This is a genomic window from Nostoc sp., from assembly GCF_036916975.1.
Taxonomy (GTDB): Bacteria; Cyanobacteriota; Cyanobacteriia; order Cyanobacteriales; family Nostocaceae; genus Nostoc.
This window is the reverse complement of record NZ_JBALFF010000056.1, coordinates 57,672-115,342: the sequence shown is the minus strand read 5'-3', so window position 1 is coordinate 115,342 and position 57,671 is coordinate 57,672. Positions and strand designations below refer to the sequence as shown.

General features: G+C 40.3%; 50 protein-coding genes and 1 tRNA gene (2 of these 51 cut by a window edge). 16 read left to right on the top strand and 35 right to left on the bottom strand.

The window, feature by feature from the left end; genetic code table 11:
• The 7 genes from V7K73_RS13315 to V7K73_RS13285 all read left to right on the top strand — a co-directional run.
• Positions 1-801: the 3' portion of an undecaprenyl-diphosphate phosphatase gene (locus V7K73_RS13315; RefSeq protein WP_334880630.1), read on the top strand. 24 nt of this gene lie to the left of the window's left edge; 801 of the gene's 825 nt are visible here — the last part of the coding sequence; its start codon lies off the left edge, out of view; its stop codon occupies positions 799-801.
• Positions 802-900: 99 nt separating this feature from the next.
• A complete protein-coding gene (locus V7K73_RS13310) occupies positions 901-2,241 on the top strand; it encodes a TIGR03279 family radical SAM protein (protein WP_334880628.1) in 1,341 nt (446 codons plus the stop codon).
• 98 nt (positions 2,242-2,339) lie between these two features.
• Complete coding sequence (locus V7K73_RS13305; protein WP_334880627.1) at positions 2,340-5,162, top strand: glycoside hydrolase family 10 protein; 2,823 nt, start codon at positions 2,340-2,342, stop codon at positions 5,160-5,162.
• 236 nt (positions 5,163-5,398) lie between these two features.
• Positions 5,399-5,650: a hypothetical protein gene (locus V7K73_RS13300; protein WP_334880625.1), complete on the top strand. Its 252-nt coding sequence runs from the start codon at positions 5,399-5,401 to the stop codon at positions 5,648-5,650.
• Positions 5,651-6,452: 802 nt separating this feature from the next.
• Positions 6,453-7,664, top strand: a complete 1,212-nt coding sequence (locus V7K73_RS13295) for an EAL domain-containing response regulator (RefSeq protein ID WP_334880623.1) — start codon at positions 6,453-6,455, stop codon at positions 7,662-7,664.
• 120 nt (positions 7,665-7,784) lie between these two features.
• Positions 7,785-9,128: a PQQ-dependent sugar dehydrogenase gene (locus V7K73_RS13290; protein WP_334880621.1), complete on the top strand. Its 1,344-nt coding sequence runs from the start codon at positions 7,785-7,787 to the stop codon at positions 9,126-9,128.
• Between the two features lie 174 nt (positions 9,129-9,302).
• Positions 9,303-9,710 carry a phosphomannose isomerase type II C-terminal cupin domain gene (locus V7K73_RS13285; RefSeq protein WP_334880620.1) on the top strand — a complete coding sequence of 136 codons (408 nt, stop codon included), beginning with the start codon at positions 9,303-9,305 and terminating at the stop codon, positions 9,708-9,710.
• Between the two features lie 110 nt (positions 9,711-9,820).
• Here V7K73_RS13285 and V7K73_RS13280 read toward each other — a convergent pair whose 3' ends face one another.
• From V7K73_RS13280 to dndC, 11 genes are all read right to left on the bottom strand, one after another.
• Positions 9,821-10,579 (bottom strand): HEAT repeat domain-containing protein, encoded by a 759-nt coding sequence (locus V7K73_RS13280; RefSeq protein ID WP_334880618.1) that lies wholly within the window; start codon positions 10,577-10,579, stop codon positions 9,821-9,823.
• A 173-nt stretch (positions 10,580-10,752) separates the two neighbouring features.
• Entirely contained in the window at positions 10,753-11,289 is a 537-nt protein-coding gene (locus V7K73_RS13275; RefSeq protein WP_334880617.1) for a GNAT family N-acetyltransferase, read from the bottom strand.
• 182 nt (positions 11,290-11,471) lie between these two features.
• On the bottom strand, positions 11,472-11,663 hold the full coding sequence (locus tag V7K73_RS13270) for a hypothetical protein (RefSeq protein WP_334880615.1): 192 nt from the start codon (positions 11,661-11,663) through the stop codon (positions 11,472-11,474).
• 165 nt (positions 11,664-11,828) lie between these two features.
• Positions 11,829-12,236 carry an ABC transporter permease gene (locus V7K73_RS13265; protein WP_334880613.1) on the bottom strand — a complete coding sequence of 136 codons (408 nt, stop codon included), beginning with the start codon at positions 12,234-12,236 and terminating at the stop codon, positions 11,829-11,831.
• Between the two features lie 11 nt (positions 12,237-12,247).
• Positions 12,248-13,522 (bottom strand): AmpG family muropeptide MFS transporter, encoded by a 1,275-nt coding sequence (locus V7K73_RS13260; RefSeq protein ID WP_334880611.1) that lies wholly within the window; start codon positions 13,520-13,522, stop codon positions 12,248-12,250.
• A gap of 115 nt (positions 13,523-13,637) precedes the next feature.
• Complete coding sequence (locus tag V7K73_RS13255) at positions 13,638-15,080, bottom strand: DNA phosphorothioation-associated putative methyltransferase (RefSeq protein ID WP_334880609.1); 1,443 nt, start codon at positions 15,078-15,080, stop codon at positions 13,638-13,640.
• Positions 15,081-15,144: 64 nt separating this feature from the next.
• Positions 15,145-15,531 (bottom strand): DNA sulfur modification protein DndE, encoded by a 387-nt coding sequence (gene dndE, locus V7K73_RS13250; protein ID WP_334880607.1) that lies wholly within the window; start codon positions 15,529-15,531, stop codon positions 15,145-15,147.
• Positions 15,532-15,564: 33 nt separating this feature from the next.
• A complete protein-coding gene (locus tag V7K73_RS13245; RefSeq protein ID WP_334880605.1) occupies positions 15,565-15,657 on the bottom strand; it encodes a type II toxin-antitoxin system PemK/MazF family toxin in 93 nt (30 codons plus the stop codon).
• A 313-nt stretch (positions 15,658-15,970) separates the two neighbouring features.
• Complete coding sequence (gene dndD / locus V7K73_RS13240) at positions 15,971-17,959, bottom strand: DNA sulfur modification protein DndD (protein WP_334880603.1); 1,989 nt, start codon at positions 17,957-17,959, stop codon at positions 15,971-15,973.
• 184 nt (positions 17,960-18,143) lie between these two features.
• Positions 18,144-18,557: an IS200/IS605 family transposase gene (gene tnpA, locus V7K73_RS13235; protein ID WP_334880601.1), complete on the bottom strand. Its 414-nt coding sequence runs from the start codon at positions 18,555-18,557 to the stop codon at positions 18,144-18,146.
• 182 nt (positions 18,558-18,739) lie between these two features.
• A complete protein-coding gene (gene dndC / locus V7K73_RS13230; RefSeq protein ID WP_334880599.1) occupies positions 18,740-20,359 on the bottom strand; it encodes a DNA phosphorothioation system sulfurtransferase DndC in 1,620 nt (539 codons plus the stop codon).
• Positions 20,360-20,628: 269 nt separating this feature from the next.
• Here dndC and V7K73_RS13225 point away from each other — a divergent pair, with 269 nt between their 5' ends.
• On the top strand, positions 20,629-22,230 hold the full coding sequence (locus V7K73_RS13225; RefSeq protein ID WP_334880597.1) for a DGQHR domain-containing protein: 1,602 nt from the start codon (positions 20,629-20,631) through the stop codon (positions 22,228-22,230).
• Positions 22,231-22,335: 105 nt separating this feature from the next.
• Positions 22,336-23,526 carry a DNA sulfur modification protein DndB gene (locus V7K73_RS13220; protein ID WP_334880595.1) on the top strand — a complete coding sequence of 397 codons (1,191 nt, stop codon included), beginning with the start codon at positions 22,336-22,338 and terminating at the stop codon, positions 23,524-23,526.
• 29 nt (positions 23,527-23,555) lie between these two features.
• On the opposite strand, the gene V7K73_RS13215 is transcribed toward V7K73_RS13220, so the two are convergent.
• From V7K73_RS13215 to argF, 10 genes are all read right to left on the bottom strand, one after another.
• Complete coding sequence (locus V7K73_RS13215) at positions 23,556-24,017, bottom strand: DNA phosphorothioation-associated protein 4 (RefSeq protein ID WP_334880593.1); 462 nt, start codon at positions 24,015-24,017, stop codon at positions 23,556-23,558.
• A 105-nt stretch (positions 24,018-24,122) separates the two neighbouring features.
• On the bottom strand, positions 24,123-24,674 hold the full coding sequence (locus V7K73_RS13210; RefSeq protein ID WP_334880591.1) for a Uma2 family endonuclease: 552 nt from the start codon (positions 24,672-24,674) through the stop codon (positions 24,123-24,125).
• A gap of 174 nt (positions 24,675-24,848) precedes the next feature.
• Positions 24,849-25,115 carry a type II toxin-antitoxin system RelE family toxin gene (locus V7K73_RS13205; protein ID WP_334880590.1) on the bottom strand — a complete coding sequence of 89 codons (267 nt, stop codon included), beginning with the start codon at positions 25,113-25,115 and terminating at the stop codon, positions 24,849-24,851.
• Positions 25,112-25,348: a hypothetical protein gene (locus tag V7K73_RS13200; RefSeq protein WP_334880587.1), complete on the bottom strand. Its 237-nt coding sequence runs from the start codon at positions 25,346-25,348 to the stop codon at positions 25,112-25,114. Before V7K73_RS13200 ends, V7K73_RS13205 begins: the two co-directional genes overlap by 4 nt.
• A gap of 59 nt (positions 25,349-25,407) precedes the next feature.
• The gene (locus V7K73_RS13195) at positions 25,408-25,977 is read right to left on the bottom strand and encodes a Uma2 family endonuclease (protein WP_334880586.1); all 570 of its coding nucleotides are present in this window, start codon (positions 25,975-25,977) and stop codon (positions 25,408-25,410) included.
• A gap of 11 nt (positions 25,978-25,988) precedes the next feature.
• Positions 25,989-28,061, bottom strand: coding sequence for an AAA family ATPase (locus tag V7K73_RS13190; RefSeq protein ID WP_334880584.1), 2,073 nt, complete (start codon positions 28,059-28,061; stop codon positions 25,989-25,991).
• Positions 28,058-28,231: a hypothetical protein gene (locus V7K73_RS13185; protein ID WP_334880582.1), complete on the bottom strand. Its 174-nt coding sequence runs from the start codon at positions 28,229-28,231 to the stop codon at positions 28,058-28,060. Before V7K73_RS13185 ends, V7K73_RS13190 begins: the two co-directional genes overlap by 4 nt.
• A gap of 509 nt (positions 28,232-28,740) precedes the next feature.
• Positions 28,741-30,216 carry a DNA phosphorothioation system restriction enzyme gene (locus V7K73_RS13180; RefSeq protein WP_334880580.1) on the bottom strand — a complete coding sequence of 492 codons (1,476 nt, stop codon included), beginning with the start codon at positions 30,214-30,216 and terminating at the stop codon, positions 28,741-28,743.
• Between the two features lie 464 nt (positions 30,217-30,680).
• A complete protein-coding gene (gene lexA / locus V7K73_RS13175) occupies positions 30,681-31,286 on the bottom strand; it encodes a transcriptional repressor LexA (protein WP_334880578.1) in 606 nt (201 codons plus the stop codon).
• Positions 31,287-31,495: 209 nt separating this feature from the next.
• A complete protein-coding gene (gene argF, locus V7K73_RS13170) occupies positions 31,496-32,416 on the bottom strand; it encodes an ornithine carbamoyltransferase (RefSeq protein WP_334880577.1) in 921 nt (306 codons plus the stop codon).
• A 475-nt stretch (positions 32,417-32,891) separates the two neighbouring features.
• Between argF and V7K73_RS13165 the strand changes: the two genes are divergently transcribed.
• From V7K73_RS13165 to V7K73_RS13150, 4 genes are all read left to right on the top strand, one after another.
• A tRNA-Thr gene (locus V7K73_RS13165) sits at positions 32,892-32,963 on the top strand.
• Between the two features lie 745 nt (positions 32,964-33,708).
• Positions 33,709-34,263: a hypothetical protein gene (locus V7K73_RS13160; protein ID WP_334880576.1), complete on the top strand. Its 555-nt coding sequence runs from the start codon at positions 33,709-33,711 to the stop codon at positions 34,261-34,263.
• Positions 34,264-35,338: 1,075 nt separating this feature from the next.
• Positions 35,339-36,268: a hypothetical protein gene (locus V7K73_RS13155; protein WP_334880574.1), complete on the top strand. Its 930-nt coding sequence runs from the start codon at positions 35,339-35,341 to the stop codon at positions 36,266-36,268.
• Between the two features lie 153 nt (positions 36,269-36,421).
• Positions 36,422-37,198 (top strand): SDR family NAD(P)-dependent oxidoreductase, encoded by a 777-nt coding sequence (locus tag V7K73_RS13150; RefSeq protein WP_334880572.1) that lies wholly within the window; start codon positions 36,422-36,424, stop codon positions 37,196-37,198.
• Positions 37,199-37,434: 236 nt separating this feature from the next.
• Here the strand turns inward: V7K73_RS13150 and V7K73_RS13145 are convergent, their stop codons facing one another.
• From V7K73_RS13145 to V7K73_RS13110, 8 genes are all read right to left on the bottom strand, one after another.
• Positions 37,435-38,214 (bottom strand): photosystem II S4 domain protein, encoded by a 780-nt coding sequence (locus V7K73_RS13145; protein ID WP_334880570.1) that lies wholly within the window; start codon positions 38,212-38,214, stop codon positions 37,435-37,437.
• 141 nt (positions 38,215-38,355) lie between these two features.
• On the bottom strand, positions 38,356-38,865 hold the full coding sequence (locus V7K73_RS13140; RefSeq protein WP_334880568.1) for a hypothetical protein: 510 nt from the start codon (positions 38,863-38,865) through the stop codon (positions 38,356-38,358).
• Positions 38,866-39,014: 149 nt separating this feature from the next.
• Positions 39,015-39,440: a hypothetical protein gene (locus tag V7K73_RS13135; protein ID WP_334880566.1), complete on the bottom strand. Its 426-nt coding sequence runs from the start codon at positions 39,438-39,440 to the stop codon at positions 39,015-39,017.
• Positions 39,441-39,630: 190 nt separating this feature from the next.
• Complete coding sequence (locus tag V7K73_RS13130) at positions 39,631-41,799, bottom strand: TolC family protein (RefSeq protein ID WP_334880565.1); 2,169 nt, start codon at positions 41,797-41,799, stop codon at positions 39,631-39,633.
• Positions 41,800-41,902: 103 nt separating this feature from the next.
• A complete protein-coding gene (kaiC, locus tag V7K73_RS13125) occupies positions 41,903-43,465 on the bottom strand; it encodes a circadian clock protein KaiC (RefSeq protein WP_334880563.1) in 1,563 nt (520 codons plus the stop codon).
• Between the two features lie 279 nt (positions 43,466-43,744).
• Positions 43,745-44,068, bottom strand: a complete 324-nt coding sequence (gene kaiB / locus V7K73_RS13120; protein WP_109012544.1) for a circadian clock protein KaiB — start codon at positions 44,066-44,068, stop codon at positions 43,745-43,747.
• A gap of 104 nt (positions 44,069-44,172) precedes the next feature.
• On the bottom strand, positions 44,173-44,754 hold the full coding sequence (locus V7K73_RS13115) for a KaiA family protein (RefSeq protein ID WP_334880559.1): 582 nt from the start codon (positions 44,752-44,754) through the stop codon (positions 44,173-44,175).
• Positions 44,723-44,863, bottom strand: a complete 141-nt coding sequence (locus V7K73_RS13110) for a hypothetical protein (protein ID WP_334880557.1) — start codon at positions 44,861-44,863, stop codon at positions 44,723-44,725. Before V7K73_RS13110 ends, V7K73_RS13115 begins: the two co-directional genes overlap by 32 nt.
• A gap of 617 nt (positions 44,864-45,480) precedes the next feature.
• Here V7K73_RS13110 and V7K73_RS13105 point away from each other — a divergent pair.
• Positions 45,481-48,699 (top strand): ATP-binding protein, encoded by a 3,219-nt coding sequence (locus V7K73_RS13105; protein ID WP_334880638.1) that lies wholly within the window; start codon positions 45,481-45,483, stop codon positions 48,697-48,699.
• 85 nt (positions 48,700-48,784) lie between these two features.
• Here the strand turns inward: V7K73_RS13105 and V7K73_RS13100 are convergent, their stop codons facing one another.
• Positions 48,785-50,650: an ArnT family glycosyltransferase gene (locus tag V7K73_RS13100; RefSeq protein WP_334880555.1), complete on the bottom strand. Its 1,866-nt coding sequence runs from the start codon at positions 50,648-50,650 to the stop codon at positions 48,785-48,787.
• Between the two features lie 390 nt (positions 50,651-51,040).
• Complete coding sequence (locus V7K73_RS13095; protein WP_334880553.1) at positions 51,041-51,655, bottom strand: hypothetical protein; 615 nt, start codon at positions 51,653-51,655, stop codon at positions 51,041-51,043.
• 670 nt (positions 51,656-52,325) lie between these two features.
• On the opposite strand from V7K73_RS13095, the gene V7K73_RS13090 reads away from it, so the two are divergent.
• Both V7K73_RS13090 and V7K73_RS13085 read left to right on the top strand, forming a co-directional pair.
• Entirely contained in the window at positions 52,326-52,658 is a 333-nt protein-coding gene (locus tag V7K73_RS13090) for a DUF565 domain-containing protein (RefSeq protein ID WP_334880551.1), read from the top strand.
• Between the two features lie 26 nt (positions 52,659-52,684).
• Positions 52,685-53,689 (top strand): glycerate kinase, encoded by a 1,005-nt coding sequence (locus tag V7K73_RS13085; RefSeq protein ID WP_442936761.1) that lies wholly within the window; start codon positions 52,685-52,687, stop codon positions 53,687-53,689.
• Between the two features lie 659 nt (positions 53,690-54,348).
• Here the strand turns inward: V7K73_RS13085 and V7K73_RS13080 are convergent.
• The 4 genes from V7K73_RS13080 to V7K73_RS13065 form a co-directional block, all read right to left on the bottom strand.
• Entirely contained in the window at positions 54,349-54,984 is a 636-nt protein-coding gene (locus tag V7K73_RS13080) for a restriction endonuclease subunit R (RefSeq protein ID WP_334880547.1), read from the bottom strand.
• 351 nt (positions 54,985-55,335) lie between these two features.
• A complete protein-coding gene (hisS, locus tag V7K73_RS13075) occupies positions 55,336-56,724 on the bottom strand; it encodes a histidine--tRNA ligase (RefSeq protein WP_334880545.1) in 1,389 nt (462 codons plus the stop codon).
• Between the two features lie 125 nt (positions 56,725-56,849).
• On the bottom strand, positions 56,850-57,296 hold the full coding sequence (locus V7K73_RS13070; RefSeq protein WP_334880543.1) for a DUF3598 family protein: 447 nt from the start codon (positions 57,294-57,296) through the stop codon (positions 56,850-56,852).
• Positions 57,297-57,377: 81 nt separating this feature from the next.
• Positions 57,378-57,671: the end of an aldehyde dehydrogenase family protein gene (locus tag V7K73_RS13065; RefSeq protein ID WP_334880541.1), read on the bottom strand. Its footprint extends 1,125 nt past the window's final position; only the last 294 of its 1,419 coding nucleotides appear in the window; its start codon lies beyond the right edge, outside the window; it ends in the stop codon at positions 57,378-57,380.

Genomic DNA, 57,671 nt, shown 5'->3' with positions numbered 1-57,671 from the left:
TTGGGTATTGTTCAGGGGATTACAGAGTTTTTACCAATCAGCAGCACTGCACATCTTCTGATTGTGACAAAAATATTTGGCTGGAAAGAACTAGGTTCTAAAGATTTTGTCGATGCAATTCAATTTGGCAGCGTTATCGCAATTGTGGGCTATTTTTGGTCGCTGATTTATAGTATTGTCAAAGGTGGAATCGAAGCAATAAAAGACAAAGACTGGCAACGTGAAGAGTGGAAAATTCTTGTCGGTATTGTAGTAGGAACAATACCTGCCTTATTTTTCGGTTTTCTTTTTAAAGACGTTATACCAGAAAGTGCATTAATTATTGCCATCATGTCAATCATTATGGCACTTATACTAGCTTTGGCAGAAAAAATTGGCACTCGCAAGCGAGATTTTGATTCATTGCAGATTCGGGATGGTATTTTAGTGGGATTGGGACAAACACTTGCTTTGATTCCGGGTGTTTCTCGTTCTGGCTCGACGTTGACAACTGGTTTATTTTTAGGATTACAACGTGATACGGCGGCGAAATTCTCATTTTTGTTAGGGTTTCCAACTCTTACCATTGCAACGCTGTATAAGAGTTTGAAAATCTTCAAATTATTTCAAGCCCACCAATTGCCAGATAATATTGTTGGACTGTTGATTGTAGGGATTATTTCAACCTTGATTTTTTCTTACCTATCAATTGCATTCTTAATCAAATACTTAGCAACCAAAAACACTTTAGTTTTCGTTTGGTATAGATTAGCATTCGGCAGTGCTATTTTAACTGCGATCGCAGCAGGATGGAAAGGATAATTACATAATAGTCATTAGTCATTGGTCATTAGTCATTAGTGAAGAAGCAAATGACTAATGCCCCATGTCCAATGTCCAATCCCCAATGCCCTATACTCAATGACTAGCATTAATCCTGCCCGAATTACCAAGGTTCTTCCAGACTCAATAGCCGCAGAGATTGGCTTTGAAGCTGGGGATGCGATCGTTGCTATCAATGGTACACGTCCCCGTGATTTAATTGATTATCAGTTTTTGTGTGCTGATGAAGTTTTGGAATTAGAAGTTTTAGACGCGACTGGTAAAACTCATAGCCTAGAAATTGAAAAAGATTACGATCAAGACTTGGGGCTAGAATTTGAAACCGCCCTATTTGATGGCTTAATTCAGTGCAACAATCGCTGTCCATTTTGCTTTATCGATCAACAGCCACCAGGTAAGCGCACCAGCTTGTATTTAAAAGATGACGATTACCGTCTGAGCTTTTTGTACGGTTCTTATCTTACCCTAACCAATTTATCAGAAAGAGAATGGCAACGGATTGAGCAAATGCGCTTGTCTCCGTTGTATGTTTCTGTTCATGCTACCGAAGCCCAAGTCAGAATTAGACTGCTAAAAAATCCGCGTGCGGGACAAATCTTGGAACAACTCAAGTGGTTTCAAGAAAGGCGACTACAAATTCATGCTCAAGTAGTTGTTTGTCCTGGTATAAATGATGGCAAACATCTGGAACAAACTCTCAAAGATTTAGCGTCCTTTCATACTGGTGAAGTGCCTGCGGTGGCATCGGTGGCAGTTGTTCCAGTTGGGTTGACACGGTTTCGGCCTCCAGAAGACGAACTCATACCCGTTACTAGGGAAAAAGCAAAAGAAGTGATTTCCCAAGTGCAAATCCTCTCGCGGCAATTTCGCCAAAAATTCGATTCTAGCCTTGTTTGGTTAGCCGATGAGTGGTTTTTAATTGCAGGTGAGGAATTACCCAGCGAATCGGAATATGAAGAATATCCCCAAATTGATAACGGAGTTGGTTCGATTCAATTATTTATCAAGCAATTTGCTACCGTTGCAGCAGATTTACTACCGCCAAAAGTATATCCTCAAAGAAAGTTCACTTGGATAGTAGGCAACGCCGTAGAAAAAGCATTTCAACCCATTTTGAAACGCTTAAATTCTGTTGAGGGTTTAGAAGTAAATATGCGTGCTTTATCTAGTGATTATTGGGGACAAACTATCAGCGTAACCGGATTACTAACTGGTCATGATTTGCTTTTAAATCTCGAAGGGCAAGATTTAGGTGATGCTATTCTGCTACCGAATGTCATGTTAAAAAATGGGGAACTAGTGTTTTTAGATGATATGAGTATTGAAGAATTAGCTGGGAAACTAAATACAAAAGTTTTCCCGGTAGCAGGAGTTGAAGATTTAATTAAAACATGTATTTTGAATATTGCTCAAGTTTAGTTGTCAAAGATCAGTTGTTTTTCGGAGGTAATTTATTGTTAAGCTAGATGATAAATAAGAAGCAATGTGTTAATAATTAATTCGCTGAGGAGTCAGGAGTGAAGAATCAGGACAAATATCATAAAAAGGCAAATTCACAAATAAAAAAAGCCGGATTCTTCATTTTAATTTTTAACTTTTTAATTTTAAATAGTTTTAGTATTTTGCCAGTAACGGCGGCGACTGAAGAACCTGTATTGAGCGTAGTGTATGGGCAAGAAAATACAAATCAATGGAGAGGAATAACTGACCGCTTACAGACAATAGGGGTGAAATATTGTGTAATTCCCCTAGCTGATGTAAAGAGTGGGGCAGATTGGGGCGATCGCGGGGTATTATTTTTGCCAAATGTCGAGACATTAACGCCAACCCAAGCGATCGCTCTGGAAGAATGGATGAGTAAGGGAGGGCGTTTGATAGCAAGTGGCCCTGTAGGTAGTCTGTCAGCGCCGGGAGTCCGTCAGTTATTGCGATCGCTTTTAGGAGGTTATTGGGGATTCAGCCTCAGTGAGACAGAACAAATTAAACCCACAAAAACCAATATTCCAGAATGGGCAAATCAAACTGAACTCTTTGGCAAAGTGCGCGGCGGCGTTATGATTCCTAATGATATGGGCAGTGAATCTGCTGCCGTTTGGAATTCTAAAGATAATCCAGCCGCAGTATTAACAACTGAGCGTTCCACCCTTTTAGGCTGGCGCTGGGGAACAGACACAGCAACAGCCGCCGCCTTAGATAATGCCTGGTTAAAAGCTGCTCTCAATCACTATTTGACAGCGCCACCACCATCGAATCGTATGAAAAAAGTAGCAGGAGGTTCTCCAAACTGCTCAACAACAGTGGCGGCTATGCCCAGGGGGCAGGGGGAAACAATTCAAAATTCAAAATTCAAAATTCAAAATTACTCCCCCTCATCCCCCTCATCCCCTCCTCCTAAAACTGCCACTGCTCCCATACCTAAACCGCTTCCTACAATCAAACCTCCAAGTTCTCAAGAGGCTATTGACCAATTAGAACAAGCGGTGCGTCTGGATGTTGCGCCCAACTCCAATGAGCCGATTGACAACAACCAAGCGATCGCTCTCCAGCAAGAACTACAAAATCTCATAGGTCGGGTGGAAAGCGCTAATTTAGCAGTGTCAGCCGATGCCGCTAATGTGGGTGAAGTAATATCTTCAGATAAGCAGTCCTCTACCCATCTGGATACCTACACTCCCCAATCTGTCAAGGAGCAGCCGATGCAATTGGCCTCAACAAAACTGGGGGCGCTAGGTATGAGTAAAGAGCAAGCCCTAGCACAGGTAAGGGTAATTGTCAAAAACTTACCCCTATTGATTGCCCAAAAAAACTATGCTCTGGCTCGTCAGCAGTGGCTGACCGCTAAAACGATTTTGTGGCAGCAGTTTCCTGTTAATCAAAGACTAGCTCAACCAGAAATTCGGGCAGTTTGGTTAGATCGGGGGACGATTGTTCGGGCTGGTAGCAAGGCGGGACTAGCCCAGATTTTTGATCGCCTAGCTCAAGCAGGGATTAATACTGTCTTTTTTGAAACTGTTAATGCTGGCTACACCATTTATCCGAGCCAAGTTGCAAAAGAGCAAAACCCATTAATTCGTGGGTGGGACCCACTGGCAGATGCAGTGAAATTAGCCCATGAGCGAGACATGGAATTACACGCTTGGGTTTGGACTTTTGCTGCTGGTAACCAACGTCACAATCAAATTCTCAACCTTAATCCTAATTATCCAGGCCCAGTGCTGGCGGCTCATCCCGATTGGGCAAACTACGATAATCTGGGCAACATGATTCCCGTTGGTCAAACTAAGCCATTCTTCGACCCAGCTAACCCCCAAGTGCGCGAGTATTTACTCAAGCTGTATGAGGAAATTGTTACTCGCTATAACGTTGATGGTCTACAGCTAGACTACATTCGCTACCCTTTCCAAGACCCATCAGCAGGTCGAACTTACGGCTATGGCAAAGCTGCAAGAGCGCAATTTCAGCAACTTACTGGTGTAGATCCAGTAAATATTTCCCCTAATCAAGCAGACTTATGGCAAAAGTGGACGACATTTCGCACCGAGCAAGTTAATAGCTTTGTCGCCCAATTATCACAGCAGTTGCGACAAAAGCGACCGAATTTGATTTTGTCAGTTGCAGTATTTCCAATGCCTGAACTAGAGCGGATTCAGAAAATTCAACAAGACTGGGAAAATTGGGCAAGGCGTGGGGATGTAGATTTAATTGTTCCCATGACTTATGCTCTGGATACTTCTGGCTTTCAACGACTGGCCCAACCCTGGATCGCATCTAAACAATTGGGATCTACCTTGTTGATACCGGGAATTCGCTTACTTTCTTTACCAACAATTGGCGCATTCGATCAACTCCAGTTGGTAAGAGATTTGCCAGTTAGTGGTTATGCACTCTTTGCCGCAGAGAATTTTAACAACGATCTACAAAAACTCTTTAGTAACACCCAAGGTAGGGTTCAATCGACAACATCCACTAAAACTGAACCTATTCCTCAGCGCCAGCCTTTTCAAACAGTTGCCATTCGTTACACCGCGCTGCAACGGGAATGGAAATTTGTTTTTCAAAATGACCTACCACACAGACCGGCTCAGACAATATCAGATTTTAACAACCAGGCAGAAGTTCTAGGCAGTGCTTTAAATCAGCTTGCCGCTTCCCCCAATCCTAGCAAGTTACTAGTGGCGAGAGCCTCTCTAACTCGGTTCCAGTCACAATTTCGAGTATTGATGAGCCAAGAGCTTAAGTCAAATTCCTATCAAGTCAAAGTTTGGGAAAATCGGCTTGTAACTATAGAAAGGCTTTTACGTTACGGCGAACGGCGCTTGCAGTTGCGTCCTTATCCTTAGGGAAAAGGCAGGGGAGGATGAGACAAAAATCAATTCAAAATTAAACAACTTCTGCCTCCTCTTTCCCAATACCCAATTTTCAACTAGCTAGATATCAGCTAGTTTGTAATTCTTAACACACTTTTTGTATTATTTATGAACTAAATATTACTACTTGTTTGGTGTCGAAATATTGAAAAATACTTAATTAAGAAGCTTTAAATAACTATTTTTAATAATAGCTATCGTACAAATATATGCAAGCCTTACCTCAGCTTCTAAGGCTACAAAGCTTAGAGTCAATAATTGACCCTTTGCTGTGGATACTTGTGCCGGAAACAGCACTATTGAATGCGATCGCACTGATTGAAGCAGGAAGCAAGAATGTCTTCGTTTTTTCATCTTTGCAGGTAGCAGAGTGGTTAACAAAGCATGATAGGATAATGCTTGTAGCTTCAGAAACTAGATTGAAAACAGCCAAGATTTTTGAAGTTATGATACCTTGGTGATGACATTAAACGTGTCATGCTTGTTATAAATAGTCTCAATGATATTACTGATTACCAGCAGTTGGATCTACGCTAGTTGCAGATAACCAAGGTCATATTGTGATTTTCATCATGGCTAAAAGTCTCTGTCAAGAACTACCAGAAAAGACGTGAGAGTGAAAAACGATTTCGCCCCATCTTCAACAGTTCCTTCCAATTTATCGGGTTGCTGATAACAGAGGGTATCGTGCTAGAAGTTAAGCAAACAGCACTCCACTTGGGATAACTACAGCCACAATATGTAAGTAGGTCGGCGAGAAAAAACCAAACTATGTAACGAAAAGTAAAATCTCTGTATTTGGCTCTTAGTTGCGCTTTAGCGCTAAAGCGCAACTACAAACCAGTGATGATTATTTGCGCTGACTTACTTAGTTGAGCATCCATATTCGGAAATATGGTAGACGCTACTTGTCAACCAAGAACATCTGCAATATTTACTCTCGTCCAGCCCAGCAGTAATTTACACCTATAAGAGTTATGCAGATGCTACTACATTTATTAGAGATTTTGCCGCTATCACAGACTATCAAGTGCGGGAAGTGCTTAAAAAAATTAGCATTTGGGCTAGTAAACTCCATTGGTTGTTGTAATCTTTTTCTCGCACCATTAATATCGGCAATATACTAGGCATTGGATTAGAAATGAAAATTTTAAAAATTTGATATATCGCTATCAAGGTAAAATATTTAACCCAATCTCTGGGGGGGATTGTACAAAACTTTTTGCCGTTTTATCATAAAAAAAATATAAATTGAGGTAATTTATGCCCAAAATTTTAATAATAGAAGATGAAGAAGCAGTTCGGGAAAATATATTGGATCTGTTAGAAGCTGAGGATTTTGAAACTATTGGTGCGGCTAATGGCAGAATCGGGCTACATTTGGCTATTTCCGAAGTTCCCGATTTAATTCTCTGTGATATGATGATGCCACAACTTGACGGTTATGGCGTACTAACAGCGTTACGTCAAGAACCATCAACGGCAACAATTCCCTTTATTTTTCTTACGGCTAAATCTGCCAAATCTGACTTTCGCCAAGGTATGAATATGGGCGCTGATGACTATATAACTAAGCCTTTTACTCGTGCTGAGTTATTAAGTGCCATCATCAACAGATTGGAAAAACACGCTACTTTAAAAAAGTATTTATCTGCTCAGACTGTAATTAATAAACTGTCTCCAAAGATGCAGATATTAGAAATTAGCTTACACAGGGCTATCAAACAACATAATTTTGAAGAATTTGAAATTTATTATCAACCAATAGTCGATATTGGTTCTGGAAAAATCGTAGCAGCTGAAAGTTTATTACGCTGGCAGAGCCAGGATATTGGATTGATTTACCCAACAGAATTTATTCCGTTAGCAGAGTCTACAGGCTTAATTGTTCCACTGGGAAAATGGGTATTAAAAAGCGTCTGTCAACAAATAAAAATATGGCGTAATTTTGGAATTTCTCCCCTAATTATTGCTGTCAATTTATCAGTAATTGAATTTAGCCAACCAGGTTTTATTGAAAAAGTAGTCAAATTTATAAATAGTAATGGTTTGGAACCACATTACTTAGAGATAGAACTCACTGAAAGTATGATTATGCAAGATGTAAATAGTGCGATCGCTACTATGAACAAATTGCAAGCGTTGGGTATAAAAATTGCGATCGATGATTTTGGTACGGGCTACTCTTCTTTAATTTATCTGAAAAACTTACCAATTAACACATTAAAAATCGACCGTTATTTTATCCATAATGTTGCAACTGATCCCCAGAAATCAGCCATTACTAAGGCATTAATTCAAATGGCTCACAATCTGAATTTAGATGTAGTTGCTGAAGGTGTAGAGACGGAAGCAGAACTGGATTTTTTACGCCAACACAATTGTAATTCTATGCAAGGCTTTCTATTTAGTCGTCCATTGCCAGGAGCAGAATTTGAAAAATTTTTATTGACTAATAAATGCTTATATGTATGAATATTGGGGAATGGGGATTAGGTATTAGAGGAGTAACTCAGAAAAATCGGACTTTAGACTGGCGACAATTATTAAGTCTCAAGTCTAAAGTAAGAAAATTGTGTCATAGTGTCTACTGCCATGAAAGTCTTTGCGCGTATCTTGCTGCCAGTTTTTTTACTGACCTTGGTAGCAGGCTGTAACCAGACTCGCGCTTCCTCAGATAATCCCACACCACAAACACCTGTACCTTCTGCTCAACTGACACAGAATCCTACACAGCCAAAAAATATTGTCAGAACTGAAGCATTTTTACCCACGCGCATCCGTATCAATCTGAAGAATTTACCAGCACCCTTCGCAACAGAAAGTGCCTCTAAGCGACCTGAGATTGTGCCAATTGGGCAAAATCCAGTGCTACACGTACCACGAGGCTTTAAAGTTAACGTCTTTGCAGAAGGTTTAGATGCCCCACGCTGGCTAGCTTTAACTCCTAGCGGTGATATCTTGGTGACTGAAACCGCACAAAACCGCATTCGTCTGTTACGTGACAGCAACGGTGACGGTATAGCCGACGTTCGAGAAACCTTTGCTAGTAGGGACAACGGACTCAATAGACCCTTTGGTATGGCTTTTACAGGTAATTCCTTTTTTCTGGGTAACACAGATGCTGTAATACGTTTTCCCTATAGGAAAGGTCAAAAGAAAATTATAGATAAGGGAGAAAAGATCGCCGACTTACCTGCTCAAGGTTATAACAACCATTGGACACGCAATGTTGTTGTCTCGCCCGATCGCAATAAATTATATGTTTCAGTTGGTTCAGGAACTAATGTAGATGAAGAACCCCTACCACGGGCTTCGATACAGGTGATGAATTTGGATGGTTCCCAGCAGCAAACTTTTGCTTCTGGCTTACGTAATCCTGTTGGTTTAGACTTTCATCCTGTAACTAAGGAACTTTACGCCACTGTCAACGAACGCGATGGAATCGGTGATGACTTGGTTCCAGATTATCTGACACGCATTAAACAGGGGGCATTTTACGGTTGGCCTTATGCTTATCTGACACCAAGCAACCTAGATCCGCGCCAAAAGACGGAAGGTAAAAGTAAACGCCCCGACTTAGCAGCCCGGACTCAAACGCCAGATGTGCTGTTCCAGGCGCACTCAGCAGCATTGGGTTTGCAGTTTTATCATGGCAAAACGTTTCCAGAAAAATACCGAAACGGTGCTTTTGTTGCTTTTCGTGGTTCTTGGAACCGCGATCGCGGCACTGGTTATAAAATTGTGTTTGTTCCCTTCGATGCTAAAGGGCGATCGCTTGGCTATTACGAAGACTTTCTCACAGGATTTTTGCTAAATCCTTCTGTACCAACCACTTGGGGACGACCTGTAGGTTTACTCGTGTTACCAGATGGTAGTCTACTAGTAACAGAAGAAGCCAATAATCGGATTTATCGGATTCAGTATACGGGGGGTTAAGCAATTGGTACATTCAAACATTTAAAAATTCACGGATAGGATCTGTTGCCTAGAGTAAAGTTAGAGCAGTTGTCATCAATAGAAATGTTGTGGCTGCATCTGGCTATGCAGGTTTATCCTATTTAAGGTAAATTACTTAAAAATACTAATATTCATCTAGTTGAGAAATTCATTATGACTCCCAATGAAAATAATACTCAGTCAAATATCAACGAATTATCTCCACATTCAGGTACACGATACTGGGGTGAAGTAGAGGTGATCGAGGAGGGAGAAACCTATAGAATTAGTCGTGTTGAAATTAAGCCCAGGCACGGAATTAAACCACAAATCCATTATCATCGCAATGAACATTGGGTTGTAGTCTCAGGTGTAGCTAAGGTAACTTGTGGCGATGCGGAAATATTACTGAATCGAAACGAATCAACTTATGTTCCCGCAGCAACATTACATAAAGTAGAAAATCCTGGGCATATTCCGCTAGTTATTTTGGAAATTCAAAATGGTGAATATTTAGGTGAGGATGATACTGAGCGTCCTTATGACTTAAATTTGGTCAAAGCTGTAACTGAAGCTCAGTAAGGTCTAGCGATGAGGGGAGGAAGAATTTTAGAGTTTGGATTTTGGATTTTGGATTAAATTTCAATCTAAAATCCAAAATCTAAAATCCAAAATTGAATCGCCCAAATAAATCAAAACCACCCTTCTTGTTCTAAGGTTTCAATCAGCTGCAAGCCACGCGGATCACCCACTCCTAAGAGTGATGCTTTGGCATCTTCCCGGACTCCTAAATCTTGGTCTTCAGCAAAGGCTTGAATTAGGGCATCGATCGCTGTGGCATAAACTACATTAGAAGGGAGTTCGCGGCACAGTTGACCAATTGCCCAAGCACTGTTACTGCGTACTGCTGCTACGGGATCTTTGACTAAGGCTTCAATTAATGGCGGTATTGCCCCTATAACTGCTTCATAACTCACTTCTGCCATTTGTGCTAAGGCGCTAGCAGCCCACAAACGCACTGCGGAAATGTCAGTTCTGAGGGCATCTGCTAGGGGCGGTAAAGAACGGCGATCGCGACAGTTTCCTAAAGCCCAGACAACGCCTTTACGCACATAGCCGTTCCAATCACTGTTTAGTTGAGCAATTAACGGACTCACTGCCTCTGAACTAGGATTGCGTCCAAGTCCATAAGCTGCACTCACCCGCACTAAGGGACAGGTATCACTTAAGAGCCGAATCAGATGGGGAGTAGCACGCGCATCTTCTATATCACAAAAAGCACGCGCCGCTAACATTCTTTGCTGGGCCTGGGGATTTTCCAGCAGGGCTAGCATCACTTCTGGATCTGGCTTTGCCACCACTGATTCGGCAGTTAGCGGCTCTATTTTATCTAGGGGGCTTTCTAGCTCCTCCTCAATATCGAGTAGGCTTAGATCGTCTTCGTCATACATAATTTCCTTTCAATCCCTTTTCGGGATTAACACATAATCCCCCACGCCAATAAGTTAAAGCTTTATAAGTATTAGTTGCGTAATTATACACTTTTCTTTCTCCTCGTTGAGTTTTATCCAAACGAGAAACGCCATAAATCAGACGCTTAAGTATGTTACTGCTATCCTATAGTTTATTTTTCTGCACTCAGAAATTTTACCATCCACAGGGATTGGGTTTGATATCCTAACTGATTGTAAAGATTTAATGCGGGTTTGTTGGATTGAAACACTTGCAATCCAATCTGGCGATCGCCTCTTTGAATAGCCCAATTTTCCACATATCGCATCAAGGCTGTACCAATACCCCGTCGCCGATGTTCTGGTAGAACGTAGAGGATAAAAATGTGAGCATGACGATTACCCTGCACTTGATCTATGGCATTACCCACCCAAAGGCAGGCTATAGGGCATGGGGCATTGCTTATTCTTCTTATCTCGCTCATCTCCCTCATGTCCCCCTGCTCACTGCTCTCTTGCTCCCCCTCCTCTTCTACCCACCACAAGGGCGTATCGCTAGAAAAGTATTGCTTAACTGTTTGCTCTAGGTGGGAAAAATCCTCATTGGGAAAGAGATCCTGGTAAGTTCGATGCATGAATTTAAGCAGCAGCGATCGCTCCAAAGTCGAGCCACGGCGAATAATATATCCAGGTAGTAGTTGCTCAGACACCTAAAATAATTCGTAATTCGTAATTCGTAATTCGTCAATTTTGTTTTTTAATGAAGAGAAGTTTGTGGGGACGGTTTCCGACTCGCATTACTTCGGGGGATTTGAAGCCCAATACAAAACTTGCCTCTTTATTGAACCGGGGGAATTAAACCCGCAAACAGCAGTTAAATACGTTTGTTGACTTAGCTAGCTGAGTTATGTGCTGCTGGTGGTAAATCACTTGGATTAGGTTGAAAACTTACCCCCACCTCTTCAATTGGTGCGGGTGCTGCCATATCCGAGGGTAAAAAGATCCGGGCGCTGACTGCCACTAGGGCAAATAAAAATACTAATACTGCAAGCAGTGGGGCGATGTATTGACGAAAAATAGCCATATTTTAATTGCAAGAAGCTAGGAACTTTTATGAGAACCTAGCTGAAGATTTGTGAAGTATTCTTGATTTATTTTAGCAATTTTCTGTACACGGGAATTGGGGAATGGGGCATTGTTATTCTTCTCCTGCTCCCCCACTCGCCACTCCCCACTCCCTGCTTCCCTACTATTGGCTAGAGCGCTCTAAGTCATCAAGGACTCTTTCGCAATACCAATTCTCCGGCATCCCAGGATAAGTCTCCTTTGCTTGTTCAATTAACCGTTCGGCAGCCGCAGTGTCACCGGATAATTTAGCGATTAGCCTGTTTTTGAGATAGCTATCAGATCCACCATCGTCTACCTGGTTAGGTATCCCTTGATTTATAGTTGATGGTCGGGACTGATTTCTCCGCAACTGCCAAAATAAAACGTAATAAAGTGTACCAAAAATTAAAATTAGGCTGAGTGTTCCGAAAAAAGTTAGGAGGTTAAATGCTAGAAATCCTAAAACTAATTGCGAGAGAACATATCCAAGTAATAAACCAGTGAGTAAGAGAATAAATGTGCCGACAGCAATAACTACTTGATTCCCCATATATCCTCTTCTTAGTCGTCTAATCCTGGTCTGGATAATACTACCACTGGCTTTGGATTCCAAGGGGCAAAGAATGGCAATAATAATAATCCTGGCAAAGCAGCTATTGCTGTCAGTAAAAAGAATGTAGACCAACCGGTGCTTTGTGCCAATGTACCTGCTGGAGCCGTGAGAATATCTCTACTAAAAGCCTGTAAACTCGAAAGTAAGGCGTACTGGGTAGCTGAAAAGCTTTGATTACAAAGACTCATCAAAAATGCTACAAAAGCAGCTGTTTCTAGACCAGCACAGAATTGTTCTATATTAACGGCAGCTAACATGAGATAGAAGTTTTTACCAACTACTGCCAAGGCAAAGAAAGCCAAGTTGCCGACGGCTTGCATTATGGCAAATATCCAGAGGGCGCGATTAACACCAATTTTGGTCATTATTGCTCCTGCTGCCAAGGTGCCAATAATGGTAGCGAAAATTCCCAATGCACCAGGAAATGCGATGTCGCTTTGAGTGAAATGTAAGCCTTTATCTAACAAAAATGGGGTGGATACATTCTTGAGTAAAGAATCTCCTAACTTGTAAATGACAATAAATATCAAGATTAAAAGTGCTTGTAGCCAGCCATGACGCTGGAAAAATTCAATGAAGGGTAATTTGACGGCGGCTCCTAAAGTCTGAGGCGGGCGATCGCGCAGGACTGGTTCTGGTGCAAAAATAGAACTTATCACGCCTACGACCATCAATAGTGACATCAACAAGTAAACTGCTTGCCAAGGCATTCTGTCTGCTAAAAATAAGGTGACGTAACCGGTTACCAAAATGGCAATGCGATAACCCAATAAGTAAATAGATGCTCCTGCACCTCTTTCTTCTGCTTCCACTACATCAGTGCGGTAAGCATCAACTAAAATGTCTTGGCTGGCGCTAAAAAAAGCAACGGCCACAGCAGCAATTATTAAAGGTTGTAGCCCCTGGGATGGGTGTTGTAGAGCCATTACAGCTATACTTAATAGTAATGCTACTTGTGTAATTACCAACCAACCTCGACGCCGCCCCAAAAAAGGCGGTACAAATCTATCTAGTAAAGGCGACCAGAGGAATTTTAAAGAATAGGGTAGCTTTACTAAACTAAAAGCGGCGATCGCTGCCAAGCCAATTCCTTCTTTGGTCAACCAGGCTTGTAATGTCTGACTAGTTAAATATAACGGCAACCCTGATGAAAAGCCAAGAAATAACAAAGCTCCCATCTTCGGGCTGCCAAAAATCCGCAGCAGGGATTTATTTACTTGCACAATCTTGAAAATTCCTTTTTATTTAATTGAATTGCAGTTATCTTGCCATAACTGCTGCCTAATTTCGTGTAAGTACATAAACCTGCTAAGATTTTCTTTTTTAGTTGGGGTGCGTTCAATAAACCTGATGTCCCCTAATTTCTACCCCGTGTGTAGCAAGGCATTTTTCCCAACCTTCTCGCGTACCAATGTCGCTTTTTTGGTTCAGCAGCCCTAATTCCTGTTCTTGTTGGGTGAGTTTAGCAAATTCTTCGTAGCGTGGGTAGTTGCTGGTAACAAATGTTTCCTTACGGTGCAAAATGGGCGGATTTGCCCTGGTTGCATAGTCTCGATGAGTGACGAAGAGGGTTTTTAAATCAATACCGATGCTAACTTTTAACGCCGGATGGGGATCAGTGTCGAATTCCGGGTAAGACAGATAGGATATTTGCGGCTTATCTGTGTGATATTTGATTAATGTGGCTTCATCAACACGCCCAATGGTACGGCTAGCGCAACCTTCACAAATTCGTAGTACGGGGTCAAGTGCTGCTAGAGCCGAAACATGCACGTAAAGCGCACCGCGTGTATGTTTACCAATTTTGCTTTTTTCGCAAGCAGTTTGAATTACCCCAGGTTTACCCAAGCTGAAAAGTTTTTGGTCGGCTACAAGACACGCTTCCTCATAGCTACTAAAAAAGGCTTTGATATCGTGACGCATTTCTGGCGCTAACTTTTGCCATGCGGGGCGTTTATCGAAGTGGGTGAGGGCGAGGTAAACTTGGATATCTAGAGAACGACGGTAAGCGATCGCATCCCATTCTGCTTCGTCGGTAGCTTGCAAAACTACAGCGAAGGCGCGGCGAAAGTTACCAAATTCGCTCAGTAATTGCTGTTCATTTTCCAATTCACCTTTTACAGGTAGTCTACCGCGCTTGGTAAAAAAAGCCATGAGTGGTTGCAGCTGTTCTTGATAGTCTTCAAACCGCTTAGTGGGAATGCGGACTCGCGGTGTAGAAGTGCTAGAAAAGAAGCGGATAGCTTTGTAACTTTCTTTTTCGGCTTCATCTCGAAAAACAAAGTAAACGCCTAAAGCGATCGGTACTGCATCGACATTTAGTACTTGATCAATATAAGTTTTGAGTTCTTGTTGTTCGTAATATTTCTGAAAAGTATTACGGCGTGTCACAATCCCATCATTGTAAGCAAGTTGGGTTTTGCTGGGAGCGTTAATCAGTATTTGAGCCGCGACAATTAAAACTTTCCCTGTGAGTTCCCAAGCTTGGATAAGGCTTTGACGGCGTTCTTCTGGGTCTTCGATGACGTTGAGAACATAACCCAAATTGACCACATCGGCGGCGGTGCGTAGGACATCAGGGTAGTAGTAAGGGTCCCAGCCTGTACTGGTGTAGCCTAAGTTGCTTACTCGCCAAACATCACCACCGTAGCCGCAACCGTAGTCAAAAAAAGTGGTGTCTGGATTGAGGATTGCCCATTCTATTGCCAATCGTACAGGACGAGATAGATCAGTGCGAGCGATCGCGGCTCTGTGACGCTCGATTTCTAGCGCTTCAGGCATAAGAATAATTCGTAATTCGTAATTCGTAATTCGTAATTTAAGACACTTGTTACCTAATATTCTTTCAAGGTTTAATAGCCAGTTCAATTAAATCTTCAACTTTCTTGATATTTGGATCACCTGCTAAGTAGCCTATACCGCGATGTAAATGTAAGCGGAATTGGGTAGCTAGGGTTTCTTTGTCGGTGGGATATCCGTCATTGTGACAGCGTTGTTTGAGGGCGAGGAGGAGTATATCGGACATTTCGCCGCCAAAGACGCGCCAAGTCATTTCAACGTTACTATCCTGGGGAATGGGGACGGGGGAGGGTGCGGTTGCTTCTGCGAGGGAACGACAAAACGCCCAACGGCATAAGATATTCCATTGGTCAATTTTGGTGCTGCGCTTAAGTTTGGTAAGTTGCTCTTTGGCTGTTTGGGAAAGTTTAATTCTTTCGATTGGCGATTCCATAATAATTCGTTAATAATGAATTTTACTAAAAATTTATAACACTAAAACTGGTCGTGTTCCTGCTTGTTCTCGTCCTTGCACTTGATTAAGATTGATCAAATAAATTTGTCCTCTCTCAATGCTCACAATTTTTCTAACCCATCCATTTCTGTAATAGTAAATTCGTTATTTGTGGAGGTAATTTCTGTTTGTATATCTACATCAAGAGCCATTGCAGCTAGTTGTTGATTCATATATTTAATATCAGTAAATTTATTTTATATGTGCTTTTTTCCTTGCACTTGTTTTGCGATACGTTCTAATAACCATTCTAATTCTTCTAATGATAAAACACGTAGGTCATGCTCTATTTTTAGTAGATGTGGTGAGTTCATAATTTTTTATCTACTTTCCAAAGATCGTGATATATATTGTAAATATATTTTTTATCCGATATCCACTACCAAAAATATTGATTTTCTAGCACTGTAGTTTGGCGGGTGGCGGAGTCGTATTTGAGCAGATATTCACGAGCGATCGCTTCATTTTCTCTCAATGTTTCAACTTCTTTTTTACCAATCTCAGTATCAGTAGATAACAAAATTACTTGGTGGCTGGCGGATGGGAAGTAACGCTCAACTAAGTTACTGCGGTGGGAGGAGTCTAGTCTACCGAGTGGCGTATCGATCGCAACTGGTAGGCGGTGTCCAGAGACTTTAGCTAAACCCCAGAGAAAGGCGATCGCAAGTAGTTGTTTTTCGCCAGCCGACAAGCGATGTTTCGGAACTGGTTTACCGTCAAAATCATAAAGAGATAGGCTAAAAGTTTTAGTATCAATGCCAATACGAAACACTAAATCAGATTTGTGCAGCAAATAAAGGAAACAATTTTTTACTTCTTCTTCTAATTTATTAAGTTTTCTGAGAGTTAATTTTTCTCGAAAAATCTTGAGGGTTTCTTGAACTTTAGCTGCTGCACTAATGATATGTTCTCTATTTTTGCTATCAATATTTTTTTCTGTATATTCTTTTAATTCTTTTTTGGTTTTTTCAATAGCATCTGCTAATTCTGTTAAATTGCGCCGTGTAGTTTCATAATTAGCTTTAGCTTGAGCCACCTGATTCTGTGCTTCTTCCACAGCATCACGCAGCTTTTGATAGGCTTCTGGTTCTGCTGATGTCTGAACTTGTCTTGCTAAAACAATAAGTTCTTCTTCTAGACTTGCCAAATTAGATAATTGTTTTCTTGCAGAAATTTGAGCATTTTCTAAATGATATTTTACATTATCTAATTGGCTCAAACTTTCCTCATCAGCTAATAGCCAAGGCGCTTTTGATTGAGAATAACCTGTATATAAATTATCAGCATCTTCAGCTAAAAAAGATTGAATTTTGTCAACGTTTTCGGAAGCGATCGCTAATTCATTAAGCCATTGAAGTAAACGTTTATCTCGCTCAAGCAAAACATCTCTAGCCAACTGTACCTGTTGATAGCGAAATTCCTTTACCCCCTGTGCTTGTACTTGACTCAGTAAATTAGGAATTAACGCCAATGGTAAAATATCAGTAGCTAATTCAGACAATGACTGTCTAATATTCTCTAATGCGGTATTTTTTTCTTTTTGTCGTTCTTCTAGCTGATTGCGTTCTGCGGCAATTTTACCACCTTCAGAAACGAATTTATCTAAACTTTCTCGCCGTCTTATTTCTAACTGTTCAATTTGGTTTTGAAAGGTTACTAATTTTTCTTCTATAACTTGATAATCTTCTTGCTGTTGGATTAATCTTTCTTCAATTTGTTCTATATTAGCTAAATCTTTAGTATCAGCATTCTCTTTCCGTTTGCGGTTAACCAAAATCTCTAAATCAACTGCTAATTTATCAGCCAACTCTAAGCCTAAAAGTCCGCGAATTGCTTCAATAACAATTTGTGGCGGTGTTTCTTGTTCTGCAAGTTCTTTAACTTGTTCCCCATCAAAGAGAAATAAATTAGAAATTCCTAATGGGAGAAGATTTTCTATATAGTCGTCCCAGATATTTACCAAAGAATCAACAGGCCAGGTATCATCATCACCTAAAATACCTAGTGCATCTTTACCATCTTTAGGGTTTTTTTCCCAAGTTCTGACAATCCGATATTTTATTGGCTTATCGTCTTCAATGTGTTCAAAAAGTAATTCAACCCGGGTTTTTTCAGTTGGGTTAGCTTTACTATTAACGCATTGATTTAAAAAATCAACATAACTCAAATTACCACGAGTAGAGCATTGGGCGCGTTGTCCGTATAGAGCAAGGCGTATAGCATCCATGAGAGTGGTTTTTCCGCCACCATTCATCCCACCTAATAGAATAATTGGACGGGGATTTTCTTCACTTCTGGGATCAAGATTGATTACTTGTCTCCCAGCGTAGGGGCCAAAGTTTTGTAGAACGAGTTCAAGAAATATCATTGTGATTTAAGCGAATATTAAATAACATTTGCGGCGAATAGAATTCGCGGCTACACAGGCGAAGAATCAAATATGGGGCGAATGGAATTCACGGCTACACAGGCGAAGTCCGCCTCCGCGGACTAATATGAAATTAAGAGTATTTAACCCACGAAGGTGGGTTTTGTTTGTGTAGCCGCGATTTCTAATCGCCCGGTAATTCCCACAGAGAAATAATAGATTTGTGTTCATGGTGAGTAGCCTGATTCCTTATATAATTAGCAACATTATCAATTGCATCATGACTTACTGTAAAAGCAGCATAGCTACCTTGCCATTTGAAAAAATCACCTGGTTTGACTTCATGAGTTATGAAGTGGGAGGAACTACCTTTAATCTGCTTAATTAATTCAGATACACTAATAGTTACTGGAAAACATATTAGTAGATGAACATGATCTTCAATACCACCAACTGCAATTACAGTGCATTTTAACTTTTCACATTCTTTAATAATTACTGCATAAGCTAACTTCTGAATATCCGGTGTAATTAGAGGTAATCTATCCCAAGTAGCCCAAACGTAATGTAAATATAACTGCGTGAAATTTGCTCTCATTGTTCTTAAACCTGCCTTCGCATAGCGTTTCGTATAAAAGCGAAATTGGCGGTTATAAACCGCGTCTACACAAACAAAGTCCACCTCCGTGGACTAAGAAAAAATCAAGTGTTTTAACCTGCGGAGGCAGGTTTTGTCTGTGTAGCCGCGATTTCCAATCGCCCGGTAATTCCCTACACAGACTATTTTTTAAATTTCATGTTTCCCCAAGTGTTTGTGTCAGCATCAGATTTTGTAAGATTTGTTGCCTCAACTTGTGCATCGGGTGTAGCAAAATCTGCTAAAGTTAGCTGCTTGACCTTTTCAATATCCCCTTCTTCAACTGCTGTTTTCAAATCCCGTTTTAAATGAGCATTTTTAACTGCTTCATCTTTAGAACGCGAACTTGTAGCAAAGCATTTTTCAAGGGTGTCGTAGATTCCCACACGACGGGACATTTTACGAAATTGCCGTTCTGTATCTAAAAGTTTCGCCATGAGTTCCAAGTGCATCGCGTCACATTCACAAATTTCTTCTAATACTATCCATTCATCACGACCTAGTAAACTATAGTCAGCACCAGGACGCGGGTCTTGAAATTCTTCGCCAGTCACTTCTTGATAAATCCGGGGTAAACTATCATCAAATTCGTGTTTGTCTTCTAGCCAAATGCGGCGAATTTCGCTCATTTCTTCGAGAGTAATTAGGGTGATGTCGCGCATATTTTCTGGTGCTGTACGACGGGTTTTGGTTTGCGCTTCTAATAATCGTCTGAGCCAATGTTCCCGCCAATATTTGGTATAAGGGCCAGGTATTGGTACAACACTTTTTTCCCCATCTTTCTCGCGCTCAAATAGTTGGACATCTCCCCAAATTCTTCTAAAGTCTCTTTTGTCCCAGTCTTCTTTAATGTCTAATTCATTGCGAATATCCAATAGAGGCTGCATCCATTCTTTCTCTTCATCATTTTGAATCATTGCCTCCATTGATTTATCCTTACTCACCAATGTACAAACCCAACAGCCAAATCGGGAATCACCACAGCTAGGAGTAGAAGTATCAACAACTAGTGGACATTCATTATCTGCTGTTGCACCTCGATACATAGTGAATAATTCTTTATTGCTTTGTCCCCAAGGATTATCCCACTGATTCAAGTATATCCAGACATCGTTATTACTCCAATCTTCAATGGGGGTATAGATTAAGGAGTTGGGTAGGCTGGCATTAGGACTCAGGCGATCTCGTACTCTATCAGCCTGATGCTTTTTCATTGTTGCAGCACGTTTGGAACTCTCCGCCTTGCGAGTCCCCAATACAAGAATTGTTTCACCGTTAGCTCTAACTATTTCACGGATGAATTGATTAGCGGGATTAATTTTTAAGCGTGGTGTACACCAGCGAAACTGGTTACGGGGTGCTGGATATCCCTTACCAATAAGATTTACCCAAAATGTATCTTCAATTACTGGTTGTAGTAAATGTGGTTCAATTGGCATCCCATGTTTTTTAGCCGCTACCTTAAGATTCTCTAAGGATTTGCGAACCCAAGCAGACACTACAGGATTTTCTACCTTCGTATCTGTTGTAATTACATAGACTGTTTTAGTTCTTTTTTCTGGAGCAAGAGCAGCGATCGCATTCCATACAAGCTGCAATACTGTACTAGAGTCTTTTCCCCAAGACACGCCCAAAACCCAAGGTATCTCATCTAAACAATACAATTCTTGAATTTCAGTGGTGAGAACTTGAATATAGTCTACTAACTCTGCTACAGTACGTGCTTGCTGAACTTTATTTTCTGGTTGTTGTGCTGTAGTCATTTCTCCTTCTCTCTGGAAACACTGGCGTAATATTCGGGTGAATCGGGTGAATAGAATTCGCGGCTACACATACTTGTGTTGAGCGGAGTCGAAATACAAAACCCACCGACCTGAGTCGAATAAATAATATCCGGGCGAATAGAATTCGCGGCTACACAGACAAAACCCACCTGCGTGGGTTTAAGAAAAGTTTTTAAAAACTTTACTACTTATATCCAAATTTTTGGATAATTAAACTACATAATCTTATTCTGTTTTTAAAATTTAACATGAAAGATAGTGCATCTGACGCAACTGCTGACATCGCTAGAGAGTATCTGGAACGGGAAGACAAGGAAAAACAGGTATTAGCTTTACTCCTGGAGAAGTTTTTAGGGAGAAAAGATCAGATTCTCGTTCAAAAAACCGAGATGGGTGGTACTGAAGCTTATGTTAGCTCTGTTACACTGGAATGGTTTGCAGGTCGGGTTCACTTCGCCTCTGGCTTGCCTCTGTTTCAGAAAAAGTATAATTCTGAGACTGATAATGTCGAGATTGACGCGGATAGTATTGATGAAATTCAGCAGCGTCCCCTTGATTGGTCTCGTCAAGCGCCGCTAGTGCAGTATTTAGCGGCTCGACAAAATCACAAATTTCCGGCGGTGCTGGTGGTAATTAATCAACCGTGGGTAGATAATCCTAAAGCTGCTGAGTGGGATAGTGAAGGACGCGCCACCAAGTCTACAACTGATTTTATCCCCCTAGATAAAGACGGTAAAGTAGGTATGCTAAATATTTCTGAGGATGATGTAACCATTTATGCACTAGATGGTCAACACCGATTAATGGGAGTTCAGGGATTGATGGAGTTAATTAAAACTCGTAAACTCCAGCGCTATAAAAAAGATAAAGGTGTTGATGACAGTTTTATTACAGTCAATGATTTGATAGAAAAGTATCAAGTAGACCTTGCTTACTTGCAAAATTTGCCTAAAGAAAAAATCGGTATTGAGTTCATCTGTGCGGTAGCGGCTGGGGAAACTCGCACTCAGGCGAGGCGGAGGGTAAGATCGATTTTTGTTCATGTTAACCTAATGGCTGCACCCTTGACTAAAGGGCAACTAACACAGTTGAATGAAGATGATGGTTTTGCGATCGTTGCGAGAAAAATTGCAGTTACACATCCACTATTAGAACAACAACAAGATCGCAATCCTCGCGTTAATTGGAATAGTGCAACGGTAGCCTCTAATTCTACAGTTTTGACCACTTTGCAAGCTCTGCAAGATATGTCTGAGCGATATTTGGGGCAAAAGTTCCCTCACTGGAAACCCTTAGAGAAAGGTCTAATTCCCATGCGTCCAGAGGATGAAGAACTTGAGCAGGGAATTGAGGAATTTAGAAAGCTATTTGATTCTTTGGCTAGTCTTTCTAGTTATAAGATTTTAGAACATGAGGATACACCAGCTTTACGGCGGTTCAGCTTTGAGAAAGATGGAGGTGAAGGAAATATGCTTTTCCGTCCGGTTGCTCAAGTTGCATTAGCGCAAGCTTTGGGAATTTTGGTTTTTAAAAAAGGTTTTTCGCTAGCAGATATTTTTAAGAAACTGCGGAAGTTTGACCAGCAAGGTGGTTTTAGTGGTATGGAATATCCCCAATCTCTTTGGTATGGGGTTTTGTATGATCCAAATAAAAAGCGAGTCCAGGTTGCTGGACGAGATTTAGCTACGAAGTTATTGGTTTACATTCTGGGGGGAATTCAGGAACAGATGGAACGTGCTGAACTTCGTAAGGCTTTGGCGGATGCTAGGACTGTGGAAAATAAAACTATAAGTTTCGATGGTGAGTTTGTTGAACCAAAAGTTGTAGGACTTCCACATATTGTGAGCTAGCAGAGTTAAGTAGATATTTTTCAGTGTGGTTTTTACCGATGCTAGAGTCCATAAGGGTTGCATATCATGTTTGCTAACATCTACTAATTTATATTAGGTATTTATATGACTCAACCAATTGAGGACGGTAATAATAGCATTTCTCCTCAGATGAAGGCTCAGTTTAGCTCCTTTATTGAGCCATTTTTCTCACAATATCATCGCGAACGCTGCTATCCGGGGCTGATTTTTCAGCAGGGAAAGCGGACAATGCTGCAAATTAATGTACCTGCGAGTGACTTTTCTGGTCTTCTCCAAGCTAAACCATCCAGTGGGAATGATCCTGATTCTGGCAAAAATCGCCCAGAGGTTAAAGGTCATGCTGATGAAATTCAAAAATATATTGTTGACCGTTCCCGAAAAGGAAAACCTTGGATTGTCGGAACTCTGACAGCTAATGTAGATCCAAAAGACATAATCATTCTTGAACTGAGTAGGGGTATTTGTCTAGTTGTTATTCGTCGTGGAGTCAAGTTGGACATAACTGATGGACAACATCGTAAGCGTGCAATTCACGAATTGATAGAAAGTACTGAAAGCCACTTAATCAGTGACGATGATTTTGCAATTACTCTAGTTTTAGAGGGTGACTTTCACCAGTGTCAGGCAGATTTCAGAGACATGGCTCAAACAAAACAACTAGATCAATCATTATTATTATCATTTGGTGAGTTCTCTGGTCGAATTGGCATTACTAAAGAACTAATAAAACGAGTGCCAATCTTTCAGGCTAAGACAGAGAAAATTAAATCAAGTCCTGCAACTAAACAAAAGCTGATCTACACAATTAATTACATAGCTAGGTTTGTAAGTTGCGTTTTTACCAACGATCCAAGTAATCAGCTTCGAGATTATGATGTTTATCAAGCATCTGATGCTTTGGTTATTTGTCTTAATAGATTTTTCTCGGAATGCAGTAATACTGAGTATATTTCTGATACAACTGTTGAAGAACTAACAATAGATGAAGTAGCTGCATTTAAAGAAGACTGTATTCTAGGTATAAGCGTTGGACTGGAAGTTTTAGGGCGTTTATTTCACTATATATACGATCCAGAAAACAATTATTTTAACGAAGAAAAAATTTCACAACTAGCACAGTTAGATTGGTCAAGAGAAAACCAACTTTGGAAGGATAACGTAATTAGAATAGATGCCAAACCTAAAAATCCAGACAAGCCATATAGAATATCTGCGACTGTTAGTGCAGTAACAGATGCAGTCAAAACAGTAAAAATTACACTGGGGTGGATGTAAAGTTATTGCTTTTAACCATTACTTAAAAATCAAGATAGGAATTTGGTTAGATCAAATTCCTCATCTTGCTGCTCTGCATTCGTTCTTTGATAACTAAGAATCAATAAAAGTCGCTCTGAATAGTCTACTGCTCCACGCAGTTCATTTTGTATAATCTCTAAACCAGCATTAGCATATTCTTCAAAAATGTGAATGCGTTGGTCGTCAGCTACATTATCATCATCTATAATCTTAATATTTTCTGTTTCGGTGATAGCTAACAAATTAATTAATAGAGTGAAGCTGCTAGTAAAATAATCTTGTCGCAGTGGGGATAAATCTTTAGAAATTACGTCTAAAGGAACGCGCTTTTTATATTTAACGCCCAATGCTGCTGCAAACACCATAACTTCTACATAAGTCTGAAAAGGCCCAGTTGTGTCTTTTGATGCTACTAGAGATTTCACCAACTCAGCCTTATCTTTAGCAACCCTGATTCTATTTGCAGCCATTGTTATAATATTTAAGGTGTAGCTATCTTAACCGAAAGTCAAAAGCGATGCCTATACCTACGCATTTGGGAAGGTATGATTTGATGATAATATGTGAGCGATCGCTTAAACAAACAAATTATCCACTAACATAGTCCATCCTGGCACTGCGGGTTCAGCTTCAGCCACCTCACCACGGTGATAAACTTGCGGTTCTTCAGGATTACTAACACGATATACTCTAATAACTTCCTCTTTGAGTACATCTACATCCCAAACTACCAAAGTACCAGCCGCAAAATAATCACGGCGTTTACTAGCTATATCTTTCTCAGCCTTATCACCGTAATCATTTTCGCTTCGCACCTCAACAGCAAACACAGGCGCACCATTAAGAAACTTCCCACCTGTAGGTTTACCAGTATAAAATGCGGCATCAGGACTTAAAGAACGACGATTAGGAAGATTGACAATAAAACCGACATTATCAGGTAAAGCATAACCACTTTTTGTTAGACGTTCATAATCCCGTAGACTTGCATAAATTTCACCACCCGCACGTCCTGGTAAAAATCCAGTTGGAGACATCAGCACCAATTTACCATTCACAATCTCTGCTTTACAATTGTCAGGTAAGTGGTAGAAATCTTCAATACTTGCCTCAGTTTTAATACTCATAAAACATCTTCTAATTAGTTAGCGATAATTTAAATTTTACATCTTCTCTTCTCTCTGCGTCCTCTGCGCCTCTGCGGTTCGTTTTTCCAAAACTTATATTAAAAACAGAACATCCTCATAAACCAAAAAAATAGGAAACTGAGAATCAACAATAGTTAAATTAACTTCATATCCTTAACTTTCATCTTTATAAATATCGCTACGATGTCCTACTTTGATTACAGTTATTATCAAAACATCATCATCTAATTCATAAACAACTCGATAATCTCCGACTCGAACCCGATATGAATTATCATCAGCTTGTAATTTTTTTACCCCATTTGGACGTGGTTCTATTGCCAACTCGTTGATTTTAGTTTGTATGCGTTTTTCTACGTCTATAGGTAGTTTCCTAAACTGCTTTTTCGCACCCCTTGAAAATTCAACTTCGTAACTCACGCAACATCCTTGTTTATTTCGTTTCTTATTTCGTTTTGAATTTCATCCCAAGACACAGTACCATTGATGCGTATATCTTCCCTTGTTTCTTTAATGGCTTTTAAGTCTTCTTCATCGTCTACATCATCGATTCTTTTTAAAAGTGCGTGAATTTGATTTAAAGTACTGTCATAAGCTTGATGTAGCAGTACGTTAATATCTTTAATTAACTGTTCTCTTTCCTGTACGTTCATTTTTAATCATCCCCGCATGAGTTTACTTTTTCTCCTACCGTCTCTAGTTTCCCCTAAACTCAAGTTGGAAACTGAACATCCTCATAAACCAAAGAAATAGGAAAGTGAAAATCAACGCTAGTTAGATTAACCTCATCCCCTTCTTCATAAGGATGTAACTCCCAAATCCCTTTGTCATTTATACGAAAGCAATCTAAACTGATTTTTTCAGCATCAATGAGGACATATTCTTGTAAAGTCTGGATACGGCGATACTGAATAAATTTTTTGCCTCTATCGTAAGCTTCTGTACTTGGAGAAAGAACTTCCACAATTAAACAAGGATACTGAATAAATTTAATCGCTTGTCTATCTCTTTCATCACAACTCACCATAACATCCGGGTAATGAAATGGCCCGTTTTCAGATACACCCAGTTTCGCATCCGCCATAAAAGCCCGACAGGAACTTCCCCGCAGATGGCTTTTTAACGCCGAAGCTAAGTTTAAGGCAATACTAGTATGTGGAATAGTACCCCCAGTCATGGCGAAGACTTCACCATTGATATATTCGTATTTAATATCTTGGTGTTCTTCCCATTCCAGGTATTCCTGGGGAGTCATATACTTTGCATCTGGACTCGCAACCATAACTTTATCCTCTAAACATTCCTTTCAACTGCGATAATTTCAGTATACTCAAACTCATTCGGACTTTGTTTCACCAAAGGATATCTTTCACCACCCAACTGAATATAATCTTGTTCGCAATCCGGCTTAGATGAATAATAGGTAAGCACATATTCTCTACCGATTCTATTTGTCATTTCTGCTTCTACCTCACCTCGCCACTGAGTCTTAGTAACTAAAACTATCAATTGATTCGCTAATTCGGGAATTGTCTTAGCAATATGTCGCCGCGAATTCTCATCCAAACTCCCAAAAGGTGAATCCATCACAATTGGGAAAGTGCTACTATCGGGAATCATCATCATTTTTCGCTTCTCACTCCATTCTCTTACTTTGTCGATAATGCTGGCAATAAAGGATAAACTGAGAATTTGATTCTCCCCGGTGGATGCTGCAACAGGTGCTTCTATACCTGTGGTATTTTCTACTAATGTCAGTTCATATTTATCGCTAATTTTCGGAATATATGGAGTTACAGAAATTTCAGTAAATATCTCTTGCACTCGCTTTTCTAATTGCAGACGAAATTGTTGTTCTTGACGATTTTTAACTTCCGTTAACCGTTCGATAGCATCTTGAGTAGCATTAATCCGTCGCTGTGCTAAAGTTTGCTTGTCTTCATTCAGCTTTTGTTTAGCAATTTGTTTATTTAAACCTTCAATTTCCGTTGTAAGTTGAGCAATTTTCTGCTGATTTGCACCCTGTTCTCGATTTAATTCATCAATTTTACTTTCAATTTCATCTAACCGTTTTTGCAAACTGCTAATTTCTTCATTAGCATCTTTTCGCAACCGTTCTTGAATGTTGTCCAAATCGCCTTCAATTTGAGATATGCTTTGCCTTAATTGATTAATCCTAGTTTGTTCTCTATCAACCTCTTCCCAAAAACCTATCGCTTGTTTATCAATTTCATCTACTTGGGCTATCATCCGAATTGCAGTTTCTTCCACCGCCGAAGAACCTGCTTTATTTAACCAAGTACTCACATGAGTATGAGAATGATTCCCCTCGTGTAATTCTGCACCACAAATACAGCGTTGAGAATTGAGTAAATCATTGACAAATTCCCGCGAAATGCCTGATGTTAACTCGCCGCGCTGCTTCAAATCATTGATAATTCCGCGAAACTGGGCTGTAGTTTCTGACAATAAAACGGTATAACCCCGCGCCGAAATAACTTTTTTCAACGCTTCTTTGGTTTTTTTATATTCTTCTTGATTCGCTGCTTTCTGCGATTCTAAACTCTGCCATCTTTCTTGTAATTCCTTAGCAGCGCTGAGTTCTCGCAAACGGTTACTTGTCTCTTTTCTAAACGTTTGTTGATATTCTAACTCTTCTTTAATTTCTGTTTGTCGTTTGTTAATGCGTTGGCGTTCTCGTTCTATCTTTTCTTGCTGTCGTAATAGCTGTTTAGTTTCCGAATCACCAATAGCTTTTAAATCATTTTCTAAAGTTTTTTTAGCATCTCCTAAATGTCTGATAGAACGGTTGATTACCTCCACGCCCAAAAAGATTTTTGTTGCTTCGGCAATTTCAGCTTTTTTGTCAGAACGGACTATTTCTTCAATTCGTTCGCCGTCAAAGAAAAAATATTGATGTAAAGTAGCGGGTAAAATTTGATTAATTATATCGTCTGGTTGCTGAGTTGGTATATTCCATTTGCCATCATCACCACCAACCCACATGATTAATTGAGTTTTCCCAGCGTCAAAATCACCTTCGTTTTTATAACCCCGACAGGCGCGTTTAACTCGATAGCGTTTACCTTCATGTTCCCAGCCAATTTCTACCCAACATTCTACAGCTTGACCTTTTTCAGTTTCAGCGATCGCACGCTTATTAACTAATTGTTCTATCGATGCAAATGCTGCACTAAATTTCTCATATAATACCCAAGTAAAGGCATTTAGTAAACTGGTTTTTCCAGAGCCATTATTGCCATGAATAATTGTTGTGTTCTCAACATCTCCACCCGCCAGGATCATTTCTGGTGTCGTACCATAAAAGGAGCGAAAGTTGCATAGCTTAATTGACGTCAGCTTCATCGCACCTCTTCCTTAATAATGTCCAAAATATGATCATTTATATGGCTGTTCATCTTCTTATCTAATCTGCCTTTTTCCACCTTCCATACCCGCTCAATAATTTGCCGGACTTCCGGCGGTGCGCTGGTTATTGGCTCCTGCACATCATCGATATTTGCCTCTTGGGACATTTTCGGTTTTTAAATATACTTGGTTCTATATTTTAACTTTCTCTACTGCTCTAATCCCCTCTGTCAAGCCACTGTTAGCGTTATCTTTAATTTTGCCAAAACTCTTTTTTTAAATTTATAATTTTATTTGAAAAAATACTTTACTCTTTAATCGTTTTCTGGCATTATTATATTAATGAACCATATTATAATCGGATGTACGCAATTTTAAAATTTTGGCTTGCATTCCATTATTATCAAACTCATAATTCTATTATTTCATACTTAATGGTGCTTTTTTCAAAACTCGAAAAATTTTATAAAAAAATACAATTAAACCTGATTTAAGTTGAGAACCGTAGTTTTTGCCCTCACCCTAAATCCCTCTCCCAATATGGGAGAGGGACTTTGAAATTCTGGCTCCCCTTCTCCCAATCTGGGGGAAGGGATTGGGGGATGAGGGCAAATCCTTTTCATCACCGAAGAACTACAGGTTTCAAGATAGACGCGGTTTATTCTCTGGTTGCTCATCAGATATCTAATAAACCATATCGCTTTTGTAAATCAAGTAACTTCATTCTTGCTTCACCAGCGTTATCAGCCAAATCAGCAAATTCGACAAAGCGACGCAATTCTTTTTTTAACAAATTGCGTTCAACTTCTATAGTTTCTCTATCTAAATCTGGTGGCAAAACAATCATGTCAAATATAGTTGCGCGTTCCTTACCTGGATGAGGACGTAAAACTCGCCCCCGTCGCTGAATAAATTGGCGGGGATTACCAGAACTTGATAAAATTACCGCAGTTTGAATAGCGGGAATATCGACACCTTCATCTAAACAGCGAATTGCCACCAAACCCTGTAATTCACCACTTTCAAATTGACAGCGTAATAGTTCTCTTTCTTGTAAAGTAGTTTGAGCCGTATAGGTGCTTACTTTATACCCCAAATCTACCCCCAAAATTTTAGCAACAGCTTTAAGTTGACGTAGAGATGAACGTTGTCCCGAATCTTGTGAACCATCGCTACAATAAAAAAGAGTGTGAGTAGTTTCGCGGCGAGTTGTCATTAAATCGCGCAAAGCAGTTAATTTATTTTCCGCCGCACCAATTAACCTAGCGCGTTGCATTAATAACGATTTTAAATCTTCATTGTCTTCAAAATCTCCGCCATTTTCTCGTTCTCTATATAGTAGCGATCGCCCAATTCTTTTAGTTAACTTTAAATAAGCAATACTTTCGGCTTCAGTTAACTCTACCAACACCGGATAATAGAGATAATGTACCAAAGCCCCTTGAGCGATCGCATCCCTTAAAGTAAACTCCGGTTGGAGAACTGGGCCAAAATAATCAAATAAAGATTGCGTCCCAAAATCATCAAAATACCTTTCCGGTGTGGCAGATAAAGCTAATCTCAACCCAACATTGCGCGGTAAACTTTCTTCTAACTTGGGTGCGCCTAAATTATGCGCCTCATCCCCAATAATTAGAGTTTTCGCGGGAAAATATTTGAGTTGAGATTGAAACCCATCTCCAATTAAAGTAGAGTTTGTAGTAATTACAGTCACAAACCGTTGAGAACCAGAACGCAGATTATAAATTTGCGTAGAAAGTTGACTTTGCCAAGTGCGTAGATTCTCAAAAGCTAAAATCGGTTGCAAATTAAATTTTTCGCATTCTCGCGCCCATTGGGTGACAAGATGGCGGTAGGGACACACCACCACCAAAACTTGTAAATTAATCTGCTGATATAATTCACAAGCGATCGCTAATGCGGTAATAGTTTTACCACTACCAGTAGCCATTTTTAGCGTCCCTCTACCATTGTTAGTAAACCAGCTAGCGATCGCTTGTCGCTGATATTGCCGTAATTGCAGAGATGGAGGCATTCTAGGGCATCCTGGTAATGGTTGCGAAGTGTAATAACTGCCGAAAATTTCCCTTGCAATTGGTAATTTCAACCGGAAAGTGGGCAGATGCTGCACTGAATTTTTCGTCAGGTACATAAGATTAGAAGTTAGGAGTTGGGAGTTAGGAGTTAGGAGTTGGGAGTTGGGAGTTGGGAGTTGGGAGTTGGGAGTTGGGAGTTAGGAGTTGGGAGTTGGAAGTTAGGAGTTAGGAGTTGGGAATTGGTAAGCTGTCCCACAAATAAACTTGCATATCCTGGACGCTCATGTTGCCCACCCCACAAAAGTTATGTTTAATTCGATTAAGTAAGTGGGCGCAAATAATTATCACTAGCTTGTAGTTGCGCTTTAGCGCTAAAGCGCAACTAGGAGCCAAATACAGAGGTTTTACTTTTCGTTACATAGTTTGGTTTTATCTTGCCTAGCTACTTATGCAAGCTTATTTGTTTTTTAGCTCAATTGGGAGTTGTGAGTTGGGAATCAGTAACTGCTAACTCCTAACTCCTAACTCCTAACTTCTAACTCCTAACTTCCAACTCCTAACTCCTAACTCTTTTAATTGCTCAGTTGTAACCCCGCCAAACGCCAATGAGTGAACCCTGTACCTGTATTTGCATAGCACTGACTTCAATGGGATTGTACTTAGGATTTGCTGGTATGAGAGTAACGCGATCGCCTTGGCGATAAAAACGTTTTAATGTAGTACCAAATCCATCTACTCTGGCGGCGACGATGGTACCATTTTTCAAATGATTGGGTTCCGCGACTGGACGCAGGAATACCACATCGCCATCAGCAATTAAATCGTCAATCATGCTATCGCCAGCGACGCGCAAAGCATAAGTTTGGGGAGGTAACTCGAAATTAGAAAAGTCTAGATGATCTACAGCATCAGTAAACGGTTCTATTAAACCACCAGCCGCGATTGTACCCAAAATTGGTACACCTTGCTTAACAGTACGCAAAACCCGAATCGTTCGCGCTTGGCCTTCAGTCCATTCTATATATCCCTTAGTGCGTAAATGTTCTAAACGGCTTTGAATTGGCGCTGGTGACTTCAAGTTCATCGCTTGCATCATTTGCCGAATTGAAGGCGAATGCTGGTGCGATCGGATGTATTCTGTCAACCATTCGTAAAGTTCTTGTTGAGCTTCTGTTAGACGTTCCATAAATAAACCGGGAAGTAATTATAAATGTCTCTAGAACATTAGTACTACAAAAAACTCCCCATAACAAGAGAAAAGTAAAAATATGAAAGGCAAAAGTAAGAATATTCTTTTTCTTTTACCCTTTAATTTTGGATTTTTTACCAGCAAGTAGTCAGGAGCCAATCGCACACTCGCTATTTTGACTCCCAACTCCTAACTCCTAACTCTTTTTATTTTGCCCCTAAGATACTTGCAAGTAAAGCTTTTTGAGCGTGCAAGCGATTTTCTGCCTGTTCCCAAACTCGTGATTGAGAACCTTCAATAACAGCTTCGGTAATTTCTTCACCACGATGGGCTGGTAAGCAGTGTAAAACAATTGCCTCTGGATCAGCAAGGCTTAATAGCTGATCCGAAATTTGGTAAGGTTGGAAAATTGGCATTCGGTTGTCCGCTTCTGCTTCTTGTCCCATACTCGCCCATACATCAGTGTAAAGTACAGCAGAACCCTTAGCAGCTAATTCTGGATCGTCAGTGACGAGAACTTCCGTTTTGTTATTAGCGATCGCTCTTGCTTGTTCTACAATCTTAGAATCTGGCTCATATCCGCTAGGGGTGGCAATTCTAACATTCATCCCCACCAAAGCACAGCCCAACATCAGAGAATTAGCCATATTATTCCCATCACCCACGTAGGTCAAAGTTAAGCCAGCAAGGGTGTTAAAGCTTTCTTGAATCGTCAATAAATCAGCTAATACCTGACAAGGATGTTCTGCATCGGTAAGCGCATTAATTACCGGAATCTTGGCATAGTGAGCAAAAGTTTCTAAATCTTGCTGTGCAAAAGTGCGAATTGCCAAAATATCCAGATATCGGTCTAGCACCCGCGCCGTATCCTGTAAAGGTTCCCCGCGACTAACTTGAGTAACATTAGGGTTGAGATCGATTACCTGTCCACCCAATTGGTACATCGCCACAGTAAAACTTACCCGTGTGCGAGTTGAAGCTTTAGAGAACAACAACCCCAAAACTTTATTACATTGCAACTTCAGTTGTTGTGATTTAAGTTGAGTTGCCAATTGCAGGAGTTCTTGAAGTTCAGTAGGACTGATGTCCGCTAAACTTAATAAATCTCGTCCGAGCAATGCTGCCATGCTTGTAATCTGTAAAAAATAATTATATATTTCTCTCCCTTTATTCAGCTGTGCTATGAAAATACAGTTTTAGAACTGTACCAGATATTTTTGCGCCCAACCCAGGATTTGAGTTATTTTGCCATGCATATTAATTTATCAACTTTATCAGCGATCGCAATCACTACAATTGCAATGCCAACTCAACCATCTAAATAGGTAAGCAAGATAAAACTAAACTATGTAACGAAAAGTAAAATCTCTGTATTTGGCTCTTAGTTGCGCTTTAGCGCAAGACAGCGCAACTACAAGCTAGTGATGATTATTTGCGCCCACTTACTTAAATACACAAAAGCAGCGATCTTGCCAAAATCTCTCGTCTTCTAGCCTTATTTCTGAAGAGGGAGATATTTTTTAGCAATTACAGCTAGACAAATAAATTGATTATGGTACAATAAGAAATTGTGGTTGCTACTATAGAGTAATCAACAAAATTGCCAGCATAGCACAGTGGTAGTGCATCCGACTTGTAATCGGAAGGTCGCGAGTTCAAATCCCGCTGCTGGCTTTAAGGGAAAAACATGGTATGCGTTGTAACTTACTGGCGGCAATTTACAATTACAAGTTAAGTATAACAGGTCTAAAATTGCAACCCTCTAATATAACATAAAAGTAATTTTTTAAGAGTTCTAAAAAAAAACCCCAGCTTTAGGCTGAAGGCTGTAATTTATTAGGGTGCATCTACCATTTATTAATCCGCTTTATTGATTGCCATATCCGGGAAAATTAAACCTTTATTCTTAAATTAAAAAACATCAGCAATAAAAAAGCCTTCAGCTTTTAGTTGAAGGCTGTAATTTATTAGGGTGCATCTACCATTTATTAATCCGCTTTATTGATTGCCATATCCGGGAATATTTAACTTTGTAAAAAAATTATTTTAATTTAAACTTAAAAAATATCACCAATAAAAAAAGCCCTCAACTAAAAGTTAAGGGCTGTGATTTAATTAAGGTGCATCTACTATTTATATATCCACCTTAGTTATTGCTGCATCAGGAAAAATTGAAAAAAAGATGGATAGTGTGGAATTGATTTCCTTAGCTACAAAGCTAGTACTGATATCAACGACGAGAACCTGCGGTTTTTGACTAGGTAATCATTAACCAACTTCATAGTAATTTTACAATTACCCGGAATTTCCCTTGTATAGACAAAGTTTCTGTTAATATCTCTGATGGGATATCCGCAATAGTACTAATTTAGTTTATTAGTTAGGTATATGACTATGAAAGTTAGACGCAGCCAACTTGATGAAGCGATCGCAGTTTCTATTAGCCCTTGCTAGTTTTAGTATTGTTGGGGGAAGCTTTTTTCTCAGAAGAAGTTTTAGCAGTACTAGGGAACCTAAAATAATAACTGATACATCACGTTACAAAGAAATTCGTAATCAACTATGGTCTGATAATGACCAAGTAAAACATTTTCCTAATGAAATTCCCACTGATGCCAAAAACGTTCGCATTGCTTACTCTCCCGAATCGCAAGGAACTAGTTTTTTTCAAATTAGGCTGAAACAGCCGCCAAACAAGATAGAAAAACTACTTTCACAATACAGAAGTTGTGCTTTGCACAACTATAGGGGTGGTAGCACAAACGACCACATAAATCAACCTAATGGTGTGCCAACAACTTTTTTCTACACCAGTGACTCTCATACAGAATCTTTTCCAGCTAGTTATGAAATATTGGTATTAAATACAGAGGATAAAGGTAGACCTGGCTTCAAGTGGAATCATGGCAATAGCTACGGCGTCGCTATTAATACTTCCGCCTCAGAAATTATCTATTGGTCAGAAAAATGGTAATTAGCGATTCTAAATGGATTTGAATCGCCATAATAAAAATCTTTATTTGGGACATCTTACTTGAGAAAAAAGACGCGAACGAGCGATTATTATACTTTAATGAACTCCATAAGAAGAATGCTCCAATGGCTAGGCTGGTTTAGTCAAAATTCCCACCAACTATTTTTTGAGATTGGCAAGATGGTAAATATTTTAAAATTTACACATTGACATAAAACGCCAAATATATATTATTGGAAAGCCTGATCTGTAGTAGGGGTAAAGCCAATGCTTTACCCCTAATACGCGGATATATTTACCATCAGAGTAATAATTAATCAAAGTCTGAAACGACCTATTTTAGTAGAATCATATTATGGTTAATGTGTACAGTGCGTAAGTCGTATCTGTGTTTCACCTTCTGCCATAGCTTGCGTTATGACTTTAACTCCTGTGGAGTAAATCTTTTGTAATTAATAGGACTTATGCATCGTACATAAGTATTACAGGCAACGTCGGCTATTTCAGCCGTGTTTAGGATTCAGTAATGTCTACGACGGGCTATTCGCCGTCGCAAATATGGGAATAAATCGGCGTTATGCGAAGCGCCTGAAACCATCAAAAACCGTAATCTATATTATGGCTAATTTGTACTGGTGTAAGTCCTAATTAAGATCATAGGACTTACGCAAAATGACCAAAAAACGAACCGCAGAGGACGCAGAGAACACAGAGGAATAAGAGTTTGAGAGAGTTTTTGCGTAAGTCCTGGATCAATTATTATGTAGAGTTATCTAAAGAAGATATTAGAAAATTATGTACCCTTCTGCTAACGTAGACGCTGCACGTAACTAGCGCTACGGAAAACAAAGCTAGACCTTCCCGGACTCATAAACGCTGGAAGTCAGTTGTCCACGCCAGTTAGCCTAAGTAGGGAAACCCTTGAGGCTCGATTACTCTGTACCTCTACACTAAAATATGCTCTTTAACGTAGCTGTATAAGAAATGACAAAATGCATCCAGTTTTGTTATAGAGTGGTACAGTTAATACTGTTGTGTTCAATTTGCGATAAGTCAACCAAGAGAGGTGTGCAAAATGAAAAATCTAGTAAAGAGTCTCCTTGATGAACGAATAAAATCGACTATTAGATCATCTGAAGTATATCAAGGTTTATACAATAAGATGCATTCTAGTAAGCTAGCTGTTGCAGGTAAAAGACTTGATATTTGTGCCAATGAAATTGCTATCTATCTGCTTCAGGCTGGTAAAGAAAAATATGTATTGCGTGATAAAATTTGTCTTGAAATTGGAAGTGGATGGTTACTTACTCATTCGTTAGTATTTTATCTTCTAGGAGCAAAAAAAGTTTATGCAACGGATGTTGACCCGTTATTACAACCCGAAAATATTTTCAAAGCCGTATCTAAGTCTGTAAGTTGGAGTATCTTAGATAGTCTATGTACATTTGAAGATCGTGACATTATCCGCTTCCGTTTAAATAAACTGCTTTCATTAAAAAATTACTCCTTAGAAGCTTTACAAGACTTAGGTATAGAATATATTGCTCCAATTGATTTGTCTCAAAAAATGCCTAGTGAGGAAAAATTAGATTTCATATTTTCAAAATCTGTGTTAGAGCATGTGCCAGTTAAAGATGTTGCCCGACTATTAGAAAATCTTGTAAGTAGCCTTTCTGAAGATGGCTTTATGTTTCATCTTATTCATTTAGTGGATCACAAGAATACAAATGAAAAACCATTTGATTTCTTTATTTATCAAGAGGAAGAGTACTCGAGAGAATTACAATCAAGGTGGGGAAATCGAATTCGACGAAGCCAATGGCAGCAGATATTTTCTAACCTCAAGAATTTGGACTCTAAATTTTTATTTGAGTGGTCATGCAATGACAAAGAATTACCAGAAAAAATCGACTCCTCTATTCAATATACAGATGAAGAAGATTTAAGAATCACCCATATCGGTGTACTTGGAGAACTTACATCCCTTGCCAAAGTAAAATCTTAGAGAAGGAGAAGTTTGAATGGAGGCTTCCTCTACTCAAACTTCACTACTAAGTGCTGCTTTTACCCTTTTGGGTATATCACTTTGGGTAGTTAAAACTTCTAGCCAGCATAGCTAAAATTTTAATGCTGGTTAAAAACTATCTGAATATGTAGAATGCCTACTGCTTTAATTACTGGTGCTTCTAGTGGTATTGGTAAAGCTTTTGCCGAAGAACTAGCTGCACGCAAGACAAATCTTGTACTCGTTGCTCGTTCCGAAGAGAAACTAAGCCAATTAGCTAAACAACTAGAAGAACAACACAAAATTCAAGTAGAGGTTATAGTCAAAGACCTCACAGAATCTAATGCAGCTGCTGCTGTATTTGATGCTACTAAAGAAAAGGGATTAACCATTGACTTATTAATCAACAATGCTGGTTTTGGTTACTATGGCGACTTTGCTGAAGGTGATGGAGAAAGACAAGTCAAAATTGTACAATTAAACATTTTGGCATTGGTAGATTTAACCCATAAGTTTCTCCCCTTGATGCGGCAACGTCGTTCTGGAAGTATTATTAACGTATCCTCTATTACCGCATTTCAACCGATACCATACCTCTCTGTTTATGCTGCCAGTAAAGCTTTTATTCTTAGCTTTAGTGAAGCACTATGGGCAGAAAATCATCAATATGGTGTGCGTATTTTAGTCACTTGTCCAGGGCCAATAGAAACAAACTTTTTTGCAGAAGCTAATTTTCCTCCAACGCTGGCAAGTAGTACAGAAAAAGTATATTCTTCCAAAAAAGTGGTTTGGGAATCTTTAGAGGCTTTGAAAAAAGGGTATCCAACTGTTATTAGTTCTGATACTAGCACTCAACTTAGAAGCAAATTATCTCGACTCGTACCGCGCAAACTTCTGTTGAATATGTTAGCAAAACACTTTAAAGCCTAAGTATATGTTTCAAAGTTAGGAGTTAGGAGTTGGGAGTTGGGAGTTAGGAGTTAGGAGTTGGGAGTTGGGAGTTAAGAGTTAGGAGTTGGGAGTTGGGAGTTGGGAGTTGGGAGTTAGGAGTTAGTTAGGAGTTAGGAGTTAGGAGTTAGGAGTTGGGAGTTGGGAGTTAGGAGTTAGGAGTTAAAGAAAGCGGGGAATTTAAAAATCCTAACTTTTTACTCCTCAGTCCTCACTTATTAGATATATCTTGTTAGTTGAACTCGGTAACGGTCTTTTTTTGTAACGGCGATTTCGCCAACTTCTAAACGTCCTTTAGAGCGAATAGCGATTAAGTCGCCTGATTTGAGTTGAGAACTAGCTTGGGTAACTTCCTTCCAATTGACGCGGACATCACCAGCATCAATGAAATCAACCATTTTGCTGCGGGACATGCCAAAACCAGCAGATGCGATCGCATCTAATCGCAAAGAAGCCTCTACAGTAGTTAATTCTTTTTTCTTTGGTTCCCTAACCCTTAATTCAGTTATCTCAATCTGCTGAGTTTTCACAGGAACCGATCGCACCTGTTGAAGACTCATTGACAAAAATTCCACCAACTCGGGTGCAACGATCGCCTGCGCCCCTCGTTCTCCCAAAACTATAATATCTCCCGTCTTTTCACGAACAATACCCGTCCCCAACATTGCGCCTAAAAAGTCGCGGTGAGAGGCGGTATCAAACAGAAAATTACCAGCAATTTCGACGGCTACAAGGCTTACTTGAGATTGATCTAAGGGAAGTTCCGAACGAGCGATCGCTATTCTTTGGCGTTCAGCTTGCGGATATCCACCCCACGCCGCCAATTGCACTTCTGTTAATCGGTTAAACACCCGTTGAATTTCTGCCAATTCTGGGGGAGAGAGAAAATCAGTCAAAACCACTTCCCAAGTTTTGATTGCTTGCTCTGCTTGATCGATTACACGAGCTACACTATCTCGATTTTCAACACCTTTTAAAAGTTCTTCTCGTGGCAACATTCTTAAAAATTATGAGTTTGGATATACTGGGCGGGCAGGATGCCCACCCCACAAAAGTTATATTTAATAAGGGTTATGCAAATTAAATGTCTTTTAGCTTAACTCAAGCTTCTGTGTTTTTATGTATCAATTACCATTTATTTAATACACAGTATTTGGATCAGCATAACCTTGGATATTTTCTGGATCAAACTGACGCAATATTCGAGTAGCTTGGCGAGTAAGAGTTTCAGAACCTTGAACGGCTAGTAAATATTTACCCGCATCTAAGCGGTTGCGATAAGGTAAAGCATCACCACCTCTGACGAGTAAACCAACTCCGCCGCCCACAACCACACCACCCATAGCACCACTAGCAGCGCCCAGCAATCCGCCAACGATGTGATTACCAACTTCACCCGCCCAGGCAAAAGTATTTAAGCCGGTGATGAGGCTGAATGTAAAACCTGCAAAAAAGCCAAATGGTATCAGCCAAGTTGCCATCAGTTGTGCTTGCTTTTTAGCTTGGTCTTTGGGGTCGATTAAGCCAAACTCGTCAGCCGTTTTATACCCTTTTCCCAGGATAGTACTGTTTATGCCTTGTTCTTCTAAAGCTAAGTAAGCAGCTTCGGCTTGAATGCGGTCTGGTAACACGGCAACAAGGTAATTCATTGATTTTACAATTTCTCTAATATAAGTTTTGCCTTAATTAACAGCGTATCAGTCTTGGTCGAATCAATCTTGCATTGGTTTAGGAGTTAGGAGTTGTAGAGAGGCGATTAATCGCGTCTCTACAGGAGTTGGGAGAGAGGCTTTGATTCTTATTCCCCTTCCATTGTAGGGAGGGGATTGGGGGTTAGGTTTGTATTTAACTCCAGGGAATCTAATGGCTCACAAAAATTGTTCACGCCTTGCTTGAGGACATAAATTAAAACTGGTGTCGCCAAAATATTAGGAAATGTGGGCATTGCTTTTAGATGTTCCATCATCTTTTGAAGTGAAGTATTAAGCAAATCTTCCCGATATTCTTGTTCGCAAATAACCACACGCCATTTTCTAGCCAAAGCATCTAACCACTCAGAATTCGCTCTTTCTGGTTGTTGTCCTGCTCTAATAGCTAGCGTCATTGCTGCATCTTCTAAATCTCCATCACAATCTTCAATCAAATCCAGCGCTTCCATATCGCTGGGATCATCTGCTAATTGAGAACGAAACTGGGCAATTTCTTGAGATGTTACTTTAGTCATGAGTCTTTGACAAGGCGAGCGGTCGAACAATTATGTTATATCATTTCACAAAATTCATGTTACAAATAACTTTTTCGGGGCGCTTTCAAAATTAAAAATCTGTCTTGAAAAGCAGCGTCTTTTTCATTAAAAAGCCTCATTTTTCAATGAGGCTTGCAGAATTTTTCATTGAGAGATTAAGTTAGCAGTACTAGCGTAATCCTCTGCTGCTGACCGACCGTTGTAGCTGAGCTAAGGCTTTGTTGTAACCCAAAATTGCTGAAACTCGATTACCTTCAGCCTGTGTGAGGTCGTTTTCAGAGTTAATCACATCAGTTTGAGTGCCTACACCAGCTTGGAATCGCAAACGGGCTAAACGTAGAGCTTCTCTAGCCTGTTCTAAAGCGGTATTGGAGGTTTGAACGTTTTCCAAATTAGATTGCTGGTTAGAATAGGCTTGTTCTACCTGAAAGCGGATTTGGTTACGCTGCTCGGCAAATTGAGTTTCTGCGATCGCAATATTAGCTCTTGCTTGAGCTGCCCTTGCCACTGCTGCTCCCCCATCGTACAAACTTAGGCTTGCTTGGACTCCTACAGAATAACCATCAGTGACGCTGACATTATCATTGAACTGATCTAGTAGGTTGTAGCTAGCTACCAAACTAACTTGAGGACCTAGAGATGAAAGGGCTTGCCGTCGCTGTTGTTCGCTAATGTTACGTTGCGCCAATTGCTGTTGCAATTCTGAACGGTTTTGAAAAGCCAGCACAATGGTTTGTTCTAGTGTCTGGTTCCAAAGACCAGCTAATTGTACAGGATCGGCGGCACTGATATTCACCGACTGCGGCAAACTGATCCGAGTCGCCAACTGACGACGGGCAATTTGCTGCTGGGAGATAGCATTAGTCAGATTTTGTTGGGAATTTGCTAAAGTCACCTGCGCTCGCAACACATCGAACCGTGTACCAACCCCAGCCCGCTCTAAAGCTTGTGCATCACGCAAACTAGCCGCAGAGTTTTGCACAGCCGATTGGCTAATGCGGACTTGCTCATCTGCTTGTTGCAAATTGTAGTAGTCAGTAGCAACATTCAGGCGGATTGTCTCATATTGAGTTTCTACAGCCAGTTCATCAGAGCGCTCCTGTTCCTCAGCTTGCCTGATAGTAGCTTGCCGATTGCCGGAAGTATAAACGTTATATGAGAGTTGTGCTTGACCGTTGAAACCTGTACTAGGTACGCCTGTGTTAGAAGCAACACCTTGCTGCCTGTATAATTCATCCTGAAGCTGACTAGAGGCAGACTGACTGCGAGCGAGATTGGCAGTAAGACCAAAGGTGGGAAGCAAAGCTGCTTGTGCTTCGCGGACAGAAGCACGACTGCGTTCTAGCTGCAATATCGACACCTGTAAATCGTGATTATTCCGCCGTGCTAGCTCTAGAGCTTGTGCCAGAGTAATCGGCTGATTCCCTTGAAATGTCACTTCCTCGGGTTTGGTGGGAAATTGCAAGGGATTTGAGTTAGGAATCAGGTTATCGGGAACTTGTACTGATCCCCCTGGCGCAGGAGTTCCCGTTCCTGGTACAGTAGTGGGTGGCACTGTACCACTTGGCGCAGTGGGAATTGGCGACGGATTTGTGGGAAACGGGGTATTACTCTGAGCAATGCGATCGCCAGCACCATTTTGTTGTATACAGGTAGTTGAAGCTACTAGCACAGCAGAAAAATCAGTCTTGCTTTTCCCCGATTCTTGTGGACATCCCTGTGCTGATAACAGTTTTGCTGATTCTACACCCGTACCTGAAGTTTGTAAAAATGTTTGCAACTCAGTAACACTATTTACCTTTTGAGCCACTGGCTGCTGGGCAGAAGACAGGGGCAGAATTTCTTTTTGGACAGGAAAAGGTTTAGATGTGTAATCGGGAACTACTACATTTTCTGATTTTTGTCCAGATGGGTCTGAGTTACTCTGTTTTTGGTTATTTTGAGCAGAACGGCTGACATCTACCTGTTGGGAAGAATTAGAGGTAGGTGTCAAACTTAAAAATTTACCTTTACTTTTGTTAAGTAATTGTTTTATTGGTACAACAGTCTCTCCAGTCGTAAATGCTGGAATACTGTCATTACTTAAAGGCTTCATACTAAGTTTAGTGAAACCAAAAGTAGGTATTATCCTTGAAACACTAACATTTGCACCGTTTAGCAATGGCGTATTCTTCATGTCCCCAGCCGAGTCTTGACCATAAATAGAAGTCAAAACACTAGGAGAAGACAGTACCTGTACCCCAGTTAGTTTTACACTACCAGCCCAAGCAGGCTGAGTTGTTAAGACCGCTGCTGTCACACCAGGCAATAAGCTATGGAATAATTGCTGTCCTTTCACCGCATCCCTCACACGAAAATCAATCTAGCGGCAGAAAACCTTTCTTCACCACAGAATATAGCACGATACTAAATTTAGGAAAGAATATAGTACGATACTAAATTTAGGGTTCGGAACTCTGTTTATCTTCAAAACGTCTAACAATGCGAGAAAGTTCCGCCTTTTCATCGATACTAACGCGAGTAGGGGCACCGCTGATAATCCGTTCGTAGTTTCGGAAAGAATCTTTAATGTCGGGACCATCCGCAGTGATATTATACTCACGAATGCCCTTATCATGCCAAGAGCCTCTCATTTTAAACACGTTAATTGCCCGCGACATTTCTCCACGAATTTCTACGTACTGTAGCATCAGAATTGTATCGGTAATTGTGGAAATATGAGAATCAGTAATTGAATGCGCTCCCAGAAATTGGTCAGTTGTGTTAGTAAAGAAACCAGTAATTTCTTCTTGTTTAGCATAACCCGTCACACCAATTACAAACTGCCTAAATGCATTATTGCTGACTCCTCTAGCTAATGCTGATAGGGAGTCAATGGCGATCCGGGCTGGTTTGAAGATAGCAATTTCTGATTTTATAATTTGTAAATGGTCTTCTAAACCAGTTGATTCGGGATAAGTACAAATTATTTTCAGTAAACCTTGATCTTCTAATTCTTCAAAATCAATTCCCCAAGAGGAAGCATTACGAGATAGTTGGGCGCGTGATTCTTCGTAAGCAAATAATATTGCTTGTTCTCCATTCAGACAGCCATCTTGAATAAACTTACTTACTAACAGGGTTTTACCAGTCCCGGTGGCTCCTGTTGCCAAAATAATCGAATCTTTAAAGAAACCACCACCACACATTTCATCTAAGATTTTGACACCAGAAGATACCCTGACATTAGAAGATCGTTGAGTCAAGCGCATTGCTCCCAGTGGGAAGATGTTAACCCCTTCATTAGTAATCGTGAAGGGATACTCGCCTTTCATGTGAGTTGTGCCGCGCAACTTGAGAATTTCAGTTGTGCGACGGCGGCGTTCTCCTTCTAAAACGTTGCGAACAATTACTACATTATCAGAAACAAATTCTTCTACTCCAAAAGAGGCAACGGGTCCATATTCTTCGCTACGTTCAGTTGTAATAATAGTGGTGACATTGAGTAGTTTGAGACGGGCTACTAGGCGAAAAATCTCGCGCCGGACTACTCCCATCGTTTCATACTGCTGAAATACTGCTGTTATTGAGTCGATTGAAACTCGTTTAGCTTTGTATTTGCGAATCGCATATTGCAATCGCTCAATTAGTGCAGACAGGTCAAAATTACCAACTATATCCTGTCCTTCAGGATCAGGAGATGCATCAAGAATAAACAACTTGCCTTCCTCAATTAGGCGTGGCAGGTTCCACCCAAAAACATGAGCGTTTTTAATAATATCACTGGGTGATTCTTCAAAAGTAACAAATACTCCTGGTTCGTCAAAGTAGGTGATGCCGTTATAGAGAAACTGAAGAGAGAATAAAGTTTTGCCTGTACCGGAAGTGCCACTAATCAAGGTAGTTCTACCAATTGGTAAACCACCATGACTAATATCATCAAACCCTTCGATCATCGTGCGAATTTTTTCTATACCTCCAATTCTCGGTGTTTTTTTTGGTTTTACTTGCTCTGTTTCACTCATTGCTTGATAATAAAAGGGTATTTAAAACTGTTTTTTTATAAGAAGAATTCAGAACTCAGTAGTCAAAATTCAGTAGAAATTTTGTCTGTACGATTGGGTGATATTGCGTTCCTTGCGCGTCTGGTAGAGAGCATCTGAATATTGCTTAAAATCTTACTCCGTCTCGCTAGGCGCTTTCGACCAATTGGGGCGAAACTAATATTAAATATTAAATATTCTCGCCTGAAAATATCCCTATTATGGGTAGATAATTCTGTATTCTGTATTCTGGCTCCTTCATTAATTATTTTCCTCTTCAAAATCTCCTTCACTCAGTTCTTCATAGAGCAAATCTAATCCAATCAATACTCTTTCCCTATCTGAAAGATCCCCGATAATTTTGCGAACGGGTGGAGGCAAAATTTTAGATAATGTTGGCGTCGCCAATATTTTATCTTCTTCTGCCAGTTGCGGACTTTTCAGTACATCGATCACTTTTAAAGCATAAACACCTTTAAACTCCTGCTCTAAAATATTTTTGAGTGTTTTTAATGCCCGGACTGAATTAGGGGTATTCCCTGCTACGTAAAGTTTGAGAACGTAGGTTTTTCTGGCTTTATCCATATACTTACAAGCTATTTATGAGAATATAAATACAATATTTGTTTGCACATTGTGGATGATTAACAGAGGTAGCTTGTCCTAACTTCAACATCGATAATTTTAATTTATCTAGAAATCGAACTTCTGTAGAGTTCGCATAGATGAGCCAGGATATCTATCAACGTTAAACGGTAATCAAGTAACGCCTCGTTGCTCCTTCCTTCTAATTTTAGCTGGTTAGAAAAGTCTTCAATTACCTCCATGTGAATTTCGATTATTTTGGGTATAGGAATATTCGCATAAAATATAGTATTGATAAATTTATCAATTTTTTCTTTGAGTGTTTTATCTGTGGTAAAATAGTTTATAAGAATCAGGCTGTAATCTGATTTTAGGTATCTTAATAATTCTTGCCTTTCTCCTGGAGTCATCTCCTGGAAATGCTGTTGACTTTTTTGGGTGTGACTGGCAAATACATAGATGTACTTGTCTGTGGATGTTTTATTTAAATTTTGTTGCAGCAAATTTGGTAAATAGTTGATTTTTCCAGAGGTAGTTGCAACAACGGGTAGATAGCAATATTGAGCAATAATCGCGTCAATAACTTTTCCCAACCATCTGCTCCAGGATTTTTGGTTGTTTAAATCAACTAGATTATTTAAGCATTTCTTAACATCAGGTTGCAGAATTAATATCGGTAATAACATCTATTCTTAAATCTATCTCCTCGATCGCCTTGACCAAGAAATGTGGGTTGATAAGTTTGGCTAACGCTTCTAAGGGAATACTAGGTGTGCGGTAAACTGGTGATTCCACCCCAAAATAACGCTCTAGGTTAACAGGTAGTGCTAGTACAGCGTCGCGGAAATCAAGCTACCATTTTAAAACTTGCAAAAGCCTTGACATACAAAAATTTTGACTTTTGCTTTGCGGCCTTAGCCACTCAACAACTTAGTGCAGCAACTGAGTCATTAGACTTAGTAGGTCTTTGATGATGAGGTATTTTTCGGTATAGCAAGACAGAGTAGCTAATTTCTTATTTACATAGAAGATAGATTTTTTGATTTTGCTCCTTGATAAGATACTTAAACGAACTTAAAGGATTGTCCCATTCTAAATCATTATAATTCCTCAAGGTTCTAAAGCGATTCTTTGGGGTCATAATTGTTTTAGCTGTCGCTATCGATGAGGAGTTTAAATACCAGTAAGACACTGGGAGGCTAGTTGCTAGAACTTAGAAACGTCGCCTCTTGGAAAAATAGAAAGGACGCAAAACTGCCCGTGACGGGAAATATCGTTTTTTTAATGGCGTTGAAATAACCAGAGTTGCTTATATGAGTCTTCTTAGAGGATATGGCTTCAGGCGAAAACACCATCAATTGGCAGATGGAAATGCCGGAGGGTTCCAGAGGAAGAATGACCCCAAAAGCCCTATGTTAATGCTAGATTACCCGCTTTATGACTTTCAGGCAACCGTACCTAGCTGCTTGCAAACAACTTCTTTGGCAGTGGTGTTGGAGATTTTTGAGCAAGAGCAGTGCGATCGCTTGGTAGTAGTCAATCAACAGCAATCCCCCATTGGATTGCTGTATTCTGCCCGTTTAATCCAAAAATTATTAACAGATAGTGACGATAAAAATCTAAATTTACAGCAATCACTCTCTATTTGGGGTGAAGGTGTAGTTGAGCCAATACAGACAATATTAGCTTCTGAGCGTGTAGAGCAATTAGGCTTGCACTTATGTTATGCCCAACCCGAAAAACAGCAGAGCTTAGATTGGGCGCTGATTGACTCTGATGGTCAATATTTGGGGCTGCTGGATAGTTCACGCCTGTTGCGATCGCTAGCTATTGAACGCATGCCTGGGTTACAAAATTCAGGCATCGAGAGGTCGTCTGGTGAGCCACAGCCAAATCAACCCAAGTCGTTAGGACACCAACCACTGGTACAATTGCTAGAAAGATTGCCTTGGCCTTTAATGTTGCAAACCGGTACTGGCGAGGTGATAGCACGAAATCCCGCCTGGTGGGAGCAATTAGGAGCCTTGAAAGATCCAGAAGGAGTTAGGCAACAGGTGGAGGCAATACTTGTCCCTAAGCTTTCCGAAAAACCAGAATATCTCACTAAACGAGCAATCAAAGTTTATCCCAATGGTAGCGAACAAGAACTAACCCAGCAAGAAGCATCACCAGATACTGTATACAGTCGCTGCTATTTGGATAGTCAAGCAGGTACTTGTACTTGCGTTGTCGAAGTGCAAAATGGTCAGGAGCGAATCTGGCAATTTGCCAAAATTCCCTTAGATAGTCCTGAGTTTCAAGTCATGAGTGGACAAGATGAGGTTGCACTCAGCGAGGATTTGTGGTTGGTTTTAGCTACTGATGTGACACAACAGCAGCAGCTTTGCAAAGAATTGGCTGCAAAAAATGCCGATTTAATTCAACTAAATCGGTTGAAGGACGAGTTTTTAGCTTGTATTAGTCATGAACTCAAAACTCCCCTAACTGCCGTTTTAGGATTATCGCGCTTGCTGGTGGATCAGCAGTTGGGAGAACTTAACGAGCGTCAAGCCCGTTATGCGGGACTGATTCATCAAAGTGGTCGCCACCTGATGAGTGTGGTGAATGACATCTTAGATTTGACCCGGATGGAAACGGGACAAATGGATTTGACGCTAACTCCGGTGAAAATTAGTGCTGTGTGCGATCGCGCCTTATCAGATGCTAAAGCCATCCACACTCAAACTACCAAAACTACATCTGCTTCGCCAACTCCAAAGGCCCGTTCATCTGCTCCTCAATTCTGCCTTTCCATTGAACTAGGCTTAGAGCAGATAGTGGCAGATGAATTGCGCTTGCGCCAGATGCTAGTACACCTACTTTCCAACGCTTTTAAATTCACCGAAATATCTGGCGAAATTGGGCTAAGGGTGAGCCGTTGGGAAGGATGGATTGCCTTTACCGTCTGGGATACAGGCATTGGGATTCCTGAACACCAGCAACACTTAATCTTTCAAAAATTCCAACAACTAGAAAATCCCCTGACTCGCCAATTTGAAGGCACTGGTTTGGGGCTAGTATTAACCCGGGCTTTGGCTCGTCTCCACGGAGGAGATGTCAGCTTCTTATCGCGTGAAGGAAAAGGTAGCCAGTTTACACTACTTCTGCCGCCCAGTCCCCCGAAAACAGGCTTTTTGGAACCAGATATGGGAATTGGAGAAGAGGAAGAAACACGACACCAATCGACACGGGAAAATTCAGCCGCCCATCGGGGACATGTTATTACGTCCACACATCATTATCCTACCAGTTCCCAACGGTTGGTTTTAGTAGTCGAGGCAGTAGCCCGATATATTGAAGAATTGACCGAACAACTTAAAGGTTTAGGATATCGGGTAGTGATTGCGCGATCGGGAACAGAAGCAGTCGAAAAAGCTCGACGCTTGCAACCAATAGCGATATTTTTGAATCCGTTGCTACCCCTGCTATCAGGTTGGGATGTGCTGACTTTACTAAAATCTGACACAGCAACCCGTCATATATCTGTAATTGTGACAGCGACGGCAGCCGAAAAGGAGCAAGCATTTGCTAACCGAGCCGATGGTTTTTTAAGCTTACCAGTAGAGAATCACCTTTTAGCACCAGTTCTCGAAAAATTATGTACTTCACCAGCAGTTTTGCCGCAAGGGTTAAACAACAGCGCAATTATCCCAACTAAAACCCCACTGCGAATTCTCAGGTTGGTGAATCCCCAGTTGGAATCGTTCAATCCCCACCCCTCACTTCGAGAACACCGGGTGATTGAAGTAGATGATCTAGATCAAGCAGAACTTTTGGCGCGGGTATGGCAGTTTGATGTCATTTTGCTAGATGTCGAAAGTACCACCGCCCAAATTTATCTGCAAAAACTAATTCAGCATCCCCGTTTAGCGGCTATCCCACTGGTTACTTGCGATGTCGCAACTACTTTAATAGCTTCTAAAATACCAGAATTATCTGTATTTCCTTACTTAACACCATTTGCTAAAGACAACAACAGTCGCACTGAGAAAACAGATGCCTTACTATCAGTACTGGAAATTGCTTCTGGTATTTGCTGTCCTGCTAACATCTTGGTAGTGGATTTAACAATGCTGCGTGATTTACCACAGGTAAGACGCAGGCAAGTTAAGGGTTATCGGGCTGCAAAAAATTGCTCAATTAGTAGTGAAACTGCCGAAAGGGGTTCTGAGTGGTTCCAGGCTTTAATTCAGTACCTACAAACAGCAGGCTTCAAAGCGGCGATGAGTCCCTGTTGGGCAGAAGTGTTACAACAAATTCGCCACCAAAGCGTTGACTTACTGCTAATTTGTTTAGGAGAATCCACTATCCACAAAGACGTGCTAAAAGCACTGAAAACATTGGGAGATTCGCCCGACAAGTTACCCCCAATTTTAGTACTGAATCGGCGATTAAATCGCCCAGAAACCAGTTTCCAGCCTGGGGTAGCCGATCAAGAAATTGACAAGCAGAAGAAGAATGGTTTGGAATCGATAGAAACTATTGTTGGTGCGATCGCTACCCAAATATTACCGCGATCGATATCAATGGAAGACCTCTTAAACCAGATCAATCACGCTTTAGCTGTCAATGGTTACAATCACAAATGTTAATTAATGCGGTCATTAGTCATTGGTCATTAGTCATTGGTTATCCACAAATGACAAATGACAAATTACTAATGACTATTTAATAGTTTTATGAAATATCCATTTTTTCACTTTTATTTTTCTTAAAAGGAACTCGAACCAAGTTATAAGCACCCTTGGTTGATAAATTCTTGTAATCATCTGGCTGCAAGTCCATTTCTAAAAACTTTTTCTGTTCAGCCAACAGCAGCACTGAGGCAGGTTTTAGTCCTTTGGCAGCCTGGTTTTTGATATGCTGTATAGCCTCTCGGGGAAATCTTAAATAATTTACATGAATGTGGCTGTAAAATACCACACTAGGCTTTTTGAAGCCAAGCATGATCAATTCTTCATTTGGTTGTTTTGCTTCTAGAATGACCGCAGACAACTCTCTTAAGGGTAATTGACGTTCTCGATCGATAAAGAACGAAGCAGGCGTTAAGACAAAAATTAAAAACGCCACAAACCCGATGAAATTAATACTGATAATCTGGTTCCATTGGCGACTTAGTAATAAACCCGCAACTAAAACGGCACAAACTAGCCACATTACCCCGGCTATTATCGGTAAACCAGTTCGTTGAATTTGTTCGTGGAAGTTGCTTATAGCTGGATCGGTACCTAATATGTGGGTTATGTTAAATAGTGCTGTTGCCAGAACTGATAAAAATACTACATTCACCCAACCACTGACTCGCAGAAAAGAGGGGGAAACAGGAATTGTTTGTCTAGCCTCTGTATCCTGGAAAAAATCGCTCCACAACAGGGCGACTAGGATGGCTGCTGCTGGCATTAAAGGCAATACGTAGCTAGGGAGTTTGGTAACAGCAATGGTGAAAAAGCCAAAGACGGTAGCAAACCAGAACCAGGCGAATAAACCAAACTGCTGAAAACGTTCAAGGGATCGCCAGTGCGATCGCTGCCAAAACTTTAATCTTACTATAGAGAGTGGTAAATACACTGAGTAGGGCGCAAAACCCAGCAGCACTACTAAAAAGTAAAAATACCAAGGTGCTGAGTGACCATTAACGACTTCTGTAAACCGTTCTAGGTTGTGATAACCAAAAAAGGAGTTGATGTAATTCCAGCCATTGCGCCAAATTACTAAAGCATACCAAGGCACCGATAAACCTAAAATTATCAGCATACCCACGAGAAGGCGCATTTCTGCCAACACCTCTCGAAACCTTCCCACATAAAGCAAAAATGCGGCAACAATTAGCGCTGGTAAAACAATTCCCACTGGACCCTTAGTCAAAATTGCGCCAGCAATCAGTACATAAAAAGCTAAGTACCACTTATTAGGGAATAGGGCATGGGGCATTGGGGATTGGGCATTGGTTATTGTTTCTCCCCCTGCTCTCCCTGCATAGCCTAAAAAGAAACATAACAAAGCTGATGCCATACATCCGGTGAGCAGCATATCAGATACACCAGTTCTTGCCCAAATAATAGTTTCGGGATTGAGTGCCATCAGTGCTGCTGCGATAAAAGATGTTTTGTAGCGGCGATTAGGACGTGAAACTTGCTCTAATTCGTCTTGTTTAGCGAAATACCATTGTATGGTGTAAAAAGCTAAACAAATTAAGGCGAAGGCTGCGATCGCTGAAGGAAGGCGGACTGCCCACTCATTCACCCCTATAATTGCATAAGCGATCGCCTGACACCAGTAAATTAAAGCAGGTTTATCGAAACGAGTGTCACCATTGAAAAATGGGGTAATCCAATCACCTGTAACGAACATCTGGCGCGAAGCTTCGGCAAACAACGGCTCTGTCTCATCAATCAAACCAATGTTGCCCAAATTCCACCCAAAAGCTATCCAGCCAATCAATATCAACCACAAAATCGACACAGTTCTACCAAGGGCTGGATTTTTGGCTATTTTGTTGAACCACTGATCAACATTGTGCAAAACACTCAATTTCATGCTCATTAGTCAATAGTCAACAATCACTACTCAATAGTCGTTGATTATCTCTCTTTTGTTCTTCGGAGTTTTAAATTCAACAATATTACACTTTTTCCCGTTCAGTACCGCCAGTTGTTTTAAATTGCCAGAAAAACTTCTTCAACACACTAAGTAAGTGGGTGCAAATAATCATCAATGGTTTGTAGTTGCGCTTTAGCGCTAAAGCGCAACTACGAACCAAATACAGAGATTTTACTTTTCGTTACATAGTTTGGTTTTATCTTGTCTACCTACTTAGTAGGACTTACGCATCAAGTACGAAATGTAGGGGCAATTCATGAATTGCCCCTACGAGAAATCAAGGCTTTCAGTGCCTTGAAAGCGTAAGTCCTAACTAGTACTACTAAATATCGACTATGGACTCAGCACTAGTTGCCATTCTCTGTTTTGGGAATTCCATTTAGGTAGTTGAGTTTCGCCGACAACATAAGGCCCCCAGTAACGACGGGAACCATCTTCTGCGAAAGCAACTAAAATATCTCCCTTCTCCAGCTTTAAATTATTCTGAGGTAGGGATAAAATCAGTCCCTTATCACTACCTTCTTGGGGAGCAAAATCCCAATGTGCCGGTACATCATAGTTAGCCTGCTTAGTACCAGAGCTTTTTGCAAGCGGCTGTCGCGCCAGTAGAGCCAACCGTACAGGCTGATTTGTTTGATTGCTCATTCGCAAAGTTCCTTGATTTTTGCTTTTGCTTGCTGATTTATCACGCTCTGCCAAGACAGGATAAGTATTATCTTTAATATTAGGTTCTACTTGATTGGTTGAGGTAGTTGCTGGAGTAGATAGACTAGCCGAAATACCTTTTTCAGGTGAAGCCGGTGTAGAGGAAGCCGTCTCCCACTGAGTCGTTTCATCTGGCTTTGTGGACTCAAAGGATACGCTCACTCCAAAGCATCCCACCAGAGCAACAAGCAGTCCCAAGCAAGAAGCTGTAACACCGACGTTACGATATAATGAAAATTTCATATTGATAGTTATTAGAAATAAATATTTTGTCTAGGCTTGACCAAATAGTAGCCTATTATCCCAAAAGGGAATCAGAGAAAGTAGTCTAATATAAATAAACTTTCCTAAAATTAATGATCCTAATGTATTATAAGGATCGTTTTGATTAGAAAATATCTGGAGGAAATAATTTCCTTGATATTTGATCAACTTGGGGTACAAATACCCATTGCTTTGTCTCTTGACCGTAGGCTTGGATAAAAACAAGAAAATTAGATACCGAGCCAGTCAATTCATTTGTATAAAGAAAAATAAAAATTTCGTTAAACCACTAGGGACTCTAACAAGGCGTTTTTTGCCAAACCCTTAGATAAATCTAAGATACATATTTCATTTTGCGTTATAATAAACACCCTTTTAAGGGGCTAGACTTCCGTGAAGATGATACGATGTGCAAATTTGAATTAACGCTCAAAGCCCAGCAGATATCTATAATATTAACAAACAAGCTGATGTTAAAACCAATATCCTCCTTAATATAGCGGTTCTCGTTTATGTGAGGTACATCGGTAGGGGCTTGTCTAAGACAAGCCCCTACACCTGACGATATAATGTTGTACCGCATCTGAATGGGAACCGCTATATAAAAGATATTTTAAGATATCTTGACTTTTTCCCAGAAGTCTATCTGATGCAAAACACTCGTCTCAATAACTTATTCGATGCCATTGCTACACGCTTAGGGCAATGGTTTTTAAATCCTTGGCGGCGACTATCGTTGCTGATAATTAGTTTTTTGTTTGGTTTTTTTCTGGGAAACGCAGTTTCCACTACAGCCGGTCAAGCGGGTGTAGTGGATATTGTGGTAGCTGCTTTTTTAGTAATGTTGACGGAAATTACCAGTAGGATATTTTATAGTCGCAGCTTTTTGTCAAGGCGATCGCTCTTGGTAGACTCACTAAATCTCCTGAAAGTTGGTTTCACCTTCAGCTTGTTTCTCGAAGCCTTTAAGCTGGGATCGTAGGATGAAAGATCAGGGGGATGAGGGAGATGGAGAAGCAGGAAGCACGAGAAGCGGCGTTAAGAGATGGGTTGAGGGCAAAAGCTTTTGGGATCACACCAGAAAATGTCGATGAGGTGATAGAAAAGCGATCGCATTTACTAAAATCTGTTCTCCCAGCTTTTAGTCAATTCTGCCAAACTACTTTTCAAATCGAACCCCAGGAAATGTTACAAGTATTGTGGGACTTGTGGCTGCCGTTGGGAATCAAACTAGCATCGCAGCGCCAACAGTTAGAACGCCCTCTAATTCAGGGAATAGTGGGAGGACAAGGCACTGGTAAAACCACAATGTCCAAGGTTCTCAGCTTGATTCTCGATCAGTTGGGATATCGGACTGTGAGTTTATCTTTGGATGACTTATATAAAACTTACAGCGATCGCTTGGTTTTAACACAGCAAGATCCCCGCTTGATTTGGCGCGGCCCACCAGGAACCCACGATGTAGATTTAGGTTTAAATGTACTAGATCAGATTCGCCAGTTGCAAAGCCCTGTGATGCTTCCCCGCTTTGATAAATCTGCTTTTGGAGGTGCTGGCGATCGCACTACTCCAGAAATGGTGACGGATGTAGATATTGTACTATTTGAAGGTTGGTTTGTGGGTGTGCGGCCAATTAACACAGATGTATTTGAGACTGCACCGCCGCCAATTATTACAGATGAAGATAAAGCATTTGCCCGTGATATTAATCATCGTCTTTACAATTATTTACCACTGTGGGAGCGATTAGACAGCTTAATTGTGCTATATCCCACCGATTACCGTTGTTCTTTGGAGTGGCGCAAACAGGCGGAACAGCAGATGATTGCTGCGGGTAAATCGGGGATGAGCAATGCAGAGATAGAGCAATTTGTCAATTATTTTTGGCGATCGCTTCACCCGGAATTATTCATCAAGCCGTTGGTAAAAGATGTAACAACGGTTGATATGGTGATTGAGATTCATGGCGATCGTAGCTTTGGTGAAGTATATTGCGATCGGGCTAATTCGTAATTTGTAATTTCAAATTGTAAACCTTATCTAAGTTGAGAACCGTAGTTTTCACCCTCTCCCTAAATCCCTCTCCCAGATTTGAGAGAGGGACTTTGAAATTCTCTCCCCGAATCCCAAAATTGGGAGAAGGGGTTGGGGGATGAGGGCAAATCCTTTTCATCATGAAAGAACTATAGGTTTCAAGATAGACGTGGTTTAGGTTAAGGTTTTTGGCTTTAATCCAACCGTATTGAGACATAAACCGCCCAGAAATAAAGTTCCTCTCTTATAGCTAAAGTCCGTTAAGGAGGTGGGCATAAAAAAACCTAACTATATAACGAAATATAAAAAGGTTGAAACCTTTACAATTGCTTCGTTTCAATTCGTTCCATACGCAATAACCTAGTTATGAATTTTCCCGGCTATCTACTTAAAACGGACTATAACCTTTTCTCAGTCGTCTTTAGACAACTTTCGCTATTAGACTCAGAATTTATTCTGAGGCGGGCTTGTTGTCGTCACTTCTGTCGTAGCTATTGGCGTTACTTCTCAAGCAAATCAGCTAAAAACACTATAATTTGCTTAAAGCGTGATTTATCCTACTCCTTAGACCAATTCACACGAAGTATTGCGGTTTCTAGGTTTTCGTTATTTGGTACTGGACATAAAAAAATTCCCTTTTAAAGCTGACAAATTGCTTTTAAAACTTGTAGCAACTGACTTGAACGCTCTCTTTCCATTAAATTTAATTCTGGTAACAGATAATAAATAGGGGGATTTCCTTGTTCAATATAGGCAAACTGATAACTTCTACCATTTGTCACTAATCCCCAAACCGATTTTTGATTATCTAAATTTTTATAAGAGTATATGAGTAGCTGAGATAAACCCGTTGATATATCAATCTGACTATTTTTAGATTCAATTAACAGTACCCAAAAATATGTTTGAGGTTTTGTATGTTTAGCTTTACTAATAGCTAAAATATCAAATCTTCCTTTAATTTTGATATCTTCATCTTCAACTTCAATATCAGCAATATTTTCCTCCAAAACAATCTCGATAGGATAGCGATAAAAACCAGCTAATCTTAGTAAAGGAGCAACTGCAAGAAACTTTACCTGACCTTCAGAAACTTTACCTGCTGTCAGGTAGCGTCGAAAGTCATTTCTAATTTGCAGAAGTTCCTGCTGTTCTACTTCCGTGAGAGGTTCCAGAGATAAGTAGTTAGAAAATGAGTCACTGTATTGTTCTTGAAAGCCAAACAGACGATGAATTTCTTCTAAAGATAAATTACGAGCGTTAATAATTGTCATATATTTTTGCTTGATTAAGGTAGAACTCAACCCAAATTCCCTATATAAAACCTATGCTAACTCCTGGTTGACTGAACAAGTTTGTTAAGCTGCAAGAAAAAAGATTTGTCAGTTAATCAAATATTAATCTTCAAGAAACTCTTCTTTAACTTCTAGGACTTACGCATCAAGTACCAAATGTAGGGGCAATTCATGAATTGCCCCTACAGAAAATCAAGGATTTTACTGCCTTTTTGCGTAAGTCCTAACTTCGTGACTCTGCGTTCTCTGTGCCTCTGTGGTTAAATAAAAAACTTTTGAACCGCTCCAGACGCAGAAAGCACAGAGAGAAAAAGAAATGTTAAAAGTATATTAAGCAAGCCTTCTTTTAACTTCCTCAGCCAAATTTACTAGTAGGACTTCTACTTGCTCACCTGTTTTCAAATCTTTCAGGCAGGACTTTTGCGCTGCTGCTTCCTCAGAACCAATAATTACACAAAATTGAATTCCTTGTTTATCAGCTAGCTGAAATTGTTTACCCAAGGGACGCTTATCAAAGTTAGTGATGACATTAATTCCAGCCTGACGCAGATGTTGCGAAACTTTTAAATAAGTTGGCATTAAATCTTCTTGCATATTCACTACCATCACCTGGGCTGGTGTAGCAGCTAATGTATTAAGAATACCAGCTTTTAACAAGCGACTAATTAAGCGAGTTAAACCAATAGAAATACCTACACCAGGCATTTTCTCACCCAAAAATACCCCAACTAATTCTTCATATCTGCCGCCAGAACAAATACTACCTAAAGCTTCATGTCCTAATAAGGTTGTTTCGTAAACTGTACCAGTATAGTAATCAAGACCACGGGCAATGGATAAATCAATACAGAAGCGATTTTCGGCAACTCCCAGATTACGCACGCCTGCAATTACCGTTTCTAATTCGCTAACTCCCAGGCTTAATTGCTCGGTTTCTGATAAATTTTCGGCAAGATGCTTAAGCTTATCTAATACTTCATCAACGGAACCATCTATTTTAATAAATTCAATAATTTTTTGAGTCTGTTCTTCTGAAACTCCCTCTTTTTCTAATTCTTGTTTTACTTTAATTTCACCAATTTTTTCTAAATTATCAACAATACCGATACACGATTTAATTTTGTCTTCAGTAATTCCCACTGACTTAAAAAAACCTGTAAGAACTTTACGATTATTTATGCGAATCAAAAAATCACCAATATTTATTGCTTCAAATATCTCAGTGATAATTGCAGGCATTTGAGCATCATAGAGCAAGCTGAGTTCACGACGAGCAACTACATCAATATCGCACTGGCGGAACTGACGAAAACGCCCATCTTTCGCCCGTTCTCCCCGAAAGACTACATCCATTTGGTAGCGGGCAAAGGGAAAGGTTAACTCATTCAGGTGACGGGCAATATACGCTGCTAATGGAACAGTTTGATCAAACTTTAAAGCTCTTGATTCCGAACCAGTTTCGCCTGATTTATCTCTCTCCGCTTGCCTATTTGGTGGCAGGATGGGGTCAATACCATAAATGATATTATCGCCTTGATTTCCTTTAGCTTGCAGCACTTCTAAACGTTCTACAGCAGGTGTTTCAATGGGCGTAAATCCATAGCTTTCAAAAACTCTACGGATGATATCTAGCAAATATAATTCTAGACGCTTTTCACTAGGCAGAAATTCTGGGAAACCGCTAGGAGTAGAAAAGTTTATTTTGTCACCTTTGGCCATGCGTGTACCTTACTAAGTTCAAATTTGAGATGAAAGCCTAACGACTGGAAATCGTGGCTACATAAACAAAGTCCGCCTGGGCGGACTGGAGAATAATCAGTGATTATTTTTGAGCGAAGAAATTACTATCTTAGCCGTTCTTCTTGAATTAGGGTGCGTTGAAAAATTTTGTTGTTCTTAAACCAATGCCAAGTGCGGGCCCGATTGTTATTATCAGGACTAATGTAAATCATTTCGTATAAACTCATCTCTGGGTTTGTTTTATAACTAAACCACAAAATCACAATTGAATCATCGGCTTCCCAAGCTTTACCTTGGATGCGATCGGTGTCAAACCAGAGCTTATTATCTTTATAGCTTCCTGGAAATTCATACTCCTCTTGTTTACCATCAGACCACTTATAGCGATTGATTTGGTAGTAGGGATGAGGTCTATTTTCTGGAAATTGACAGCTTAAGTGAGACTCATAACTGTCAAGGATTTTTCCTGTTGTATCAATTACTGTATAAGTTCCTACCCAATCTCCTTCATGACGGGCAAGTACGGGCATTCCTTCTCGAATATTTGACATTACACAACTCCTTTAGGTTTGGGCATTGGGCATAGGGCATTGAGAATTTGTGCTTATTTCCTATTCTCCATTCCCTACCCCCTACTCCCCATTATCAAACCACCAAGGGTCATTACTCGCGTTAGTTTTAATTAAAATAGCTTTTTTTCGCATGAACCGTTTCAGGGCGGCTGCACCCATGCGTGACCCTCCCATACCGGAGAATTTGAAGGAATTTTTCTCTCCCTCCTGCATGATGGCGGTGAGTCCAGCATCGTTGATACTAATACCACCTGCATCTATCTGTTGGGCAACTTCTAAGGCTTCGGCAACTGAAGCAAATACCGCAGCACTCAATCCATAAATTGAGTCATTCGCTAAAGACACTGCTTCCTC

Bases quoted from the DNA above. Each gene is read 5' to 3' on its own strand.
- V7K73_RS13195 (WP_334880586.1), bottom strand. From the start codon at position 25,977: ATGGTTGCGAGTCCAGATGCAAAGTATATGACTCCCCAGGAATACCTG.
- V7K73_RS13160 (WP_334880576.1), top strand. From the start codon at position 33,709: ATGAAGCGATCGCAGTTTCTATTAGCCCTTGCTAGTTTTAGTATTGTT.
- V7K73_RS13135 (WP_334880566.1), bottom strand. From the start codon at position 39,440: ATGACTAAAGTAACATCTCAAGAAATTGCCCAGTTTCGTTCTCAATTA.
- kaiB (WP_109012544.1), bottom strand. From the start codon at position 44,068: ATGGATAAAGCCAGAAAAACCTACGTTCTCAAACTTTACGTAGCAGGG.
- V7K73_RS13225 (WP_334880597.1), top strand. From the start codon at position 20,629: ATGAAAGATAGTGCATCTGACGCAACTGCTGACATCGCTAGAGAGTAT.
- V7K73_RS13265 (WP_334880613.1), bottom strand. From the start codon at position 12,236: ATGGGGAATCAAGTAGTTATTGCTGTCGGCACATTTATTCTCTTACTC.
- V7K73_RS13145 (WP_334880570.1), bottom strand. From the start codon at position 38,214: ATGTTGCCACGAGAAGAACTTTTAAAAGGTGTTGAAAATCGAGATAGT.
- V7K73_RS13105 (WP_334880638.1), top strand. From the start codon at position 45,481: ATGTTAATGCTAGATTACCCGCTTTATGACTTTCAGGCAACCGTACCT.
- V7K73_RS13280 (WP_334880618.1), bottom strand. From the start codon at position 10,579: ATGTATGACGAAGACGATCTAAGCCTACTCGATATTGAGGAGGAGCTA.
- V7K73_RS13215 (WP_334880593.1), bottom strand. From the start codon at position 24,017: ATGGCTGCAAATAGAATCAGGGTTGCTAAAGATAAGGCTGAGTTGGTG.
- V7K73_RS13080 (WP_334880547.1), bottom strand. From the start codon at position 54,984: ATGACAATTATTAACGCTCGTAATTTATCTTTAGAAGAAATTCATCGT.
- tnpA (WP_334880601.1), bottom strand. From the start codon at position 18,557: ATGAGAGCAAATTTCACGCAGTTATATTTACATTACGTTTGGGCTACT.
- V7K73_RS13090 (WP_334880551.1), top strand. From the start codon at position 52,326: ATGCAAAACACTCGTCTCAATAACTTATTCGATGCCATTGCTACACGC.
- V7K73_RS13115 (WP_334880559.1), bottom strand. From the start codon at position 44,754: ATGTTATTACCGATATTAATTCTGCAACCTGATGTTAAGAAATGCTTA.
- V7K73_RS13100 (WP_334880555.1), bottom strand. From the start codon at position 50,650: ATGAGCATGAAATTGAGTGTTTTGCACAATGTTGATCAGTGGTTCAAC.
- V7K73_RS13085 (WP_442936761.1), top strand. From the start codon at position 52,685: ATGGAGAAGCAGGAAGCACGAGAAGCGGCGTTAAGAGATGGGTTGAGG.
- V7K73_RS13290 (WP_334880621.1), top strand. From the start codon at position 7,785: ATGAAAGTCTTTGCGCGTATCTTGCTGCCAGTTTTTTTACTGACCTTG.
- V7K73_RS13200 (WP_334880587.1), bottom strand. From the start codon at position 25,348: ATGAACGTACAGGAAAGAGAACAGTTAATTAAAGATATTAACGTACTG.
- dndD (WP_334880603.1), bottom strand. From the start codon at position 17,959: ATGATATTTCTTGAACTCGTTCTACAAAACTTTGGCCCCTACGCTGGG.
- V7K73_RS13070 (WP_334880543.1), bottom strand. From the start codon at position 57,296: ATGTCAAATATTCGAGAAGGAATGCCCGTACTTGCCCGTCATGAAGGA.
- V7K73_RS13155 (WP_334880574.1), top strand. From the start codon at position 35,339: ATGAAAAATCTAGTAAAGAGTCTCCTTGATGAACGAATAAAATCGACT.
- V7K73_RS13220 (WP_334880595.1), top strand. From the start codon at position 22,336: ATGACTCAACCAATTGAGGACGGTAATAATAGCATTTCTCCTCAGATG.
- V7K73_RS13285 (WP_334880620.1), top strand. From the start codon at position 9,303: ATGACTCCCAATGAAAATAATACTCAGTCAAATATCAACGAATTATCT.
- V7K73_RS13300 (WP_334880625.1), top strand. From the start codon at position 5,399: ATGCAAGCCTTACCTCAGCTTCTAAGGCTACAAAGCTTAGAGTCAATA.
- V7K73_RS13140 (WP_334880568.1), bottom strand. From the start codon at position 38,865: ATGAATTACCTTGTTGCCGTGTTACCAGACCGCATTCAAGCCGAAGCT.
- V7K73_RS13270 (WP_334880615.1), bottom strand. From the start codon at position 11,663: ATGGCTATTTTTCGTCAATACATCGCCCCACTGCTTGCAGTATTAGTA.
- kaiC (WP_334880563.1), bottom strand. From the start codon at position 43,465: ATGAGTGAAACAGAGCAAGTAAAACCAAAAAAAACACCGAGAATTGGA.
- hisS (WP_334880545.1), bottom strand. From the start codon at position 56,724: ATGGCCAAAGGTGACAAAATAAACTTTTCTACTCCTAGCGGTTTCCCA.
- dndE (WP_334880607.1), bottom strand. From the start codon at position 15,531: ATGGAATCGCCAATCGAAAGAATTAAACTTTCCCAAACAGCCAAAGAG.
- argF (WP_334880577.1), bottom strand. From the start codon at position 32,416: ATGGCAGCATTGCTCGGACGAGATTTATTAAGTTTAGCGGACATCAGT.
- V7K73_RS13095 (WP_334880553.1), bottom strand. From the start codon at position 51,655: ATGAAATTTTCATTATATCGTAACGTCGGTGTTACAGCTTCTTGCTTG.
- V7K73_RS13255 (WP_334880609.1), bottom strand. From the start codon at position 15,080: ATGCCTGAAGCGCTAGAAATCGAGCGTCACAGAGCCGCGATCGCTCGC.
- lexA (WP_334880578.1), bottom strand. From the start codon at position 31,286: ATGGAACGTCTAACAGAAGCTCAACAAGAACTTTACGAATGGTTGACA.
- V7K73_RS13295 (WP_334880623.1), top strand. From the start codon at position 6,453: ATGCCCAAAATTTTAATAATAGAAGATGAAGAAGCAGTTCGGGAAAAT.
- V7K73_RS13180 (WP_334880580.1), bottom strand. From the start codon at position 30,216: ATGTACCTGACGAAAAATTCAGTGCAGCATCTGCCCACTTTCCGGTTG.
- dndC (WP_334880599.1), bottom strand. From the start codon at position 20,359: ATGACTACAGCACAACAACCAGAAAATAAAGTTCAGCAAGCACGTACT.
- V7K73_RS13185 (WP_334880582.1), bottom strand. From the start codon at position 28,231: ATGTCCCAAGAGGCAAATATCGATGATGTGCAGGAGCCAATAACCAGC.
- V7K73_RS13190 (WP_334880584.1), bottom strand. From the start codon at position 28,061: ATGAAGCTGACGTCAATTAAGCTATGCAACTTTCGCTCCTTTTATGGT.
- V7K73_RS13210 (WP_334880591.1), bottom strand. From the start codon at position 24,674: ATGAGTATTAAAACTGAGGCAAGTATTGAAGATTTCTACCACTTACCT.
- V7K73_RS13150 (WP_334880572.1), top strand. From the start codon at position 36,422: ATGCCTACTGCTTTAATTACTGGTGCTTCTAGTGGTATTGGTAAAGCT.
- V7K73_RS13310 (WP_334880628.1), top strand. From the start codon at position 901: ATGACTAGCATTAATCCTGCCCGAATTACCAAGGTTCTTCCAGACTCA.